The sequence below is a fragment of the Amphritea sp. genome (assembly GCF_016744155.1).
Lineage (GTDB): Bacteria > Pseudomonadota > Gammaproteobacteria > Pseudomonadales > Balneatricaceae > Amphritea.
In genome coordinates, this window is sequence record NZ_JADGEW010000001.1 from 173,015 (window position 1) to 230,685 (window position 57,671).

Annotated in this window: 53 protein-coding genes and 1 tRNA gene (2 of these 54 running past the window's edge); 30 read left to right on the forward strand and 24 right to left on the reverse strand. The window is 48.7% G+C overall.

Going from position 1 to position 57,671, the window contains the following annotated elements; all coding sequences use genetic code 11:
- A protein-coding gene (locus tag QZZ54_RS00800; protein WP_290697193.1) for a helix-turn-helix domain-containing protein crosses the window boundary here: on the forward strand, positions 1-430 show its final stretch. The gene continues 563 nt to the left of window position 1, outside the view; only the last 430 of its 993 coding nucleotides appear in the window; its start codon lies off the left edge, out of view; it ends in the stop codon at positions 428-430.
- A gap of 86 nt (positions 431-516) precedes the next feature.
- Here QZZ54_RS00800 and QZZ54_RS00805 read toward each other — a convergent pair whose 3' ends face one another.
- Positions 517-1,443: a LysR family transcriptional regulator gene (locus QZZ54_RS00805; RefSeq protein ID WP_290697195.1), complete on the reverse strand. Its 927-nt coding sequence runs from the start codon at positions 1,441-1,443 to the stop codon at positions 517-519.
- Between the two features lie 82 nt (positions 1,444-1,525).
- Here QZZ54_RS00805 and QZZ54_RS00810 point away from each other — a divergent pair, with 82 nt between their 5' ends.
- Complete coding sequence (locus QZZ54_RS00810) at positions 1,526-2,356, forward strand: phytanoyl-CoA dioxygenase family protein (RefSeq protein WP_290697197.1); 831 nt, start codon at positions 1,526-1,528, stop codon at positions 2,354-2,356.
- Positions 2,357-2,506: 150 nt separating this feature from the next.
- On the opposite strand, the gene QZZ54_RS00815 is transcribed toward QZZ54_RS00810, so the two are convergent.
- The 9 genes from QZZ54_RS00815 to QZZ54_RS00855 form a co-directional block, all read right to left on the reverse strand.
- Positions 2,507-3,184: an SDR family oxidoreductase gene (locus QZZ54_RS00815; protein WP_290697198.1), complete on the reverse strand. Its 678-nt coding sequence runs from the start codon at positions 3,182-3,184 to the stop codon at positions 2,507-2,509.
- 98 nt (positions 3,185-3,282) lie between these two features.
- Positions 3,283-3,840: a hypothetical protein gene (locus QZZ54_RS00820; RefSeq protein WP_290697201.1), complete on the reverse strand. Its 558-nt coding sequence runs from the start codon at positions 3,838-3,840 to the stop codon at positions 3,283-3,285.
- Between the two features lie 89 nt (positions 3,841-3,929).
- Positions 3,930-4,409, reverse strand: a complete 480-nt coding sequence (locus QZZ54_RS00825; protein ID WP_290697204.1) for a universal stress protein — start codon at positions 4,407-4,409, stop codon at positions 3,930-3,932.
- Positions 4,410-4,485: 76 nt separating this feature from the next.
- Entirely contained in the window at positions 4,486-7,674 is a 3,189-nt protein-coding gene (locus tag QZZ54_RS00830) for an NAD-glutamate dehydrogenase domain-containing protein (protein WP_290697207.1), read from the reverse strand.
- A gap of 248 nt (positions 7,675-7,922) precedes the next feature.
- The gene (locus QZZ54_RS00835; protein ID WP_290697210.1) at positions 7,923-9,230 is read right to left on the reverse strand and encodes a TRAP transporter large permease subunit; all 1,308 of its coding nucleotides are present in this window, start codon (positions 9,228-9,230) and stop codon (positions 7,923-7,925) included.
- Positions 9,230-9,748: a TRAP transporter small permease gene (locus QZZ54_RS00840; protein WP_290697242.1), complete on the reverse strand. Its 519-nt coding sequence runs from the start codon at positions 9,746-9,748 to the stop codon at positions 9,230-9,232. Before QZZ54_RS00840 ends, QZZ54_RS00835 begins: the two co-directional genes overlap by 1 nt.
- Before the next feature lie 57 nt (positions 9,749-9,805).
- Positions 9,806-10,786 carry a TRAP transporter substrate-binding protein gene (locus QZZ54_RS00845; protein WP_290697244.1) on the reverse strand — a complete coding sequence of 327 codons (981 nt, stop codon included), beginning with the start codon at positions 10,784-10,786 and terminating at the stop codon, positions 9,806-9,808.
- 198 nt (positions 10,787-10,984) lie between these two features.
- Positions 10,985-12,340, reverse strand: coding sequence for a sigma-54 dependent transcriptional regulator (locus QZZ54_RS00850; protein ID WP_290697247.1), 1,356 nt, complete (start codon positions 12,338-12,340; stop codon positions 10,985-10,987).
- Positions 12,337-14,280 carry an ATP-binding protein gene (locus QZZ54_RS00855; protein ID WP_290697249.1) on the reverse strand — a complete coding sequence of 648 codons (1,944 nt, stop codon included), beginning with the start codon at positions 14,278-14,280 and terminating at the stop codon, positions 12,337-12,339. Before QZZ54_RS00855 ends, QZZ54_RS00850 begins: the two co-directional genes overlap by 4 nt.
- Positions 14,281-14,463: 183 nt before the next feature.
- Here QZZ54_RS00855 and QZZ54_RS00860 point away from each other — a divergent pair, with 183 nt between their 5' ends.
- From QZZ54_RS00860 to QZZ54_RS00875, 4 genes are all read left to right on the forward strand, one after another.
- Positions 14,464-15,525, forward strand: coding sequence for a TRAP transporter substrate-binding protein (locus QZZ54_RS00860; RefSeq protein WP_290697251.1), 1,062 nt, complete (start codon positions 14,464-14,466; stop codon positions 15,523-15,525).
- Positions 15,526-15,772: 247 nt separating this feature from the next.
- A complete protein-coding gene (locus QZZ54_RS00865; protein WP_290697254.1) occupies positions 15,773-17,611 on the forward strand; it encodes an SLC13 family permease in 1,839 nt (612 codons plus the stop codon).
- A gap of 385 nt (positions 17,612-17,996) precedes the next feature.
- The gene (locus QZZ54_RS00870) at positions 17,997-18,749 is read left to right on the forward strand and encodes a GNAT family protein (protein ID WP_290697257.1); all 753 of its coding nucleotides are present in this window, start codon (positions 17,997-17,999) and stop codon (positions 18,747-18,749) included.
- A 124-nt stretch (positions 18,750-18,873) separates the two neighbouring features.
- The gene (locus QZZ54_RS00875; protein ID WP_290697259.1) at positions 18,874-19,323 is read left to right on the forward strand and encodes a GNAT family N-acetyltransferase; all 450 of its coding nucleotides are present in this window, start codon (positions 18,874-18,876) and stop codon (positions 19,321-19,323) included.
- A 221-nt stretch (positions 19,324-19,544) separates the two neighbouring features.
- On the opposite strand, the gene QZZ54_RS00880 is transcribed toward QZZ54_RS00875, so the two are convergent.
- Entirely contained in the window at positions 19,545-19,925 is a 381-nt protein-coding gene (locus tag QZZ54_RS00880) for a VOC family protein (RefSeq protein WP_290697262.1), read from the reverse strand.
- A gap of 526 nt (positions 19,926-20,451) precedes the next feature.
- Here QZZ54_RS00880 and QZZ54_RS00885 point away from each other — a divergent pair.
- Together QZZ54_RS00885 and QZZ54_RS00890 are read left to right on the forward strand one after the other, a co-directional pair.
- Complete coding sequence (locus QZZ54_RS00885; RefSeq protein WP_290697265.1) at positions 20,452-22,629, forward strand: adenosylcobalamin-dependent ribonucleoside-diphosphate reductase; 2,178 nt, start codon at positions 20,452-20,454, stop codon at positions 22,627-22,629.
- Positions 22,630-22,752: 123 nt separating this feature from the next.
- On the forward strand, positions 22,753-23,514 hold the full coding sequence (locus QZZ54_RS00890) for an NrdJb (RefSeq protein WP_290697268.1): 762 nt from the start codon (positions 22,753-22,755) through the stop codon (positions 23,512-23,514).
- A 443-nt stretch (positions 23,515-23,957) separates the two neighbouring features.
- Here QZZ54_RS00890 and QZZ54_RS00895 read toward each other — a convergent pair.
- From QZZ54_RS00895 to QZZ54_RS00910, 4 genes are all read right to left on the reverse strand, one after another.
- Positions 23,958-24,033 (reverse strand) — tRNA-Phe (locus QZZ54_RS00895).
- A 93-nt stretch (positions 24,034-24,126) separates the two neighbouring features.
- Entirely contained in the window at positions 24,127-24,399 is a 273-nt protein-coding gene (locus QZZ54_RS00900) for an oxidative damage protection protein (protein ID WP_290697271.1), read from the reverse strand.
- A gap of 57 nt (positions 24,400-24,456) precedes the next feature.
- Positions 24,457-25,518, reverse strand: coding sequence for an A/G-specific adenine glycosylase (mutY, locus tag QZZ54_RS00905; protein ID WP_290697274.1), 1,062 nt, complete (start codon positions 25,516-25,518; stop codon positions 24,457-24,459).
- Entirely contained in the window at positions 25,518-27,659 is a 2,142-nt protein-coding gene (locus QZZ54_RS00910) for an AsmA family protein (RefSeq protein WP_290697277.1), read from the reverse strand. Before QZZ54_RS00910 ends, mutY begins: the two co-directional genes overlap by 1 nt.
- A 237-nt stretch (positions 27,660-27,896) precedes the next feature.
- Here QZZ54_RS00910 and hisB point away from each other — a divergent pair, with 237 nt between their 5' ends.
- The 3 genes from hisB to hisF all read left to right on the forward strand — a co-directional run bounded on the left by hisB (position 27,897) and on the right by hisF (position 29,975).
- Positions 27,897-28,490 carry an imidazoleglycerol-phosphate dehydratase HisB gene (gene hisB, locus QZZ54_RS00915; RefSeq protein WP_290697280.1) on the forward strand — a complete coding sequence of 198 codons (594 nt, stop codon included), beginning with the start codon at positions 27,897-27,899 and terminating at the stop codon, positions 28,488-28,490.
- A complete protein-coding gene (hisH, locus tag QZZ54_RS00920; protein ID WP_290697283.1) occupies positions 28,491-29,138 on the forward strand; it encodes an imidazole glycerol phosphate synthase subunit HisH in 648 nt (215 codons plus the stop codon). It abuts the gene before it with no gap.
- A 63-nt stretch (positions 29,139-29,201) separates the two neighbouring features.
- A complete protein-coding gene (gene hisF / locus QZZ54_RS00925) occupies positions 29,202-29,975 on the forward strand; it encodes an imidazole glycerol phosphate synthase subunit HisF (protein WP_290697286.1) in 774 nt (257 codons plus the stop codon).
- A gap of 79 nt (positions 29,976-30,054) precedes the next feature.
- Here the strand turns inward: hisF and QZZ54_RS00930 are convergent, their stop codons facing one another.
- Both QZZ54_RS00930 and QZZ54_RS00935 read right to left on the reverse strand, forming a co-directional pair.
- Positions 30,055-31,287, reverse strand: coding sequence for a GGDEF domain-containing protein (locus QZZ54_RS00930; RefSeq protein ID WP_290697289.1), 1,233 nt, complete (start codon positions 31,285-31,287; stop codon positions 30,055-30,057).
- A gap of 220 nt (positions 31,288-31,507) precedes the next feature.
- Positions 31,508-33,265 carry an EAL domain-containing protein gene (locus QZZ54_RS00935; protein WP_290697292.1) on the reverse strand — a complete coding sequence of 586 codons (1,758 nt, stop codon included), beginning with the start codon at positions 33,263-33,265 and terminating at the stop codon, positions 31,508-31,510.
- Between the two features lie 344 nt (positions 33,266-33,609).
- Between QZZ54_RS00935 and hemB the strand changes: the two genes are divergently transcribed.
- The 6 genes from hemB to QZZ54_RS00965 all read left to right on the forward strand — a co-directional run bounded on the left by hemB (position 33,610) and on the right by QZZ54_RS00965 (position 40,256).
- Positions 33,610-34,620 carry a porphobilinogen synthase gene (gene hemB, locus QZZ54_RS00940; protein ID WP_290697295.1) on the forward strand — a complete coding sequence of 337 codons (1,011 nt, stop codon included), beginning with the start codon at positions 33,610-33,612 and terminating at the stop codon, positions 34,618-34,620.
- Positions 34,621-34,672: 52 nt separating this feature from the next.
- Positions 34,673-36,898, forward strand: coding sequence for a polyphosphate kinase 1 (ppk1, locus tag QZZ54_RS00945; protein ID WP_290697298.1), 2,226 nt, complete (start codon positions 34,673-34,675; stop codon positions 36,896-36,898).
- A gap of 291 nt (positions 36,899-37,189) precedes the next feature.
- Positions 37,190-37,963, forward strand: a complete 774-nt coding sequence (locus QZZ54_RS00950; RefSeq protein ID WP_290697301.1) for an ATP-binding cassette domain-containing protein — start codon at positions 37,190-37,192, stop codon at positions 37,961-37,963.
- A gap of 36 nt (positions 37,964-37,999) precedes the next feature.
- Positions 38,000-38,761, forward strand: a complete 762-nt coding sequence (locus QZZ54_RS00955) for an ABC transporter substrate-binding protein (RefSeq protein WP_366644842.1) — start codon at positions 38,000-38,002, stop codon at positions 38,759-38,761.
- 56 nt (positions 38,762-38,817) lie between these two features.
- Positions 38,818-39,510: an ABC transporter permease gene (locus QZZ54_RS00960; protein ID WP_290697304.1), complete on the forward strand. Its 693-nt coding sequence runs from the start codon at positions 38,818-38,820 to the stop codon at positions 39,508-39,510.
- Complete coding sequence (locus tag QZZ54_RS00965; protein WP_290697306.1) at positions 39,507-40,256, forward strand: ABC transporter permease; 750 nt, start codon at positions 39,507-39,509, stop codon at positions 40,254-40,256. Before QZZ54_RS00960 ends, QZZ54_RS00965 begins: the two co-directional genes overlap by 4 nt.
- Positions 40,257-40,272: 16 nt before the next feature.
- Here the strand turns inward: QZZ54_RS00965 and QZZ54_RS00970 are convergent, their stop codons facing one another.
- Complete coding sequence (locus tag QZZ54_RS00970) at positions 40,273-41,136, reverse strand: SDR family oxidoreductase (protein ID WP_290697308.1); 864 nt, start codon at positions 41,134-41,136, stop codon at positions 40,273-40,275.
- A gap of 53 nt (positions 41,137-41,189) precedes the next feature.
- On the opposite strand from QZZ54_RS00970, the gene QZZ54_RS00975 reads away from it, so the two are divergent.
- From QZZ54_RS00975 to QZZ54_RS00990, 4 genes are read left to right on the forward strand one after another with little or no spacing between them, the layout of a single operon-like run.
- Positions 41,190-42,098 (forward strand): hydrogen peroxide-inducible genes activator, encoded by a 909-nt coding sequence (locus QZZ54_RS00975; protein WP_290697310.1) that lies wholly within the window; start codon positions 41,190-41,192, stop codon positions 42,096-42,098.
- Between the two features lies 1 nt (position 42,099).
- A complete protein-coding gene (gene recG, locus QZZ54_RS00980; RefSeq protein ID WP_290697313.1) occupies positions 42,100-44,181 on the forward strand; it encodes an ATP-dependent DNA helicase RecG in 2,082 nt (693 codons plus the stop codon).
- A gap of 56 nt (positions 44,182-44,237) precedes the next feature.
- Entirely contained in the window at positions 44,238-45,227 is a 990-nt protein-coding gene (locus tag QZZ54_RS00985; RefSeq protein ID WP_290697316.1) for a succinylglutamate desuccinylase/aspartoacylase family protein, read from the forward strand.
- 1 nt (position 45,228) lies between these two features.
- A complete protein-coding gene (locus tag QZZ54_RS00990; RefSeq protein WP_290697318.1) occupies positions 45,229-45,741 on the forward strand; it encodes a DUF501 domain-containing protein in 513 nt (170 codons plus the stop codon).
- Positions 45,742-45,813: 72 nt separating this feature from the next.
- Here the strand turns inward: QZZ54_RS00990 and QZZ54_RS00995 are convergent, their stop codons facing one another.
- A complete protein-coding gene (locus QZZ54_RS00995; RefSeq protein WP_290697322.1) occupies positions 45,814-46,062 on the reverse strand; it encodes a YfhL family 4Fe-4S dicluster ferredoxin in 249 nt (82 codons plus the stop codon).
- A gap of 35 nt (positions 46,063-46,097) precedes the next feature.
- Entirely contained in the window at positions 46,098-46,577 is a 480-nt protein-coding gene (gene coaD, locus QZZ54_RS01000) for a pantetheine-phosphate adenylyltransferase (RefSeq protein WP_290697325.1), read from the reverse strand.
- A 188-nt stretch (positions 46,578-46,765) separates the two neighbouring features.
- On the opposite strand from coaD, the gene QZZ54_RS01005 reads away from it, so the two are divergent.
- A complete protein-coding gene (locus QZZ54_RS01005) occupies positions 46,766-48,028 on the forward strand; it encodes a M48 family metallopeptidase (RefSeq protein ID WP_290697328.1) in 1,263 nt (420 codons plus the stop codon).
- 247 nt (positions 48,029-48,275) lie between these two features.
- Here the strand turns inward: QZZ54_RS01005 and QZZ54_RS01010 are convergent, their stop codons facing one another.
- From QZZ54_RS01010 to QZZ54_RS01020, 3 genes are all read right to left on the reverse strand, one after another.
- Positions 48,276-48,674: a lipoprotein gene (locus tag QZZ54_RS01010; RefSeq protein WP_290697330.1), complete on the reverse strand. Its 399-nt coding sequence runs from the start codon at positions 48,672-48,674 to the stop codon at positions 48,276-48,278.
- A 321-nt stretch (positions 48,675-48,995) separates the two neighbouring features.
- Positions 48,996-49,610: a 16S rRNA (guanine(966)-N(2))-methyltransferase RsmD gene (gene rsmD, locus QZZ54_RS01015; protein WP_290697333.1), complete on the reverse strand. Its 615-nt coding sequence runs from the start codon at positions 49,608-49,610 to the stop codon at positions 48,996-48,998.
- 15 nt (positions 49,611-49,625) lie between these two features.
- The gene (locus QZZ54_RS01020; RefSeq protein ID WP_290697336.1) at positions 49,626-50,864 is read right to left on the reverse strand and encodes a hypothetical protein; all 1,239 of its coding nucleotides are present in this window, start codon (positions 50,862-50,864) and stop codon (positions 49,626-49,628) included.
- A 185-nt stretch (positions 50,865-51,049) separates the two neighbouring features.
- On the opposite strand from QZZ54_RS01020, the gene ftsY reads away from it, so the two are divergent.
- The 8 genes from ftsY (at position 51,050) to trmB (ending at position 57,570) form a co-directional block, all read left to right on the forward strand.
- Positions 51,050-52,297 (forward strand): signal recognition particle-docking protein FtsY, encoded by a 1,248-nt coding sequence (gene ftsY / locus QZZ54_RS01025; protein ID WP_290697339.1) that lies wholly within the window; start codon positions 51,050-51,052, stop codon positions 52,295-52,297.
- Between the two features lie 55 nt (positions 52,298-52,352).
- A complete protein-coding gene (gene ftsE / locus QZZ54_RS01030; RefSeq protein WP_290697342.1) occupies positions 52,353-53,015 on the forward strand; it encodes a cell division ATP-binding protein FtsE in 663 nt (220 codons plus the stop codon).
- Positions 53,005-54,024, forward strand: coding sequence for a permease-like cell division protein FtsX (ftsX, locus tag QZZ54_RS01035; RefSeq protein ID WP_290697345.1), 1,020 nt, complete (start codon positions 53,005-53,007; stop codon positions 54,022-54,024). The genes ftsE and ftsX overlap by 11 nt, the downstream gene beginning before the upstream one ends.
- Before the next feature lie 254 nt (positions 54,025-54,278).
- On the forward strand, positions 54,279-55,136 hold the full coding sequence (gene rpoH, locus QZZ54_RS01040; RefSeq protein ID WP_290697349.1) for an RNA polymerase sigma factor RpoH: 858 nt from the start codon (positions 54,279-54,281) through the stop codon (positions 55,134-55,136).
- A gap of 110 nt (positions 55,137-55,246) precedes the next feature.
- Positions 55,247-55,624: a DUF423 domain-containing protein gene (locus QZZ54_RS01045; RefSeq protein ID WP_290697351.1), complete on the forward strand. Its 378-nt coding sequence runs from the start codon at positions 55,247-55,249 to the stop codon at positions 55,622-55,624.
- Positions 55,625-55,643: 19 nt separating this feature from the next.
- Positions 55,644-55,844, forward strand: a complete 201-nt coding sequence (thiS, locus tag QZZ54_RS01050) for a sulfur carrier protein ThiS (RefSeq protein WP_290697353.1) — start codon at positions 55,644-55,646, stop codon at positions 55,842-55,844.
- 50 nt (positions 55,845-55,894) lie between these two features.
- Positions 55,895-56,695 carry a thiazole synthase gene (locus tag QZZ54_RS01055; protein ID WP_290697355.1) on the forward strand — a complete coding sequence of 267 codons (801 nt, stop codon included), beginning with the start codon at positions 55,895-55,897 and terminating at the stop codon, positions 56,693-56,695.
- 140 nt (positions 56,696-56,835) lie between these two features.
- Positions 56,836-57,570, forward strand: a complete 735-nt coding sequence (trmB, locus tag QZZ54_RS01060; RefSeq protein ID WP_290697358.1) for a tRNA (guanosine(46)-N7)-methyltransferase TrmB — start codon at positions 56,836-56,838, stop codon at positions 57,568-57,570.
- Between the two features lie 51 nt (positions 57,571-57,621).
- Here the strand turns inward: trmB and QZZ54_RS01065 are convergent, their stop codons facing one another.
- Positions 57,622-57,671, reverse strand: the end of a protein-coding gene (locus QZZ54_RS01065) for a cytochrome b562 (RefSeq protein WP_290697361.1). 373 nt of this gene lie beyond the right edge of the window; 50 of the gene's 423 nt are visible here — the last part of the coding sequence; its start codon lies beyond the right edge, outside the window; it ends in the stop codon at positions 57,622-57,624.

The window sequence follows — 57,671 nt, forward strand, 5'->3', positions numbered from 1 at the left end:
AAGACAGCTAGCCCAGAATGCCGCGCGGACTATGTTAATCGACGCTTCGAAAAGTTTCGCGTCACCGTACCTGTTCATGCAGGAGCAAACGGACCATCAGGATAGTCTGGTTCTGGCGGTTGAGAGTCAATTACAAAGAGATATATCTCAGAAATTGAATATGGAAGAGCTGGCAAAGAGACACTCGGTCAGTTTGAGAACGCTGTCGCGTCGGTTTAAAAAAGCGAACGGTATTAACCTATCCGACTACCACCAGCGAATTAGGCTGGAGCAAACTAAGTTGCTACTGGAAACAACCAGTCTCAGCATCGAGCAGATCGTGGAGAGGGTCGGTTATAGCAGCCAGAGTTCATTGCGCCGGTTATTTAATAAGGAATTAGGACTCTCTCCCAGTAGCTACCGCCAGAAACATCAACAAGAAGCAGGATAAGCCCCTCTTAGTTTTATTAAGCCGAGTACCCTTTTAAGCATGCGCTTATCTGGGGTTTAATACTGAGAGGTTAATTCAGACGCTCTTTATCGTGAAAGTGCTGATTCTGGGCAATCCAGTTCGCTACAGACCTCGATTATCTGCTCACGTAACCATTGATGGGCCTTCGAGTGGTGGGTCATTTTGTTCCAGTAAAGGCACAACTCAAAGCGACTGATAAAAGGAGGGTCTTTAATCTGCATAGGCCCGCCAATCAGCTTTGCTAAGCGTTCTGGCAACGTCATAACCAGATTGGTGCTGGCGATGGTCGGAATGAAGTTAGATACACTCGGCAGGCGTAAAGCGACATTTAAACTTACCCCTTGAAGCTCCGGGGTGTTCAAATAAGTGGGTTTCCAACCCCCCTCATAATGAATTTCTAAATGCTTGGCCTCTATATACTCATCGCGCCCGATCTCTTGCTTGGCCAATGGATGCTCTGCGGACATTAAACAAACATAGCGGTCCTGAAACAGTGCACGTTGATAGAGGGCTTCGTAATCATGCACGACTGGCGAAAGTAGCAGATCGCACTGACCGCGCTGCAGTTGTTGATGCCCGCTGACATGGGATTGAATGAATGTCATGCGGATATTAGGTGCTAGCCTGTTTAACCGTTGCACTAAACTTGGAACGATCACCTGTAATTCATATTGATTACAGGAGAGGGTCACATCCAACGTGGCATTCGAAGGCACAAAGTTCTCTGGCTGGAGTAGTTCAGACATCCCCCTAAGCAGGCTATCAATCTCAGGCATTATCTGGTGACAGCGGCGAGTAGGAGCTACTCCCCGGCCAGAGCGGACAAAGAGAGGATCCTGCAGTGCTTCACGCATTTGGTCCAGCGTATAGCTTACGGTTGGTTGATTCTGTCCAAGCTCAATCGCCGCCGCCGTCAGGGAGCCTAGCTCATAGATAAGCTTTAGGGTCTTGAGACTTTTGAAGCTCAGCGCACTGTAATCAAATTTTTCCATAATAGGTATCAGTATTATCGACTTAATCAATACTATTGTTAGCGCTATAGTCGGGTCAACAATAAATAAAAAGGAAGTTGACATGAGCCAAAGAGATTTAACTGAAGACGAGATCCGCGAGTATCAGCAAGATGGAGTCGTCTGTGTACGCAACGCTGTCGACCCTGAGTGGGTGGAGAAATTGATTGCCTTCGGTAAACATCAGCTAGATAACCCTGGAGAACTATGCAATGACGCTAATCCAGGGGCTGAAAAGGGACGTATGTTTACCGACCGCTACCTTTGGCGCTCTAATGATCTGGTTTATCAATACGCCAAGAATTCTGGCTGTGCCCGCTTAGTTGCTCAAGCGATGCAGAGCCAAACCTCCCGTTTCTATTTTGACCATTTACTGATCAAGAAAGCAGAAACGGCTACCCCCACGCCCTGGCATCAGGATGTACCCTACTGGCCATTCAAGGGTAAACAGATTGCATCGATCTGGTTGGCTCTGACGCCCGTAACGGTTGCCGGCAGCGGTCTGGAGTTCGTTAAAGGCTCGCATAAGGATGATGTGTTTTATCTGCCTGAAGCCTTTGGTGCATCAGGGGTAAAAAAGAATACCTGGACTGGCACAGGTGAAGGTATTCCCTGCCCCGATATCGAAGCGGCTCGTGAAGACTACGATATTGTCGGTTTCGATCTTCAGCCGGGAGATGCTCTGCTATTCTCGGCCTGGACCCTGCACGGTTCAGCAGGCAACCAGTCAACCACTCAGGATCGTATAGCGTTCTCAACTCGTTGGTTGGGTGACGATTCAATCTGGGATCCCAGACCCGGTACTGATCCAAGCGTAAACCCGGAAGAGGTTCGTGTTAAGCCAGGCAGTCATCCAGCGGATAATGCCATATTCCCTGAGTTCTATACTGCTTAAAGCGTTTAAATGAGGACAATTGGGGGGTGAAGTTATTTTCTTAGTAAGGCGAACCAATGCTTTGCGGTTAAGACAACGATAGAAAAATAATCGAACCACCAGCCCAATCCTTACCAAAAGGGTGCGGATGGGCTTGCAACTTTGTCTCCCTTACCAGGGGATGTTGCTGCCGTCGTAATCAAAGATGCCTCTACTCATCTCCGTGCGAGAGGTCGGGTTAATCTGGTCAACTAGCTTTCGCATGCCTGTAACGCTGGTGTCTATGTCGATAGCCCCTTCAGGTCCTCCCATATCTGTTCTGACATGACCTGGGTGGAGAAGCAGGCAACTGATTCCCTGAGCTTTATGGTCTTGCTCAAAGCAGCGCACGGCCATATTGAGTGCCGTCTTTGATGAGCGGTAGGCATACGCTCCTACCCCATTACCGGCGAGTGAAGACATCTTGCTGGTAGTGAAAGCAATCACCTTTCGTTCCGATAAAATAACGTTCTCCACCAAGGCTTCTGCGATGCGGATAGGGGCGATGCAGTTAACTTCGAATGAGCGAAGCCAGTCATGGTTGTCGACCTGTTCGAGGGCCTGATTTTTATCCAGATAGACCCCCGCGTTGTTCCAGAGAATGTCGATTGGAATATCGGCCAACTTTAACTTGAGCACCTTGATTGATGCCGGACAGGTTAAGTCCAGGGCCAGGGTTTCAATACCCTCAATTGGAGACTTATCGGGCTTACGGCTGGTCGCAAAAACACGCCATCCATCGCGTACATATGATCGCGCCAGAGCCAGGCCAATACCTCGATTCGCGCCGGTAATTAATATTGTAGGCATCTGCTCTGATTCCTTATTCTGTGAATATTGGGGGCGTCATAGTGAAACGCTGCGAAAAACCAGCCATCGGCCCCTTAATGCTGCATACTTTAAGCTTATCAAATACTGTCGTTGGTCTGATAAAGAGGCCGCAGAGTATCGTTTAAAAGTTTGATGTCTGGCATCGTTGCCCGTAGCTCTGAAGAGAGCACCCATGGGTATGGTTGATCATCAAACCAGGACAATACGTCAGGCTGCAACTCATCGGGTAAAATAACCATATTATCAATCGTTATCGTTAATAGCTGGGCAAAGCCTGAAGTGCCTTCCTCGAAGTCCCACTGATAGTCCCCGTAGCCTAGCCGCAATGATCCCGATGATTTTTCCGTCATGCAAACCAGCCAACGGCAATTGAGGTGGTTTCGGTTCGGATGCTGATCAACCGTATCGGTGAGGCAAAGGGTATAGATATTCTCGTAGCTGTTGTTGAAATCTAGAACAAGCGTCTGGGTTATCTTATCCACACCACTGACCTCAGCCGGAAATGAAATATTATCTGTCTGCACAACCATTTTCAGTGATGCCTGCTCAGAAAATACCTTATCCATTAAGTGAGGCTTGCTGTTATCTTTGGCTTTTATGTATTGGTTAATTAGGCTCTGATATTGTTTATTCATTTTGACGGCTTCAGTTGTATTCGGTGTTTAAACTTTACGGGCTGATCGACTCTCAAGCATGATTTCCTTTAGATCCTGCCAGGAATCTGTTAATTCCGAGTCGGAACCACCAACACGGGTTGTTCTGCATATTTAATCACTTGTCGGGTGGTGCGGCTGCTACGACCAAAGCTGTTATGTGAACCAATCAGAATCAGATCAGCATCAACCTGATTGGCCAGTTCAACTATAACGTCGGAGCGATTGCCTTCGCCGACAAACTGCTCAATATCTATCTCCGGTATCTCTTCAAGTTGGTCAATTTCATCCTGATAGAATTGTTTAACCCGCTCTTTCATATTCATTTTAACTGTTTTTAATCCCTCTTCATGGATAGTTTTTATGAGGTTTTTCGGTAGGTATTGCTGGATTAACACCTGGCCGGTTTCACCAACGGGCTCTACCACGTGCAACATGATGATTTTAGCTTTATAAAGGCTGGCCATCTTCACTGCTTGGCGAAACACCGGACGGGTATGCTTTCCCAGCGAGGTGGTATAGAGGATGGTTTTGATCTCGGGTAGTGACATAGTGTGCTCCATAAATCCTGTTGTAGCGTTAACTGTTAGTTAATTTTGTTACTATTTTTGAGCAATAAGTGATCAGTTAATATTCGCTAATCTTATTAACCACAACCGTGATCATGGCTATATTTCTGCGGGGCTCAGATTTAATATCGCCCATCAGCTCTTTCAATTGTCCGGTGATGACTGATTCTGAGATGTGTGCTGAAAAATCGGCAAGGTTATCTAAGCCTGGATTTGCTTTTATCGCCTGGATAACTTTGTCTTGTACCTCGGCATCAAGGTTCTGCACCAGCGCTTGTCTGGCTTTACGGTGCCACTTATCCACAGCCGGTAACTGGTTGATCTCGCGTCGTAACCAGAAGAGGTCCAGTTGCGTGTTCAGATGAAAGAAAGCAGCGGCAACGAAATTGAGACCGCAATCGGTTATGGCCGCAATCCTGGCTATATCAAACCCGTAGTAAAGAAACTCAAGTGCTTCGACTTTGGTTTGCATTACACTCTGAGGTGTGTGGACTGTATCGCTTTCGGCCGCCGTTTTCTGATTAAACGAGGTCTTGTTTAGTTGTTCGTAGGTATGGCCAACCGCTTGTTTAAAGTGAGCGATAATTGCCGGTGTTTCCATCGACCAGTCGGCATTTTTAAGTAACCAGTGGGTGGCTTTCTCCAACGGATGGTGGATCTGTAACTGTAGCGCCATCTGCTGTTCGTTGGTGATAGTGAAGCCCATCCGGTCGATCTCTTTGACTATATCCGAAACGCCTAACGCCTCTCGTGCCACAGTATAAGATCGAATCCATTGCCCACAATTAGTCTGGACCTCCTCAAGGAGCAAGATACTAAAGGTCGAGCCCATGCGGTTCATTACCTGATTGGTAAGTTGCGCGGCGAGTATTTCCTTACGAAGCGGGTGTGTAGCTATCTCGTTGCGGTACTGCTGCTGTAGCAAGGTCGGAAAATAACCAAACAGCTCTGCAGCGATTTGACTGTCGTCGATCACATCTGTCGCAATCAATTGCTCAAATAACCGACTCTTGCTATAGGCTAGTAGTACCGCAATTTCAGGACGGGTCAGCCCTTCCTTCTTGGCGATTCGTTGTTCAATTTCTGCATCGTCGGGCAGTTGTTCCATTTGCCGATCAAGCCGCCCTTCACGCTCCAATAACTGGATCAACTGCGCATGTTTAGCGATAAACAGAGGCCCTGTTTGGTTCGATTGACTGAGCATCTTGCTCTGTTGGTAGTTGTTACGCAGTACCAGTGCAGAGACCTCGTCGGTCATCTCATCGAGTAGACGGTCGCGTTCGGTTATATCTATGCGCCCGGCATCGACTAGTGGATTAAGCAGAATCTTGATATTGACCTCGTGGTCGGAGCAATCGACGCCGGCAGAGTTGTCTACCGCATCGGTGTTTATCAGACCGCCGCAACGGGCGAATTCAATACGAGCCTGCTGGGTGAGCCCCAAGTTACCGCCTTCTACCACCACTTTGGCGCGCAGCTCCAATGCACTTACCCGAACGGTATCGGTGGCTCGATCCCCTACGTCCTGATCTCTTTCATGGCTGGCGCGGACGTAAGTACCGATCCCGCCGTTCCATAGCAGGTCAATATCTGCTTGCAGGATCGCGCGAATTAACTCATCAGGGGAGAGCTGTTGGGTCTTGTCGGTCAGTCCCAGTCGTTGGCGAATCGGTGCCGATAGCGGGATTTTTTTTGCAGCGCGTGAAAATACTCCGCCCCCTTCAGATATCAGCGCCGGGTTGTAATCACTCCAGGACGAGCGGGGCAGCTTAAACAGCCGCTGCCGTTCATTGAATGAGATGCCGGGAGTCGGGTTGGGGTCGATAAAGATGTGTCGGTGATTGAAGGCTGCGATCAGTTGGATCTGATCAGATAACAGCATACCGTTACCAAATACATCCCCGGACATGTCACCGATTCCAGCTACGGTAAACGGGCTGGTCTGAGTATCCTGTCCCAGCTCTTTGAACAGTCGTTTGGTTGACTCCCAGGCGCCCCGCGCGGTGATCCCCATTTTTTTATGGTCGTAGCCTTGAGAACCTCCCGAGGCGAAGGCATCTCCCAGCCAGAAACCTTGCTGGCAAGCGATCGCGTTGGCGGTGTCAGAAAAGGTAGCGGTACCTTTGTCCGCAGCCACGACCAGATAGGCATCGTCATCATCGTAACGGATGACGTCTTTTGGTGGGACAGTACAACCATCCACACGGTTGTCGGTCAGATCAAGCAGGGCGCGAATATACGTCGAGTATGCCTGACGAACCTGTTGCACCTTTTCTTCAGGCTCGGTGCTGATTTCCAGGGTTTTGCAGATGAAACCACCTTTGGCGCCGGTTGGTGCTATTACCGCGTTCTTGACCATTTGAGCTTTGACCAGTCCCAGTACTTCGGTTCTGTAATCCTCCATACGCTCAGACCAGCGCAGGCCTCCTCTGGCGACCTTGCCGCCCCGCAGATGCACCCCTTCAACCGTCGGACCGAAGACAAAAATCTCATAAGCAGGGACCGGTTTTGGCATCATGCCGATCTTTGCGGGTAATAATTTAAACGCCAGACAGCGTGCGTTATCACTCCAGATCTCTTCGCAGAAAAAGTTACACCTCACCATCGCCTCGATCACTTCGATAAAGCTGTTGAGGATACGGTCATCATCGATCGACTCGACAGCTTCTATAAGGCCATTCAGATTTGTCCGCACTTCGTCCAGGCGTTGCTGTGAGGCCGGGTTATTTGGATCGAATTTGAGGATGAAGAGTTCGGCAATCATGGTGGCAATATCTGGATATCGACACAGAGTGGCTTCCATATAGGTCAGACTGAAGGGGAGATTGATCTGTAGCAGATAGCGGGCAATCGATCGGAACAGCACGCAAGTACGCAGTTCAAAGTCACAAAGTGTAATCAGTTTATTAAAACCATCGTTATCGACCGCCCTTTTGGAGATGGCCAGCAAGGTCTCGGAAAACTGAGTCTGCATCTTTTTTGATGAGAGCAATTGCTGTTCTTGAGGGCGCAGTTTCAGCTTTACCTGCCAGGCTAATTCGTCGGTCTGGCTGGTGGACGTCAGCACAACGACGCCGAGGTTTTCGACCATAGGCAGCAGGTCTGACAAGACCACAAGAGCACCATTACCCATAACCGAAAGCTCTATACTTTGCTCCGAGGGGAAGACTTGACCAAATCGACAGCTGTGAATCAGTGACTTATCAACCTCGATCTTATTATTGTTCTTATCAAGTTGCGCTTTCATGACCTGTTTAAACCTCTTTACGGGTACTTAAACCCAGATATATCTTTGAAATAAATACGTTAATTTTTTTGTCTTGATGCATGTCGGCGTCAGATTCAAACACTCAGTGTTCCTGAGCCGGGCTCTTCATTTTTTTAGGTAGCAAGTTCCCTTGCCCGTTTAAATAAACGGGGTATATGGCTGGTTGCTGAGAAGATTTAGTCTGGTATAGGGTTAACCAGAGGGCCGGGACAGCGGCCCTCTTTTAATCATCGTTGGCTCATGGACATCGGCAGGTAGGTCACAATTTCAGGAAACAGATAGATCAATATCACGGCGAACAAGATCAGCAGGAAGAACGGTAACGCAGCGCGGGCTACGTAGAGAATGTTTTTCCCGGTTAACGACTGAATCACAAATAGATTGAAGCCGACAGGAGGGGTGATCTGGGACATCTCGACTACCAGAACGATATAGATACCAAACCAGAGCAGATCGATACCAGCCTGTTGCACCATCGGCAGCACCACAGCAACGGTAAGAACCACCACCGAAATACCATCCAGAAAGCAGCCCAGCGCGACAAACAGCACGGTTAGATAAATCAGCAAGACGCCAGGGGAGAGAGATAATTGCCCAATCCCTTCTGCCAACGCTCTGGGAATGCCCAAAAAGCCCATTGCTAAGGTGAGAAAGTGTGCGCCGGCCAGAATCATCCCTATCATGCAGGAACTTTTTACAGCGCCGGTAAGGCTTTCACCGAAGCTGCTTGTATCCAGTGAGCCGGTGACAGCAGCCAGAAACAGTGCACCAACAACACCCAAAGCCGCAGCCTCGGTCGGGGTGGTTAAGCCTCCGTAGATGGAGCCTAGTACAAAACCGATCAGGCCCATGATGGGCAATAACAGTCTAAGAGCTTTGAGCTTGGCTGCAAAAGACACATGTTCTTTATCGTGCTTGGGTAATTCGTCTTTGTTCAGTAGTGCCCAGATGATGGTGTAGCCCATGAATAGAGTCACCAGCAATAATCCGGGCAGGGCGCCGGCGATAAACAGACGACCAATCGAAACCTCAGCGGCAACACCATAAACAATTAGAATAATCGACGGTGGAATCAGCAACCCAAGCGTACCTGAGCCGGCGAGTGTTCCCACCGCCATACGATCGCTGTATCCCTGCGCTTTGAGCTCTGGCAGTGTCATTCGACCGATAGTTGCGGCTGTGGCGGCAGAAGAGCCTGAAACCGCAGCAAAAATCCCGCAGCTGAGTACGTTTACATGAAGTAGTTTGCCGGGTAATCCACTTAGCCAGGGTGACAGCCCTTTAAAAAGGTCCTCGGAAAGGCGAGTCCGAAACAGTATCTCTCCCATCCATATAAAGAGCGGTAATGCGGTCAGTGACCATGAGGTGCTGGCACCCCAGGTTGAGGTAGCAAAGAGCAAACCGATCTGATCATTCCCCGACAGAAGCAAGCCCAATACACCAACGCCAAACAGCGCTAATGAAACCCAGACACCCAGTGCCAGCATTAGCAGCATGAATACCGCCAGGGAGACTCCAATAATTGTAATATCCATTAGATTTCCTCCAGATGAAGCTCGGCTTCGTGGACTCTATAGGAGGGGGATTGGCGTTTTAGCAGCGCAACGACATCGTCCAGAATTGCAATATTTAACATGAGAATGCCCAGTGCGACAGGTACCTGAGGCATCCAGATTGGAATAGATACATACCCTGAAGAGACCTCCTCAAAAATGTAAGATTCCCAAACCATATGAACCGAGTAGAAAGACATGAAACTGACCAGAAATAGTGCAAAAAGCAGTACGATTAATTCTTGAATGTAGCGAGAGCCCCGGGTCCAGTGTTGAATAACCAGAGTGACCCGAATATGCCCGCCTTGACGAAAGGTATAAGCAAGCCCGAAAAAGGTGGCAGCGGCCAGTGCGTAACCGGAAAAATCTTCTGCAGAAGGCACAATAAAACCAAATAACCTACCGACAATCTGTGCAGTAATAATCGATGTAATCAGGACAATACAGAACCCCGACAAGTACCCGGATACTAAATAAAGCTTATCGAGTAGAGAGCGCATAGTAATAACCTCTGTAATGGGCCCTGCTAATTCAGCAGGGCCTGTTGGCGACGAAAATTACTGATTGAAGCTGGACAGTATTGCCTCAACTTCAGGTGCTTCTGCTTTCCATTCCTCGATCATAGTAGCGCCGATCTTATTCAGTTCAGCCATCAGCTCTGCCGACGGCTCGGAGACAACAATCCCTTTCTCAGCCAGAGTTTTTGTATCTTCCAGAGCCTTACCCCGAACGCCCGCCCAGCCTTTAGCTTCAGCATTAGCTGCGGCAGCAAGAATGACCTGTTGAGTGTTCTTATCAAGGCGCATGAAAGAGCGCTTATTTGCCACTACGACGTTCTTAGGTATCCAGGCGCGTACATCGGTGTAGTGGCTTAGATAATCCCAGGCTTGTCCGTTAACTCCGGTAGAAGGTGAAGTGATCATCGCATCGATGATACCGGTGCTGAATGCCTGAGGAATTTCAGGTACCTGAACCGTGGTTGGTGAGGTGTTCATCAGGTCAGCCAGACGTGAGGTAGAAGGGCTGTAGGCGCGCATCTTCGATCCTTTCAGATCGGCTAAAGAGTTAACCGGAGCTTTGGTATAGAGGCTCTGAGCAGGCCATGCCACGGTATATAGCAACATCATGCCTTCTTTGTTAAGTTGCTTCTCTACCTCAGGTTTGGCCGCGTCCCAGAGTTTTTCAGCGCTATCATAAGTGGTTGCTAAGAAAGGAATATTATCGTGCTTAAAGACCGGGTGGGTGTTACCCATGATACCGATAAACACTTCGCCCAGCTGAACCTGACCGGTTTTCACCGCACGGGGAATTTCAGGATGTTTGATCAGTGAAGCACCGGAGTGAACCACGATATCCAGCTCTCCGGAGGTGTTGCTTTTGATCTCTTCGGCAAACTGGTGGGCGATCTGGGTTGGCAGGTTAGCATCACCATACGGGGTTGGCATATGCCACTGAGTTTCTGCTGAAACGCTACCCACTGCTCCTAGTGTGAGTAAGGATGCGAGCAGGACAGTGGTTTTCTTAGGTACAAATTTCATTATTATTCTCCAGGTCAACGGTTGGTTAGCGATACCAAGGGCATTTGCTACCTTAGTAATTGCAATCCTTGTACCAGACCTAAAAAATAAAATAATATACTTATAAAACAATTAGTTGTGTTTTAAATCGTATGAGGGTAAACCTTGCGTGAGTCAATTTTGACTCAGTTCACGTGCTTTTCATGAGTCAGTTTTAACTCATTCGCCGACAAAGTTACTCCGTTCCAGTCCATGCTTTTTCATTCGCAAATAGAGCTTTTTCCGCGGGATGCCCAGGGCTTCGGCGGTCAGTTCGGCATGGCCGTTATTCGCTGCCAGGGCCGCAGCAATAACTTCCCGCTCATAGTTATCTATAAGCTCATCCAGATTACCCGACTTGATTGTCTGGGTATTGTCCGCATCGGTTTCGATCGAAAGCCCCAGCGTCCAGCGTTCCGCAGCATTACGTAACTCACGTACATTGCCCGGCCAGTTCTGCGTGCGAAGTTTCTGTAATAAAAGTTCAGGAATCGGTCTGTTTTCACGTCCGAAACGCTGATTAGCCTGCTCGACGAAATGGCAAAACAGGACGGGTATATCTTCCTTACGCTGATCCAGGTTAGGGATCTCAATACTGGCTACATTCAGGCGATAATAGAGGTCTTCCCGAAATATTCCCTGATCAGAGGCATCGCGCAGATTAACCTTCGATGCCGCAACAACCCGAATATCGATCTCAATTTCGGCATTTCCACCGAGGCGTTGCAGAGTTCGTTCCTGTAACACTCGTAACAACCTCACCTGGAGTGAAGCGGGCATGCTTTCGATCTCATCCAAAAACAGGGTGCCGCCGCTGGCATACTCTATTTTACCGATGCGTTTTTTGTTTGCCCCGGTGAAAGCACCGGCCTCATGGCCAAACAGCTCACTTTCTATGACTGATTCCGTTACCGCACCGCAGTTAAGCGCAACAAAAGGTTTATCGGCCCGCGGGCTGAAATCATGCAGACACTTCGCAACAACTTCCTTGCCGGTACCTGTGGCACCGTTGATGATCAGGTCCACATCGACCTGAGCCAGTTGTAACACGGTATCACGCAGGCGCATTATGGTTGCGCTTTGCCCTACCAGGCGGTTATCAATTTCGTGTTGACCTTGTATCGCTTGCCGTAAGCGTCTGTTCTCCAGTACCAGCTGACGTTTTTTCCAGGCCCGCTGTACCGTATTGAGATGGTGCTGAGGGTCATCGGTTTTTTCCAGAAAGTCGTATGCGCCCAGACGTATTGCCTGAACCGCGATAGCGATATCCGAATGGCCGCTAAACATGATCACGGGTATTTCCGGGTCAATTTCGAGGATCAGCTGCAATACATCGAGCCCGCCCATGATATCCATACGGACGTCACAGATAATGACCCCTTGCCAGCTTGTTGAGCATTGGGCAATTGCGCTCTGGGGGTTTTCAAACCCGGTGGCGTTATAGTCTTCAAGCTGAAGTGTCTGAATCATTGATTCACGGACAATCTCTTCATCATCAATGACTATTACCTGGCCATCAGATATGGCTGAACTCATGACTTACTTCTCCGGAATTCTGGTAACTGAATACAAAATGACGCGCCGCTTCCCGATCCATCATCTACGGTTAGCTTGCCGCCAAAACTTTTTATTATGTTGTAGGAAATAGATAAACCCAGTCCCAGACTTTGCCCACGGCGCTTAGTCGTGAAAAATGGTTCAAAGATCTGTTCGCGTAATTCTTTGCTAATTCCGGGGCCGTTGTCACGGACATGGACCTCAAACCAGTCCTGCTGATGCAGGCAGTCAATCGTTATCAGCTTTTCTGGCTGATCATTAATGGCATCCAGAGCATTGGTGATCAGGTTAAGGACAACCTGTTCAAGTTGCACGGCATCGGCATTAACCAGATTACGGTCATGATCAAAACTAACGTTTATCGATGTGAGTTTTCTTACCTCATCACCTTCAAGCATTGATAAGACGTTATCCACCACCAGTCGCAGATCGACCATCACCAGATTGTCCTGTTGCTTGCGGGCTAATGACTTAAGGCGCGTAATTATGGTGGTTGCGCGTTTAGTTAGGTTGGAAATCTGATTAAGATTTTTCTCAGTCTCTTCCAATCGGCCAGACTTTATCAGCCGCAAACCGTTATGCGAGTAATGGCCAATTGCAGACAATGGCTGATTAATTTCGTGGGCTATACCTGCCGATAGCTGGCCCAGTGCCGCGAGCTTACCGGCCTGTACCAGATCTTCCTGTAGAGTGGTTAGCTGATCGCGGAAACTGACTAATGAGCGCGCCATAGTACCAATCTCATCGCTACCCTTAACCTGAACTTGTTCATCCAGATTGCCATTGGCAATCGAGCGCATACTGGCGTCCAGACTAGTAATTCTTCCGACCATATTTCGGCCTACATACAGCCACACAATCAGGATAGAGAATAATAAACTAGCGGCGACCATTAACAGCATCCAAATACGGCCTTTCTTGATTGTTTCCCGGGCACTTTGTGCTGAGACTTGAGCGGCGGCTTCTGTTTTATCTGTCTGCACAGCAACTTGTTGATTTAAATTGCCCAGCTCTTCTCTGATACGACTAAGCAGCAACTCACCGGATTGTAGAATGGCCCGTTCTTTACTACGGATGGTAAACATATTGTCTTCCCCCCGGGTAAGAAAAACGATATTTACGATGGTTTGCTTCAATGCCTGAATGCCCTGTAGATTTCCTACGGCATCAATATCTTGTTTAATCCGTAAGATAATCTCATCGGAGTGCGCCTGGGTTGCGATCAGAGAGTTTAGATCAGGCAGGTGCTGGGCCCGATCTACTAAGTTAATCAACAGATTTGCATCAGCTTTGATACGGAACAATCCCTGTAAATCAGCATTGATCTTGCTGACGGCATCTCTACCGAAGTTGTTCATAGAGATCCAAGAATCAGGAGAGTCCTGATTGAAGAGGCTAAACAGATACTGCTGCTCGTTTTCTATGAGCCTGTTGATATCACTTAAAAAACTTGAGGCGACCCAGCGGAGACGTTGGTTTTCAGAGCTCTTTTTCTGCTGTATTTCGAGTTTTTGGAATACGTTTCTATCAAGTTCGGATAGCGTGCTATTTAATGTTTCAATCTGTTCAGACAGGTTTTTTTGCGCCTGATTGTCCTGTGTGACAGCAGAAATTTGCGGCAGTAAATCAGCCATGCCGGTTATATTGAGATTTAAATCCTCACGGATTTTCTGACGACCCTGTTCATCTTTCACCGCGAGTAAAGTGGGGGCCATCAGGGTTATTTTGGTACCACGCTCTTTCAGATCAGCCATCAGGCTAAGGGTATGTATACTCCCCTCAACCACTTGATTTAACTCATCCCCGAGGCGGTTATACGACATCCAGCTAATAATGCTTGTGAGTATAGTTAACGCACTTAATGCGGCAAATGCTAAGAAAAAGCGGCCGCGAATTCCTAACCGATACTTACTTTTCATATGAAGGATGCCTTGATTAATCTATGTTGCATCATAGCCATAACAGAGATTAATTAGAAATTATGCTTCTGCTAAGCAGACATTATCATCCGCTGTGAACGGGTTGTAGGCAATCGCTATAATTAAGGCTACCCTTAAAATCCTATTAAGACATTATCCTGGCAGTGGAATAAGCTGATGCTTATGAAAACAATAAAAAACTACTCAGTCTCACTCCTTTTTTGTCTGGCGGTAGCAGGCTTTAGCGGTGTTTTAGCGGCGAGCGATACTATCATCATCAAGGCTGTAGGTACCTGGGGGTATTTCACCAATTACCAAAAACACGAGGGGCCCTTCTGGAATCAGCGTATTGCTGATGTAACCGAGGGACAGATTATCGGTGAAATTAAGCCGCACACTGAACTTGGCTTACAGGGTTATGAAATCATGCGCCTGGTAAAAAATGGTGTGTTTGATTTTGCCTTTGGTCTGCCGGGGTATGTAGTACCAGAAAGTGAAATATTTGAAGGGGCAGATCTGTCTTCACTGGTACAAAACATTGATGTGCAGAAACAGGTGGCGAATGCTTATTTTCCGACACTCGAACGCGCCTTTGCGGAAAAATATAATGCAAAACTAATGATGCTATATCCCTTCCCAAGTCAGATGCTTTGGTGTGACCAGAAGATAAGTAATATTGAAGACCTGAAAGGGAAGCGGATAAGAGTCTTTTTGACGACGTTGGGGGATTTTGTTGAAGGTATTGGAGCTATTCCAGTAAGTGTCCCTTTTAATGATGTGCCTGATGCTCTCAGAAAAGGCATCGTTGATTGCGTCATTACCGGCACGATGTCAGCTTATACCGGAGAGCTGTATAAGGTGGCTTCCTATGGGTTCACTTTACGGGTGGGCTGGGGGCTTGCCTTCGGCGCAATGAATATGAATAAGTGGAATTTGCTAAGCGATAAACAAAAGACGCTTTTACAAAATGAAATCTCAGTTTTAACTGAAAAAATGTGGCAGGAAACCGCGACGGAAGATGCCATTGCACTGGCCTGTCTGTCAGATGGCCCTTGTTCTATTGGTGAGACAGGCAAGATGAAGCTGGTAGAGCCTTCCGATGCCGACCTTATTGTCCGTAACCAAATTGCTACGGAGGTAATCTTACCGCGTTGGGCGGAGCGCTGCGGGCCGGAATGTGCAGCTAACTGGAATCGTACGGTAGGAAAAGTCCTTGATTTGAGGGCAGAGGCGAAAGCCAGGTAATCCAGAGTTATCGGGGTTTCCGTTAATACTCTGCTGTTATCAATTTTCTGTTTGAGCGATGATGCCTCCTAATATGCTGGAGATCGAAGCGTACAGTCGGAAGATGTGCGTATTGGCCCTGATGGCCGTTCGGCGGGGAAGTCGTATAGACTTTTGCTCTGGCCTCGTTTATCTCTGTAATCTGTAGTTTCCCCTACTGACTTTGCTACACTGCATTAGACGCCTTACAGATCGAGTAGCGCATATAATGATGCCCGCTGACATAGTATTGAATGCTCATGCCGTTGCCGTTTTATTACTGACAGCTTTGGCTCTGTTTCTTTTTACCCGGGACTGGCTACCGCTGGAAACATCCAGTTTATTTGTCTTAGCCGCTCTGGCTACCGGTTTCCAACTCTTCCCCTATACTGCTGATGGCGAAACCATTCATGCCGTAGATTTCTTTTCCGGTTTTGGACATGAAGCCTTAATCGCGGTTACTGCGTTGATGATAATAGGGCACGCGCTGGCCCGAACCGGCGCCCTTGAACCTGTTGGCAGGGCTTTGACTCGCCTATGGGAGGTTTCACCAAAACTTTCCTTTTTACTAACCTTGATAGTCGGTGCTGTATTGAGTGCGTTTGTTAATAACGTGCCTATTGTTATTTTACTGTTGCCTATTCTTACCAGTGTTTCGTTGCGCACCAAAACATCGGCATCACGAATTCTGATGCCCATGGGCTTTGCCACTCTGATAGGGGGCATGGGCACCACCATCGGCACGTCTACCAATTTGCTGGTGGTCTCGGTGGCTGTCAGCATGGGGATGGACCCCTTTTCCATGTTTGAGTTTATGATGCCCGTAGCAATCAGCAGCATGTTGGCAATCATGTACTTATGGCTGGTGGCGCCAATAATGCTACCCGATAGAGAGTCGGAACTTGGGGATGCGTCGCCACGGGTTTTTTCCGCCGCGTTACATATTAATCAAGATGGTTTTTCTGAGGGTAAAACACTAGAAGAGATCATCGAGCAGACAGATAAGTTGGTCAATATCAAATTTGTCAAACGGGCTGGTAGCGATACGCTGACCGTACCCTCTCGGCAAATGACCCTGAATCAGGGAGATCAACTGCTGGTGAGTGATAGTCCGGAAAACCTAAAAACCTATGAAAAGCTGTTGGATGCCGATTTATACAGTAGTGATATAAAAATAGATGAAGACCATCCTTTGCAGGCAGAAGATCAACAATTGGCGGAACTCATCATTGCCCAGGGCTCGCCACTATTAAACACGTCCGTTTCAAAAACACGCTTTGCTGATAGATACCAACTGGTGATCCTGGCCTTGCATCGCTCCGGCCCGCAGAGCCGCCAAGCCGTGGCGGATATAGACAATGCGCAGTTGCAGGTAGGCGACGTATTGCTGGTACAAGGTGCGAGTGAAACAATCGCAGACCTTAAGCAGCAAGGTAAGATACTGGTGCTCGATGCCACGTCTCACATTCCCCATTCCCAGAAAGCGCCGCTGGCATTAATGATTATGATCGCGGTGGTTGGTATAGCGGCGCTGGGTATTTTGCCCATCGCCATTAGTGCCGTCTGTGGCGTGTTGTTATTGGCACTGACAAACTGCCTGGGCTGGAAAGATATGGCCGAGGCCGTCAATACTCAGATTATACTGATTGTTGCGGCATCATTAGCGTTGGGGTTTGCCATGCTTGAAACTGGCGCCGCCGATGCGATGGCGGCCGGTTTTGTCTATCTGACGGCGGATATGTCGGTGACGATGCAGTTAAGCGGGTTGATGTTACTGATGGCAGTGATGACCAATATAGTCTCAAACAATGCTGCAGCCGTGATTGGCACACCCATAGCGATCGGGATAGCCAATCAATTAGGCATGCCACTAGAGCCTTTTGTGCTGGCCGTGTTGTTTGGTGCCAATATGAGCTATGCCACGCCAATGGCTTATAAGACCAATCTGCTGGTAATGACCGTAGGGGGCTACACCTTTAATGACTTTTTAAAAGTCGGTATCCCGCTAACAATTATAATGTGGTTATCTCTGAGTTTTTTGATACCGGTATTTTATCCGGTTGGGTGATGTAGATGTATTCGACATAGCAGCCCTTAGTCGATGGCCCGAAACGATAGGATTCGAGAGTGCTTAGATGTAGATGCTTCGCGTTTGCCTCACAGGCAGATCCGCTGGGCTAGATTTCAGTAGTTTCTAACCCCAATCTTTTACGCTGAATAGTGTCCACTATTAGCTAGTCAATCTCAGTTTGTTTTCTTCGTCACAGATTACCGCTTTCAAGTAAAACGAGATTGGCGCTATCTGGTGCCAATATTCAACAAACTAAACTTAAAAATTGGATCCTAATTATTTGTAGATATTGGGGCTATAAAAGATCCATTATTAGATTTAGTCTTCAGTGTATGAACTCGAACGCTCATTGCCATGCGCAGGTTATGAAAGGGGAAATATTATGACGACTGAAACATTGCAAGAGAATGTCTATTTGCGGCCATTGAGTGGCGCCGAAGTTACCACGCCCCCTCCAGCACTTGCCCCTGCACGTATTAAGCTTGAAGGGGAATACGTAGTGCTTGAGCCGATGCGCTCCGATCAGCATGCCGAAGCGCTGTATCAGGCTAGTCATGATTCAGAACAGGGTTTGAAAATATGGGACTATCTGGCCTACGGGCCCTGGCCAGATTTGAGCAGTTATACCGCTGCGATAAAGCAGCAGAGCGCCGATCCGAACCAAATATTCTTTGCCCTGCGCTGTAAAGCGAGTAACGAGGTTTGCGGTCAGGCCAGCTTTCTGGACATCAACCCAATTAACGGGGTGATTGAGATCGGTCATATCTGGTTTGGACCACAACTGCAAAAGACGCAGGCGGCCACTGAAGCGCTTTATTTAATGATCCGATACGCCATGGATGATCTCGGTTATCGTCGAATGCAGTGGCGTTGCAATTCACTGAATGAGAACTCCCGCTCCGCCGCCGGCAGACTAGGCTTTAGATTCGAAGGGATCTTCTACAATCACATGATCTTTAAAGGTAAAAACAGAGATACCGCCTGGTACTCAATTCTGGATAACGAGTGGCCAGTAGTGCGGGAACTGATCGAAAGTTGGTTGGCTAAGGATAACTTTGATGTAGAAGGGCGAGTCATCAATTCATTGTCACAGATGATCCAACATCGTGGGGCGGATGCCTGGAGCCGAACCTGATTCTTTAAAGTGTGCAGTGAAGGGCGTTTAGAAATATTCATAAAAATACTCTGAATCGGCCTGTTTTCTGGATTGTGAATAACAAAACGCAGCGTAAAGACCTGCCCTGTGTAAGGAGATGAAAATGACGATTACTGTGTCTGCTTTGAGCTTAGGTGACCGTGGGCAGTGGGAAAAACTCTATCGAGGATATGCCGATTTTTACCAGATGCCGATGGAGCAACAAACTCTTGATCAGGTATGGCAGTGGATCTTTGATTCGCAAAACCGATTCTTTGCATTGATGGCCAAAAATGAGCATGGCGATGGAATAGGGCTGATGCATTATCGGGAGATGCCATCACCGCTTCGAGGGGCTGCCGTTGGCTTTTTAGATGACCTTTATATCGACCCTGATTGCCGTGGCGAAGGGGTAGTTGATCAGTTGTTCGAGTGTCTGAAAGAAGAAGCGCAATCGAACAATTGGCCGTTTGTTCGTTGGATAACGGCGGAGAACAATTACCGGGGACGGGCCGCCTATGATCGCCTGTCAGATAAAACACAGTGGCTAACCTATCAAATGAACGCTAACTGAGAGGTTAGGATTTCTAAGTCGACTCTAACCCTGGTTTCTTCGATATGAATTCAGGGGCTTTTAATTACGGACGCATCAAGTTGAGCTGTTGTCAGGCTTTTTAATGATCTCTCCGTTTCTAGTGTCGGGGTAAACAGAGTTAGAAAACAGAAAAAGGAGAAGAGGCTTCTAGCCTCTTCTCTGAGCTTATTCTGCGATCGGGCTATTCATTAGCCTAGATTTCAACCCATCCTCTTAAGCGCGCATATCTTGTTACCGGAGGGATCAAGCAGATATGCGAGGTAGAGACCTCCATTTGGATTTTTACGTACGCCTGGAGCATCCTCACATGTGGAGCCTCCATTAGCGATCCCTGCCGCATGCCAGGCATCAGCTGCTGCAGTCGTTTCGGCTGTAAAACCGATAGTACTGCCATTACCGCGGCTAGCGGACTCACCATCAATAGGTTTGGTGATTGCAAAGACGCCGCTTTCGCTGCGATAGTAACAACGGTCTTCAGTGCTCATCACGCCAGGCTCGTAGCCCAAAGCGCCTAAAACCGCATCGTAAAAAGTCTTTGACGCTTGAATATCGTCTGCACCAACCATGATATGACTGAACATTCCTAAAACCCTCGATGATAAGTTTAATGTGTCAAAATTAGCTAGACCCAGAGTACCGGTCAATTGAAGTAAGAGCCACTGCTTAGTCTACTTTGCCGACTACCCTGCGTGTTTCACTTAGAAACGGCGCTGCGACAGGCGAAGCCGGAACCGCTTCAGCTGGCCCGAAGGGTAGTCGCTTGCAGCTATAAACTCGGGGCTCAGACAGTCTTCGCTTTATTCCGTTTCACCGTTTCATTGCTCAGCTGCGCAGAAGGGACGTTAGGCCGTGCCAATAGATATTTCATGTAAATTCATAAATTAAACACTCTGATTCTATTGATTTTTGACCCGCATAAACGCGAATAATTTCGCCGATATATTGTTGAAATCATCATTTTCTAGGTGGATTGTTTTTCCTTCTTGATACAAGTCATATACTACATATGGTGTTTTAAATAATATTCACGTCAATATATAGTTATTTGCATGCATCTATTTCTTATTCTTGTCTATGTAGGTGCTTTTTATATCAGAGGAAAAACGCATGCCCGCATTGTTAGAAAACACCGTGCTCGAGAGCCCGTTAAACAGCTCAGAACTATCGACAGCAGAAATCACCCTGCAAGATACATCCCTTGATATTTGGGATACCAAATATTGTTTAAAGTCGAAGCAAGGAGTCATGCTCGACAACTGCATTGATGATTCCTTTATTCGTATTGCTAAAGCTCTGGCAGCGGTAGAAGTGGATGAAAAAAGCCAAGCACATTGGAATAAGCAATTTTTATGGGCGTTACGCCATGGCGCTGTTCCTGCTGGTCGGGTTATTTCCAACGCGGGGGCACAGCAACACAAACCTGCAACCTCAACAATAAACTGCACCGTATCGGGCACTATCTACGATTCCATGGATGATATCCTAGGTAAGAACCATGAGGCTGGACTCACCTTAAAAGCCGGTTGCGGGATTGGTTATGAGTTCTCTACCTTGCGGCCAAAAGATGCCTTTGTATCAGGTGCTGGGGCTTATACCTCTGGACCTTTGTCCTTTATGGATATCTTTGATCGCATGTGTTTTACCGTATCTTCAGCCGGGGGGCGGCGCGGTGCGCAGATGGCAACTTTTGATGTGGGCCATCCTGATGTTCTTGAATTTATTAAAGCCAAACGCGAAGATGCGCGCTTACGGCAGTTCAATCTATCATTACTTATTACCGATCAGTTTATGCATGCCGTCAATGCAGATAATGACTGGCCGCTGGCGTTTCCACTGACTGAAAAAGAACAGCAACGAGATAACATCAATCTTGCTGACTCCCAACAAGTCTTATGGCGAGAGTGGCCGATTCAACAAGGTTATATCACTAATAGTGAAGGGCTGGTGGCTTGCAAAATCAGTAAAACGGTCAGAGCAACACACCTATGGAACGCCATTATGAGTTCCACATACGACTTTGCTGAACCTGGCTTTATTCTGATCGACAAGGTAAATGAGCAAAATAACAATTGGTTCTGTGAGAATATCCGCGCAACGAACCCCTGCGGAGAACAACCACTACCGCCTTATGGTAGCTGTTTACTCGGTTCTATTAACCTTACCAAGTTTGTACTAGATCCATTTACTAACCAGGCTTGCTTTGATTGGGATAGTTTTAAAAGTACTGTGACCATCTTTACCCGTATGTTGGATAACGTGGTAGAAATCAACGGGTTACCCTTAGCAGAGCAGCGTCATGAAATTAATCATAAGCGCCGCCATGGTATGGGTTACCTTGGGCTAGGCTCCACTATTACCATGCTTAAAATGAAGTACGGTGATGCCGCATCAGTTACCTTTACCGAACAAGTGACTAAAGAATTAGCCATTACTGGTTGGCGCGCAGGCCTAGATTTGGCAAAAGAGAAGGGCGCCGCACCCATTATGGAGGAGCAGTTTGAAGTCTCTGGCGAGATGTTACGCAAACGCCCCGAGATGCTCGATGATGGTTATAAAGCAGGGGATTCAGTGACAGGTAAAGTACTTCACGCCCGTTATAGCCGCTATATGCAAAAGATAGCTAAAAGTGAACCTGAGCTAGTTAAGCAATTAGCAGAGCATGGCTGCCGATTTACCCACCATAGTTCCATAGCACCAACAGGAACCATTGCGCTATCAATAGGCAACAACGCCAGTAATGGCATTGAGCCGAGCTTTGCGCATCACTACTCACGCAATATCATTCGCCAAGGGAAAAAATCTAAAGAGAAAGTCGATGTGTTCTCTTATGAGCTTCTAGCGTATCGCCATCTGATTAATGCAGAGGCCATGCCTTACAGCGATAACACAGAGCAACAGCTTCCCGACTATTTCATCTGTGCTGATGATATTCATCCAAAGCAACATGTCGATATACAGGCAGCAGCTCAAAAATGGATAGACTCCTCAATATCCAAAACCGCCAATGTGCCCACCGATTATCCATATGATGAGTTCAAAGATATTTACCTTTATGCGTATGAGCAAGGACTAAAAGGTTGTACTACTTTTCGTTTTAATCCCGAGGCTTTCCAAGGTGTACTGGTAAAAGAGCAAGACCTAGAAAATACCCTGTACGAGTTTACGCTGGCAGATGGCAGCACCGTAGAATTAAAAGGTAATGATGAGGTTGAATACGATGGTGAGTCACACACAGCGGCTAATCTTTTTGATGCACTAAAAGAAGGCTACTACGGTAAGTTTTAATATTAACCTTATATATCAGGTGCTTAGGTTGTTGAAATAATGTGGAAGTTTGCAGCTGCACATAAATATTGACTGCTATCTTATGAAAAACGGTCAGAAGTAAGCAGCAAAGAGGACAGTAAAATGCCATCAACAGAACAGAAAACGGTCATGAAAATTGACCAAGCCATCATTAGTTATAAAGTCATTACCGCCCTCGATACCGTCGAAGCACAGGCCGCTATAAAAGCAGCAGAGCATAAGCTAGAGAAGAAGGCTGAGCCGTGCCTGGAAACGGTACATGAGAACCTAAGTCGCCCAGACTTTCTTATGGGTTCAACCTATAAAATAAAAACCCCGATGTCTGAACATGCGTTGTATATCACCATAAATGATGTCGTGCTCAATCAAGATACACCGCACGAACAACGTCATCCGTACGAAATATTCATTAACTCCAAGAATATGGATCACTTCATGTGGGTGGTGGCACTTACGCGAGTCATTTCAGCTGTATTTCGTAAAGGTGGCGACGTCACCTTTATGGCTGAAGAGCTAAAAGCGGTATTCGACCCTAAAGGCGGCTACTTTAAAAAAGGCGGTAAGTTCATGCCCTCATTAGTCGCCGAAATTGGTGAATCAATTGAGAACCACCTAAAAATGATCGGTTTAATAAAAGATCAATCAATAGATCCTCATCAACAAAAAATTCTTGATGAAAAGCGTGCGGAGTTTGACCGAAGGAATACTACACAGAAAGAGCTAGTGAGTAACAGCGCCGTGAATGACGATAACGGCGGCTTTCCTGCTAACGCCCAGTTGTGCAATAAATGTCATACCAAAGCCGCTATATTAATGGATGGTTGCGCGACCTGCCTTAGCTGCGGCGATTCTAAGTGTGGCTAAGCGCGGTTTAATCGCTCACAAGGCAAGTAGTTTTGATTCTCACCTGATGAATGACGGCATTAGGTAATCATGAAGAATCAGATCAAAGAAGAGGCTAATGGCCTCTTCTCTATTTTCTGACAACAGCGCTTTAAGTTGAATTAGATTTGTTTTGATTAGAAATTGATCGGTAGGCCCATGGTCATGCCTATTCAGTCAGGACGCGGTTCATACTCATCTTGCGAACAGGGTTATCCACAGGATTTGGGGGCAATTAAGAAGTAGGCGCAAGGAGGCTATAAGATAAAGTATAAAGACTGTTTATCTAGTCGAAAAACAAAAGTTGTGAATTGCAGTAAGGAGCAGGAGGTTGTGGAAGGTATCTGAGGTCGTCCCGATCAGAGAGAGATCAAATTCCAGGCACAAAAAAGCCCTACATTTGACTGCAAGGCTTAAATGAGAAGTGGTGCCCGGACTCGGAATCGAACCAAGGACACGAGGATTTTCAATCCTCTGCTCTACCGACTGAGCTATCCGGGCAACACGAGGTGCGTATTAAACTGATTTCAGGCGGCGCTGTCAACAAACACACCGCATTTAATCGTTTTTTTATCACAGATATTGCCAAGTCGCTTATTTAGAAGGCGGAACGTAACCTTCTGCTTTCTCGTAGTCTTCGCCATCCATGAACTTTTGCATCTCTTGCTGCAGGTATTCACGGGTAGATGGGTCCATCATGCTCAGGTGTTTCTCATTGATGAGCATGGTTTGGTGGTTGGTCCACTCGGTCCAGGCTTTTTTCGAAATGGTATCGAATACCAGCTGGCCTTTGGCACCCGGATAAGGGGGATTTGCCAGCCCTTCCAGTTCCTCTTTGTACTTGCGGCACATTACGGTGCGGGTCATCTTCTTCTCCAACGTTGTTCTGAGCGTTGCTAAATGCTTCTTTCTTAGTCTAGAAGCTTAGCTCTTTAGTTTACCCAGTAATTTTTTCACGGGGGCGGCCAGGCCGACCTTCTGTGGCTGGTGCAAGTTATACCAGAGAGTGGCAGGCTGTTCCATGACATGATTTGTAAGGTCTTTGTTCTGTTCTTTATCTAACAGGGAGACCTGTACCGGGGTGATATCCAGATGGAAGTGGCTGAAGGTGTGTCTTACCGGTTCTAACGGTGTGGCGCTGTCAGGGTCGATTGGCAGGCCTGTTTCCAGAGCTGCGTCGCGCAGGTCAGAGGTTTCCGGCAGACTCCACAGGCCGCCCCAGATTCCCGTTGGGGGGCGTTGACGCAGTAGAACCTGTCCCTGCTGATCTCGAATGAGCAGCATTAGGGTCTGTTTAACCGGTATGACTTTTTTCGGTTTAGGCTCTGGAAGTTCATTTGCGCGTCCCTGCATATAAGCCTGACAGCCTTTTTGCAGTGGACAGAGCAGGCAGGCGGGCTTACTCCGGGTACAGAGAGTCGCCCCCATATCCATCATTGCCTGGGTGTAATCGGCCACCCGCTCAGTCGGGGTGTTTAGTTCGGCGTAATGCCACAGCTGTTTAATGTTTTCAGTGGTACCGGGCCAGCCACTGATTGCGTAGTAGCGGGCTAAAACCCGCTTAACATTACCATCGAGAATCGCAGCCCGTTTGCCGGTGGAGATCGACAGAATTGCTCCGGCGGTGGAACGACCGATGCCGGGAAGTTGTTCTAGTTCTTCAACCGTTTCGGGAAACTGGCTACCGAAATCCTGGCTGATGATCTTTGCGGTTTTATGTAGGTTACGGGCGCGGGCGTAGTAACCCAGTCCGGTCCAGAGATGCAATACTTCATCCTGATCGGCAGCGGCAAGTTCTTCAACCGTGGGGAATTGCTCCCGGAATCGTTCAAAATAGGGGATCACCGTGGCGACCTGAGTCTGCTGTAGCATAATCTCAGAGAGCCAGGTGAAGTAGGCGGTTTTATTTTCCTGCCAGGGCAGGTCGTGACGGCCGTGCTGGTCAAACCAGACCAGCACAGCTTGGGAGAACTGTTCAGCTGTCATTAGTTACCGAACAATCCTTTCAGCAGTTTTTTAGCGCCCTCTGTTTTGCTACCACTGTCGCCACCCAGCTTTTTCATGAGCGCGCCTTCAATTTTTTTCTTGGCTTTCTGCTTGAGTAAATCTTTCAGTACGCTGGCATCCGGACGACAGAGTTTAGCGGGTTCAGTATCGAAGCTGCCTTTACAGTTAACCGGCCACTCAACCCCTTCCAGGTTGTTATTGACGGCGCAGGTTTTCTTAAACAGGTTTTCTTCGATGGTCAGGCCAAGACGGTAATCCAGATTTTGCGCAGGCAGGCTGACTTTGCCTTTACCGCGCAGACTAATGGCGTCCAGTTTGGTAATCAGATCCTGGTTGCTTACGACGCCGTTAATGAACTTGAAATTACTGCTCAGGTCGGCGAATGGGGTAGAACGATCAACCTGATCGGCCGTCGTGGTGAGCGATGCGACGTTGTTAAAGCCCTGGCAGATAGTCTGGGCAATATCGATCCCTTTAATCTCACCGTTTGGCATAGTGACTTTAGCGCTACCGTTGAGGCTGTTAATGATCGAATGTACTGACTCGCCCCGGGCGGTGATATTTGATTGAGTATTGAAAGTACCGGTTAGACGGTCAACGTCAGCCATATCTTTCAACAGGTCGCCGATCTGAATGCCTGTGATGCTTTTCTTTACGGTGAGTTTAGTCGGTGACTGACGTACATCGACAACGACCGAATTGCGTAGCGTGCCGCTGTACATATCAGCGTTGATCTTGCTTATATTTACCAGCCCACCGTGGGCACTAGTCGCCAGTTCAAGATTGCTCAGGGTAAGGCCATTAATCAGCAGCGTTGTCAGCCCCAGATCAACATCCATCTCCAGCCCTTTAAGTAGTTCTACAGGCACCACAGGCTCTTTAGAGTAGCCGGTGGACTTGGCCGAACCACCGGTAGATGCGGTGTCTGCTGGTTGCTCTGTAGCAGGAGGTAGGTAACGGTCGGCGTTAAGGCTGTCGCCCTTCAAATTGAAGGCGATAGAGCCGTTTACCAGATTCATGGCGAAGTTACCGTTGAAGCTGGTGTCATCCAACTTCAGGCTCATCTTGTTCAGCCCCAGGGTGTTAGGTGCGCCTCCCAGTTGGGCGTCGAAGCTAATAGCTTTGAGTACGTCAGGGTCGGTGGTTTCAATTGCCGGTTGGCCGAGTGCGGCCAGTAACTCCTGGAGGTTGAAATGGCTGACTTTCAGGTTGCCGGTAATCTCCGGCTTGCTGAAACTCTTAACGCTAACATCGCCGCTAGCAACAAGGTTGGCTGCCGTGAGGCTCATCCCTTTCAGGCTGGCTGTTTCAGTGCTCAGATCGCTGTCAATATCGGCGTTCAGTTTTACATTGACGGTTTTTCCGTTGAACGGTACGCCAGTTAGGCCCAGGGTGCTTTCAAGCCCTTTGATCTGGTATTGCTGATTTTCTAGGTCGAGGAAGAACTCTGCGGAAAGGACCGCATCAACGGTCAGCTGAAGCAGGTCTGTCTGATACTGTTCTGCCTGAAAGCTAAGTTCCGCCGGGAAGAGCTTACCGGTGGTGACTTTACCGGAGGTCATGGTGAAGTTTTTCAACAGAACTTTGCTGCCCAGACCCGCATCGCTGTAACTGATATTACCGTTAGTGATGGCGATACTTTCAATGTCCAGCGCGAGCGCCGCGCCACCGCTTGCTTCAGCGGAGCTGGGTGTATCATGTTTAACCGTACCAGAGTCTTTTTGACCGGAACCGGAGACTGCCCAGTTAGTACTGCCGTCCTGGTTCTTTTCCAAATTCAGGGTCAGGCCGTCCAAAAGAACGCTGCTCATCTTTACGTTACCGGACAGCAGGGCTGGCAGTTCTACCGATACCTGTGCCTGGTTCAGCTCAGCCAGCGGTGGTTTGCCGGGGTAGTTAACTTTAATCTGGTTAATTTCGATACCCAGCCAAGGGAACACAGACCAGCCCAGATCACCATTGATCTCTAGCTGGACGCCGCCTTTCTCAAGCGCCAGTTTTTTGATTTCTGGCTTATATTCGTTCGGATCGAAGAACATCCCCAGCAGGACTCCGCCTGCAACAACTACGATCAGTAGCAGGGCGATCAGACCACCAAAAATCTTTAACAGCGTTTTCATGAATTCTCCTTGGGCTATCTGTCTATCCAGAGCATTAGCCGGTAAAACACATCTGTCGGTAAAACAGCTTTAGTAAAAAATAGTATTAACAACATAGTAGCAGAACGATTTTACAGACCAAAGATTAACCGTAAATGAAATCAGTAAGTTGGGAAGAGTTTCAGAGCATGCCTTAGGACGGTATTGGATGTATAATGCCTGCTTTGTTTGACTAATATAACCATCGCGGAGAAGAGCATGGCTGAACGGAAAGCCACCGTCACCCGTAATACCCTGGAAACCAAGATCACCGTATCTGTGAATTTGGATGGCAGCGGTAAGTTGAATGCTGATACCGGTGTTCCTTTTCTTGAGCACATGCTGGATCAAATCGCCCGTCATGGTCTGATTGATCTGGATATCGTTGCCAAAGGTGATAATCACATCGATGATCACCACACAGTAGAAGATATCGGTATTACCCTGGGCCAGGCGTTTGCTCAGGCAGTTGGTGATAAGAAAGGTATTCTTCGGTACGGACACGCTTATTGTCCGTTGGATGAAGCTTTGTCCCGGGTAGTGATCGATTTTTCCGGTCGTCCGGGTCTGGACATGAACGTAGAGTTCACCCGTGGCAGTATCGGTCGTTTTGATACCCAGCTGTTCTGGGAGTTTTTCCAGGGATTTGTAAATCACGCTGGCGTGACGCTGCACATCGACAACCTGAAAGGCTTTAATGCTCACCACCAGGCTGAGACTATCTTTAAAGCCTTTGGTCGTGCGGTGCGTGGTGCCCTGACGATTGATCAGCGGGCTGCTGATCAGATGCCTTCGACTAAGGGATCGCTGTAAATGAGCAGTGTTGCAGTCATCGATTACGGTATGGGTAATTTGCACTCGGTTGCCAAGGCGTTGGAGCATGTTATGCCCGGCGTTGAGGTGCTGGTAACCAATGATCCTGAAAAAGTTCGTAATGCTGACCGGGTGTTGCTACCCGGCGTCGGCGCTATTCGAGATTGTATGGCGGAGATTCGTCGTCTGGGTGTCGATAAAGAGGTTGCTGAAGCGATCGCTTCCGGCAAACCGTTTCTGGGGATCTGTGTCGGTTATCAGGCATTGATGCAGCTTTCAGAAGAGAATGGTGGCGTCGATTGCTTAGGCCATTTTGATGGTACGGTGCGTCACTTTGGCGATGAGCTGAAAGAAACTGATGGCGAACGCTTGAAAGTACCTCACATGGGCTGGAATGAAGTGCATCAAACCTTCGACCATCCTCTATGGGAAGGCATTGAAGACGGTAGCCGTTTCTACTTTGTGCACAGTTATTATGTGGATGCTGTGGATAAGCCGCTGGTGGCTGGTAACTGTCATTACGGTGTTGATTTCGATGTCGCTATCGCCCGGGATAATGTCTTTGCGACTCAGTTCCACCCGGAAAAAAGTCATACCGTTGGATTACAGTTGCTGAAGAACTTCCTTAACTGGGATGGCAAGGTCTGATCTGCCGGCTCAATTCAGCTCAACCCAAGTTATAATATTCATATCAGTTTTATAGGTAATACCATGGCTCTGGCAAAACGCATTATCCCCTGTCTAGATGTAGAAAATGGCCGCGTTGTTAAAGGGGTTCAGTTCCTCGATATTCGTGATGCCGGGGACCCGGTAGAAGTGGCTAAACGTTACGATGAGCAGGGTGCTGATGAGATTACCTTCCTTGATATCACTGCGACCCATGAGGGCCGGGATACTATGGTGCATACCGTTGAACGGATGGCATCGCAGGTGTTTATCCCGCTGACCGTCGGTGGTGGCATCCGAACTGTTGATGATATTCGTACTATGTTGAATGCCGGCGCGGATAAGGTTTCTATCAACAGTGCGGCGGTCTTTAATCCAGATTTTGTACGTGAAGCGGCAGATAAGTTTGGTTCGCAGTGCATTGTGGTCGCAATCGATGCCAAGAAAGTATCAGCGCCGGGTGAAACCGATAAGTGGGAGATCTTTACCCACGGTGGTCGTAAGCCAACGGGTATCGATGCCGTTGAGTGGGCTAAGAAGATGGTTGAATTGGGCGCCGGTGAAATTTTGCTGACCTCAATGGATCAGGATGGCGTTAAGAACGGTTACGACCTGGGAGTTACCCGGGCGATTAGTGACGCTGTCAATGTACCGATTATCGCATCCGGTGGTGTGGGTAATCTGGACCATTTGGTTGAGGGTTGTATCGAAGGTAAGGCGGATGCCGTGCTGGCCGCATCGATCTTCCACTTTAACGAATACACAATCCCGGAAGCTAAACAGTATATGAAAGAGCGGGGCATCGAGGTTCGTCTCTGAAAGCCTCATGCTAATCGTTTTTAACGCATAAAAAAGCTCCTACTCATAAATAGATAGGAGCTTTTTTGTTTTTGGTCATTCAACTCTCGATGGCCGTTTGCTCTGGTGCAATCTCTAAATTGTTTTCTAGCCCCTCTGTAGGAATACCTGGCCAGAGTCTCTGAGTCTCTTTCACTCCCATACTGCGTGCGCGCCCCTGAGTCTTGGCGGTGTACATTCGGTGATCAGCCAGTTCGATCAGGGCTTTCCAGTCATTGGCTTCGTCTGCCTGAATTTCAGCGACACCGATACTAGCGGTGACCGGGGAGTTGTCAGGACGAAGCCCCAGTCCTGCGTTCATGATTCTGTCAATAACATCGTTGGCTTCGTCAGGCGTCGCCGTGGGAAGAATAACGATGAACTCTTCGCCACCCCAGCGGACCACGCTATCTCCCTTTCGCACGGTGGCGCAGAGCTGCTGCGCGGCTAATTTCAGAACAACGTCCCCGGCATCGTGTCCATAGAGGTCGTTGACGGTTTTGAAGTGGTCCAGATCGAGATAGAGAATGGAGAGATGAGTTCCACTCATGGTTGTCAGGCGATACTGCAAATCAAGCATCTCTATCCCGGCTCTGCGCGTTAGCAAGCCGGTGAGCACGTCATAGCTGGCGCGATTCACCTGCGAGAGCATATAGCGTAACTGATTCAGAGAGGCGAACATCGCAACCCCCAGAATCAGCGTGAAGAGCCAGATAGTTGAGACGGCCTGGGGGATTTCACTGTTGGTCTGGGGCAGCGAGGCTAAGACAACCACGACCAGCATCGGTGCAGCGAAAGAAAGAAGCTCTTTCAACGTTAGCGGAAAAAGGGTTAACCCAGCGATCATGACAAAGGGTAAAAGTGCGTACAGCTCTGCGACTACCTGTTCTGTTCCGGTCAGCTCGTAGGCTTGCAGCCAGTGGTCGGAAACCAGATAAAATAGCGGCGTGACCGACAGCATTCCTGCTAAGAGAAACCGGGCGCGCTTCAGGTTAGGTTCTTTGCGTGCCTGCCAGGCAAGCAGTACAAATGCAGTAGCAGACACAATGCGGATCAATAACAGTTCGCCCCACAGTTCTCCTGGCAAGAATAGTAGATCAATTAATGACCAGGTGGGTACTAAGACCGCAAAAATTGCACAGAAGAAAAAGATCCTACTTTGCAGAATAGATGCCCGGTGGCGGGAGATAGGCATGCTGTGTTGCTTGTTGGTGAGTAGCTCATAGAGCTGGTCAAGCGTATAGATACCCAACGATTCACTTAGTGATATATACATAGCGGTTACGTACTTCATCCATTAACTTCCGATATTGATCATCGTCCAGGCTGCTCAATATAGGCTTGTTACGGCAGGAATCACGGCTTCTTTGCAGAAACGGTCTCTCAACTTGATGTAGGTCAAAAATTCACCAAAGGGTGCTCATAGTGGGTAGCAAAGACGGGTGAGTTAATAAGCGGATGGCTGGATAGCTAATCTGTGACTTGGAGTTTAAATATGAGAGCTGCCTAATAGACTAGTTTCTGTCTTTAGGCAGTTTGAACTGTAGCAGCTGATGCGCTTCTCGTTTGGCCTGCTGTTCTAACCGTTCTCTGAGTGCGTTTATGCGCAGTGGCTCTGAATAGAGATAGCCCTGGCCAAACCCACAGCCCAGGTTGGTCAGTTCCTGTTGCTGGTATGTTTCTTCGATCCCTTCTGAAACCGTCAGCAGGTTCATGGTTTTCGCCAGCGCCAGAATAGTTTCTATGACCGGTTTGGAGTTGTTCAGATCGCGGATAAAGCTACGATCAATTTTTACGCCGTCGATTGGTAATCTGGCCAGGTAGCTCAGAGAGGAGTAGCCGGTGCCAAAGTCATCAATCCAGATGCTGTATCCGGCTTCTTTCCATTGATTAAGCAGCGGCAGGGTATTGTCGATATCTTTCATCAGGCTGGTTTCGGTAATCTCCAGACAAATTCGCTGATTGGGAGCCTCTACTTTTTGCAGCGCTTCATCCACCAGCCGGGTTAATTCAGGTTTGTTCAGAATCGCTGAGGATATATTGATCGACAGCTTAGAGGTGTCACCCAGGCTCGGTAGGGTTTTGAGTTCTGCCGCTACGGTCTCAATTATCCAAACAGTCAATGCGCCAATTTGATCGGATTCTTCAATAATTGGAATAAAGGTTTCTGGGCCTAAGCGGCCTCGTTTGGGGTGGTGCCAGCGTATCAGTGCTTCGGCGCCGATGATCTTTTTACTCTTTAGACTGACGATGGGCTGATATTCAATATGCAGTTGGTTTTCTGCGATAGCGCTGCTGATTCCCTGTTGGATAACGACTCGCTCTTCTACCTGGCGATGCATCGCGGGGAGAAAATAGCTGGCTCTGTTACGCCCCGATTTCTTAGACTCATACATGGCGATATCAGCATGTTTAAGCATCCGTTCAGCGCTATTCGCATCATCGGGATAGAGGGTGATACCGATACTGCAGGTCAGTGAGAAATACTTGTCATCGATACTGAAAGGTTGTCGCATCGCTTCGATAATTAGCTGGCTGAGCTGCTCAACCTCTTCGACTCGCAGGATCTCTGGCAGCATGATGGCGAACTCATCACCCCCGGGACGGGATAGCAGCAGATCTTCAGGAAAGGGAAGTTCCCGATGACTGATCTGTTGATTGACCAGCTGTAACAGTCTCTGAGTGACATCCTTAAGAATCTGATCGCCTTGTTCATGGCCTGAAGAATCATTTACCTGCTTGAAGTGATCCAGGTCGATATAGAGCAGGGCGATTCTGCTTTCATGTTTACGTGCCCAGAGAATTAGTTTTCGTAGTTCCTGAAACAGCCCGCTGCGATTCGGCAGGCCGGTTAATGGGTCCCGATAGGCCATCAGCTCTATCTGATGATGACTATCGTTGAGGTGTTCCTGCATTTCCTGCAACGCTTTGCCCAGCTCACTAAATTCATCATTAGAATCTAGCTCAAAGCTGACAGGAGTGCCTTCTAAGCTGTAACTGCGAGTTTTGGCAGTTAATTGATGCAGTGGCTTGAGTAATCTTTTGGTCAGGAAGCGGGAGAGAAGCAGGGTTGGCAGCAGTAGAATAATATAAACAGTGGTTAACAGTCCGACAGCGGTAAATGGTCCGTCGATAGGCGTCTTGAGCTCAAAAAGAGATAGATCATAAACAACGCTTATCAGGTACAGCGTTATCGATAACATTATCGCAGTCAGTCCTGCGGATAATAGTGTAACCATGAGGCCAATGCGAAGCGGTAGTGAGCGGGCCATCAGTTCGTCCCTGGTGCCGCAGAAGGACAAGGGTGATGGGCAAACTTCACTGATGACATAGAGCTACTCACTCGCTATTGTATTTTTTATTAGAGGCTAATAATAACAGTCATCAGGAAAGTTGCAGCACCTTACTGACAAGTTTCTTAATACACCTCTAATGTAGGGTAGTTATAACTTGGGGAGGTCGTATATAACAGAGGTAGATAAAACCCCTCCTGGGCTCAGGACTTATCCCCATAATGCTAAGTATAATGCTTTATTTATAAGCGCCACTAAGTTGCTTCTGTCATAATGTTGTAACTGTTTTCCGGTCTAATATCCGCTTCTGGAGGAAGGTTTCCGTGTCATTTACTAATAGTCAGCGTTTTTTTCCTGAAACTCGTATGCGTCGCATGCGTGCCAATGATTTTTCCCGTCGTCTGATGCGGGAGACTGTACTGACCCCCGACGATCTTATCTATCCGGTTTTTGTTATTGAGGGCGAGAATCAGCGCGAAACGATCCCTTCAATGCCGGGGATTGAACGTTTGAGCATCGATCTGTTGGTCAAGGAAGCCCGAGAGTTGGTTTCCCTTGGGATACCCGCTGTAGCGTTGTTCCCTGTTACGCCATTGAATGTAAAAACAGAACTCGCGGAAGAGGCATATAATATTGATGGCCTTGCGCAGCGCGCGATCAGAGCGCTAAAGAATGCCTGCCCAGAACTAGGTGTGATGACTGATGTGGCTTTAGACCCGTTCACCACCCATGGTCAGGATGGCATCATTGATACCAACGGCTATGTTTTGAATGACAGGACGGTTGAAACTCTGGTACGCCAGGCACTGTCCCATGCGGAATCCGGCGCTGACATAGTTGCCCCGAGCGATATGATGGATGGCCGTATCGGTGCTATTCGTGAAGTGCTGGAGCTTAATGATCATGTGAATACCCGCATCATGGCTTATGCTGCCAAATACGCGAGTGCTTACTACGGTCCTTTCCGTGATGCCGTTGGGTCTGCAGGAAACCTGGGTAAAGGTAACAAGTTTAATTACCAGATGGACCCTGCCAACAGTGATGAAGCGCTGCATGAAGTTGCTTTGGATCTGGCTGAGGGTGCGGATATGGTGATGGTTAAACCGGGTATGCCTTATCTGGATATCGTTCGCCGGGTGAAACAGGAACTGAAAGCGCCAACTTTTGTCTATCAGGTTAGCGGTGAATATGCGATGCATATGGCGGCGTTCCAGAATGGCTGGCTGGATGAGCGAAGTGTAATGATGGAATCTCTGGTGTGTCTTAAACGTGCGGGTTGTGATGGCATTCTGACCTATTTTGCCAAACGCGCCGCACAGCTGCTGAATGAGTAATCTTCAGTAGTACCAGAGACATAATAATTAATTGGGGTGAAGGATTGCGGTCATGACTGAGCAGATCAAGGAACAGGCGACAGAACAGGTTGTTGAACCAGTAGTCGGGGCGGAAGTTGAGCAGGTAGTTGAGCTGACAGTTGAGCCGACGGCTGAGCAAAACGAAGCGTCAATTGCGCTGGTGGAAAGCCGGGAAGCGATTGCGGTTACCGAACCGGTGCAGGAGCTGCCGCTAGATCTGAAAGCCCCTGCTCTTTACATCAACCGCGAGTTAAGCCATCTGCAGTTTAATATCCGGGTACTGGAACAGGCGCTGGATGAAACCCATCCGTTGATGGAACGGCTGATGTTCCTGCTGATTTTTTCCAGCAACCTTGATGAGTTCTTCGAGATTCGTGTGGCGGAACTGATGGGGCAGCTGAAGTACAGCCGCGAGTCGGTTGGCCCGGATGCATTGCATCCTCAGGCGGTCATGAACCGGATAGGTGAAATCTGTAGTGCACAGGTTGAGCGGCAGTACAAAATCCTGAATGAAACTATCTTTCCTGAACTGGAAAAAGAGAATATTCACTTTCAGCGTCGCCGCGATTGGAGTGATGAACAGATAGAATGGATTCGTGTCTTCTTTGAGGAGAAGGTACTACCAGTGGTCAGCCCTATCGGTCTAGACCCTTCTCACCCTTTCCCCCGCCTAATCAATAAGAGCCTGAACTTTATTGTCGAGCTGGACGGTAAGGATGCTTTTGGCCGGGAAAGTGGTATGGCCATTATTCCTGCTCCGCGTTCTCTGCCACGTTTGATCCGTCTGCCTGATAATCTGTGCGATGGCGGCGATAATCTAATCTTCCTTTCATCGATTATTCACGAGTTTGCCGAAGAACTGTTCCCGGGCATGAAAGTGGAAGGCTGTTACCAGTTCCGTATCACCCGAAATGCCGACCTTACCTTCGACTCTGAAGAGGTAGAGGATCTGGCGCGTACTCTCAGGGGTGAGCTGCATTCGCGTAAATATGGTGATGCGGTACGGCTGGAAATAGATAAGCGTACCCCCGAAGATCTGATTCGATTCCTGTGGCGTGAATTCAGCCTTGATGAAGCCCATACCTATCGAGTCGATGGCCCGGTAAACCTGACCCGAATGATGGCGTTGCGGGATCTGGTTGATGGGAAAAAACTTTGTTGGAAGCCTTTCACCCCGGGAATGTCCGGTAAATACAAACAGAAAAATATCTTCGATGTGCTACGCCAGAAAGATCAGCTGTTGCATCATCCTTTCCAGTCCTTCTCTCCGGTAGTTGACCTGCTACGGCAGGCGGCCAAAGATCCCAAAGTGCTGGCAATCAAACAGACCCTTTATCGTACCGGTGTGAACTCCGATATTGTTGATGCGCTGGTGGATGCTGCCCGAAGCGGTAAAGAGGTGACAGTCGTTATTGAGCTGCGGGCGCGTTTTGATGAAGAGTCTAACCTGCAGTTGGCGGGCCGTTTACAGGAAGCGGGTGCGCTGGTTGTATACGGGGTAGTTGATTTTAAAACCCACGCGAAAATGATGCTTGTTGTGCGCCGGGAAGAGGGCAAACTGGTGCGTTATGCTCATCTGGGTACGGGTAACTACCACTCGGGTACTGCGCGTCTGTATACCGACTACAGCTATATGACCAGTGATGTCGATGTGGGGGAAGATGTTCACAAGATCTTCCAGCAGCTCACCGGCATGGGTAAAATTCTTCGGCTGAAGAAGCTACACAATGCACCGTTCACTCTGCACTCTCGCATGATTGAGATGATTGAACGGGAAGGCAAACACGGTAAACAGGGTCATATCATTGTCAAAATCAATGGGCTGACCGAGCCGCAATTGATACGTGCGCTCTATCTGGCCTCCCAAAAAGGGGTGAAGATCGAGTTGATCGTGCGCGGAATGTGCCGTTTGCGTCCGGGTATTGACGGTATCTCTGAAAATATCTCAGTACGTTCAATTATTGGTCGCTTTCTGGAGCATACTCGGGTTTATTACTTTGGTAACAAAGGTAAGCCAGATGTATTGTGCGCCAGTGCTGACTGGATGGAGCGTAATATGCTTAACCGGGTAGAGACAGGCTTTCCGCTGACCGGCAAGCTGGCGGATCGGGTCAAACGTGATCTGGACTTTTATCTGGCCGATAATAGTCGTAGCTGGGAGCTGCATTCCGATGGCAGCTACACGCTGAATAAGCCGGGCGAAGATGAAGAGCTTATCAGTGCTCAGGAGACCTTACTGAAAGAATTTGCCAGCTGATACTCTGAGTTATCCACTGCGATTTAATAATGGCCCCGAGGGGCCATTTTTTGTTATTGGTCGTCTTTATGACAGTTCATTTCTGACTTCTCGGTCAATTTTCGTTTGCCTCAGGTCCTTTTTTATGGGAAATTGCTTTTTTGCACTCTGAGTTTCCGATAGGAAATATAGGTAACAGTGGCGGTGGATCCTGCCTGTTTCTCCTGAACAGCACCGTTTGACGGTGGGAGTGCTATCCTTCATTGGTCGCTGTTATCCACGGCACAATAAGAACGATACGGAAGCCTTAACATGGCGAATGCCAAAACAGCCTTAGTGCTGAACGATATTTATAAATCTTATGGCGACCTTGAGGTTCTCAAAGGCGTATCACTGACCGCTAATGACGGTGATGTTATCTCCATTCTGGGCTCGAGCGGCTCAGGCAAAAGTACTCTGTTACGATGTATCAACCTGCTGGAAAATCCTAGCAAGGGTGAAATTACGGTCGGCGATGAAAGCTTGGTGCTTAAACCGGGCAAAGATGGAAATCTCGTCGCGGCAAATCGTAAACAGCTGGAAAAGATGCGCTCCCGCATCGGATTTGTCTTTCAAAGTTTCAATCTCTGGCCGCATAAAACCATCTTAGAGAATATTATTGAGGCGCCTATTCAGGTGCTAAAGCAGTCTAAGGCTGAGGCTATTGCCCGGGCAGAGCAGTTGCTGGCAAAGGTCGGTCTGGCGGATAAACGCAATGCATATCCGGATAACCTGTCAGGTGGACAAAAGCAGCGTGTAGCGATCGCCCGGACATTGGCAATGGATCCGCAAGTGCTACTGTTTGATGAACCGACTTCTGCACTCGACCCAGAGCTGGTTAATGAAGTATTGGCTGTTATGAAAGAGCTGGCTGAGGAGGGACGAACCATGCTGATCGTGACTCATGAGATGCGTTTTGCCCGTGATGTCTCCAGTCAGGTCGTTTTTTTGCACGAGGGGCAGATTGAAGAGATAGGCCCTCCTGATCAAGTGTTTAATAACCCGAAATCTACCCGTGTGCAGGAATTTATGGCCAGCCACCGGTAAGATTTTTTATTTGATGAAAAAGCTAAAGGGAAACAGATGATGAATATTCGTAAAATTTTTGCTGTGGCCGCGCTGATTACGGGTGGCCTGATGGCAGCTCAGGTGGCAACTGCAGGTGATAAGATCCGCATCGCTACTGAGGGTGCTTATGCTCCTTTCAATATGGTTGATTCCAGCGGTGAGTTGATCGGCTTTGACGTAGAGATCGCCAAAGCACTTTGCGTTCAGATGAAGGCTGATTGTGAAATCGTGGCGCAGGACTGGGATGGTATTATTCCGGGGCTTCGTGCACGTAAATATGATGCGATCATCGCGTCTATGTCGATTACCGAAGAGCGTATGCGGGTTGTAGATTTCTCAGAGAAGTATTACTCCAATGTGTTGGCATTTGTTACCGCAGACGGCAGCAATGTTGTTGTGACGAAAGAGGGTCTGAAGGGTAAAACGGTTGGCGCACAACGGGCCACTATTGCCGGTCAGTATCTGGAAGACAATCTGGGTGATGTGGTTGATGTGAAACTCTACGATACCCAGGACAACGCTTATCTGGACCTGACTAGCGGTCGCTTGGACGCTTTGTTGTCTGACAAATTCCCCGCCTATGACTGGTTGCGCACCGATGGCGGCAAAGGTTTCGCTTTTAATGGTGAAGATATCGACATCAATGATGAGATCGGTATCGCTGTACGTAAAGACGATGCGCTGAAAGATAAGTTCAGCACCGCGATCAAAGCGATTGTGGCCGATGGTACCTACGCTAAAATCAACGAAAAATACTTTCCGTTTTCTATCTATTAATTAGCTATTTAGTAACCTGGGCCGGCTTTTCGTCGGTCCGTTTTTAGGCGAATCTCATGGATCTGCAAGGCTTTGGCCATCTCCTGATCTCCGGTACCTGGATTACCATTCAATTGGCTATTTCCAGCCTTTTGGTAGGCTTGGTATTTGGCTTGCTGGGGGCATCGGCTAAACTGTCCAAAAACCGTCTGGCCCGCTGGCTGGGAACTGGGTATACCACCCTGGTTCGGGGTTTGCCTGAATTGTTATTGGTGTTAACGATCTACTTTGGTGGCTCTCAGTTCCTGATGTGGATTGCCGGTTTTTTTGGTTACGACGAATATATTGAGATCGGCCCCTTTGTGGCCGGTGTCACAGCTCTGTCGATTGCCTTCGGTGCCTATGCCACAGAGGTTTTCCGCATGGCGATGATGGAGATACCTAAAGGTCAGTGGGAGGCGGGGCTGGCCTGCGGCATGAGTACTCCCCGAACCTTCTTTCGGATTATTCTGCCCCAGGTGTGGCGGTTGGCAATACCGGGCTTAGGTAATCTGTTTCAGGTGCTGCTGAAAGATACCGCCCTGGTTTCAGTGGTGGGTCTGAACGATATCATGCGTCAGTCTCAGGTCGCGATTAGCTCGACCAAAGAGCCCTTTACCTTCTTTCTGGTAGCCGCATTGATCTATCTGTTGCTAACAGCGGCCACCACCGGCTTTACGATGTTTATGGAACGGGTGGCGAATCCGGCTGCCCGGGGGCATAGCTCATGAGCTGGGAATGGGGTGTTATCTGGCAATATATTCCTCGCCTGTTGGAGGGTGCCTGGCTAACGCTGGAGCTGGTGCTTGTCTCAGGTTTGATAGGTATTGCCCTGGCCATTCCGCTGGCGCTGATGAGGGCTTCAAGTAGAACCTGGGTGAAGGCTTTTCCCTTTGCCTATATCTATTTTTTCCGTGGCACACCGCTGCTGGTGCAGATATTTCTGGTGTATTACGGGGCTTCACAGTTTGAGGCGGTACGGGAATCGTTTCTTTGGCCTGTTCTTAAACAACCCTATTGGTGCGCGATTATCGCCTTTAGCCTGAACACAGCAGCTTACAGTGCAGAGCTGTTTCGTAGTGCAATCCAGGCGATTCCGAGCGGTGAGATTGAGGCTGCAGAAGCGATGGGGATGAGTAAGCCGGTGCAGATTCGCCGGATTATTATGCCTCGTGCCTTTGGTATCGCATTGCCCGCTTACGGTAATGAAGTGATTCTGATGCTAAAGGGTAGTGCTCTGGCCAGTACTATTACTTTGTTGGATGTGACCGGTATGGCCCGAACTATCATCGCCCGGACTTATACTCCGCTAGAGATGTTTCTCGCGGCAGGTATGGTGTATTTGGCGATCAGCGCGCTGATTATTGCGCTGTTCCGATTAATGGAATATCGCTTTAACCGTTATCAATACTACCATCACACCGATACCCCTGAAGACCTGGACCCACAACTGCGCGATCAACATATCGATAGCTGATTCGGCTTTGAAGCCTTTAGTTTTTGAAGCTTTGGATTAGCTGAGGATAGCCTTCGCGAAAGCTGGGATATTTGAATCGATAACCGGTGTTCTTCAGCAACTTGTTACTGCAGCGTTTACTGCCGATAGTGCGCCGGGCTGAGGTATCCGTTATTTCTCTGTCTAATTGTTCAGCAAGCCAGTCACTCACTTCGTTCAGTGATACTGGTTCATCATCGCTGGCAAGATAGATCGGCGCCAGAACTCGCTCTTGAGAGAGCTGATACAGGTGCTGCAATATGCCAACGCAATCATCCCGATGTAGACGGTTGCTGTAGCGAATCGGCTCAGCTGGATAGCCTATGCCTCGATTGACCTGTCCCAGCATGTAGTTTCGCCCGGGGCCGTAAATGCCGCTGAAACGCACCACAGTAGCCGGAATGCCGCTGTTAATGGCGATCTGTTCCGCTTCCAGCATAATTTGGCCTGAGAAGCTTTCCGGTTCGGTCGGCGAGGACTCATCGACCCATTCGTGGTGTTCCTGATGATAAACTGCAGTACTGGAAACGAAGAATAGTTGGCGTAGTTTAATGCCTTGCTGCTGTAACGCATTGAGCAGATTATCCAGCCCTTCCGGATAGGCTTTGCGATAGACTGACTCATCCCGCGCGCCTGCTGCAACCGCATAGAACAGGGTATCTACCTGTTGCGGCAGATTAATAAGCGTGTCAGGCTGACTTAGATCAGCGGCAATTCCTTGGATACCGGGGGGAAGCTGGTTTATATTACGTCGAAGGCCAAATACCTGGTGTTTCTGTTTTACCAGATTAAGGCCGAGCTGGCTGCCGATATCACCGCAACCGGCGATTAGAATTTGATCCCTGTTTAATAGATGACTCAAAGTATTTATCCTGTTTCAGGTTGAGTCAGCATCATAACAAAGGAAAGCTGCGAATGACTCTTACTGAGTTACGTTACATCGTTACCCTCGCCCAGGAACAGCACTTTGGCCGAGCGGCCGAGCGTTGCTTTGTCAGCCAGCCAACTTTGAGTATTGCCGTTAAAAAACTCGAGGAAGAGTTAGGTACCGCTCTTTTCGAACGGAGTAAACATGCCGTTCGGGTAACGCCGGTCGGTCAGAAAATTGTGCGTCAGGCGCAGACCGTGCTGGAACAGGCGGAATCGATAAAAGATCTGGCTCAGGAAGGCAAAGATCAGCTGGCCAGTCCGCTGCGGGTGGGTGCCATTTATACGATCGGGCCCTATCTCTTTCCCCATCTGGTCCCTGAGTTGCAGAAGCGGGCGCCTAAAATGCCGCTCTATATCGAAGAGAACTTTACCGAAAATCTGCGTCCTAAGATTCGTAATGGTGAACTGGATGCGATCATTATTGCGCTGCCCTTCGATGAACCGGATATTGTCACCCGGCCTCTCTACGAAGAGGCCTTCAAAATGTTGCTGCCCAAGAGCCATCCTCTGGCCAGTAAAGATCAGATTGACAGTCAGACGCTACATGAACAGGATCTGTTGTTGTTGGGTGAGGGGCATTGTTTTCGTGATCAGGTGCTGGAAGCCTGCCCTACCCTTGCCGGCCACTCATCGGATCGGCATACAATAACCGAGGGAAGTTCACTTGAAACCATTCGCATGATGGTGGCTTCAGGGCTGGGTGCTAGCGTCCTTCCACAGTCGGCTACCTGTGGTTCTTTCCGTTCCGATATGGTGGTAACTAAACCGTTTAAATCTCCACCTCCGGTACGTACCGTCGCTCTGGCCTGGCGTGCCAGTTTCCCCCGTCCGCAGGCGATTGAGTTGTTGATAGAATCCTTAAACAGCTGTCCGATGCTCGAAAACGAAGACTAATATGAACCAAGCGGCCCTTGCGCAGCTGCCAGTAACCGAACTTAAAGGGGTTGGGGCAGCACTGGAACAGAAACTGGAAAAGCTGGATATTCGCAGCCTGCAGGATCTGCTGTTTCATCTGCCACTGCGTTATCAGGACCGTACCCGGGTTATGCCGATTGGCTCATTACGCCCCGGTGACGAAGGGGTGATTGAGGGTGAGGTTAAAGGGGCCGACATCTCGATGGGGCGGCGTCGCAGCCTGGTTTGCCGATTGCAGGATGGCACTGGCACTATTACGCTGCGTTTTTTCCACTTCTCAGCAACACAGAAAAATAATCTTAAAGCAGGCACCCGTATCCGCTGCTTCGGCGAGGTCAGAACCGGAGCCAGCGGACTGGAACTTTATCATCCGGAATATCGCCGGGTTGATGAAGAAGAAATGACGCCGGTAGAAGAATCGCTGACGCCCATCTATCCGACGACAGAGGGGTTGAACCAGGGGCGATTTAGAGCGCTAACCGATGCTGCTTTAGAATATCTTGCTAAGGGCTCTTTGACGGAGCTGATACCTGAACATCTGCGCCAGCAGTGGCAGCTACCGCCGCTGAATGATGCGGTAAGCTATCTGCATCGACCGCCGGTAGACGCCAATCAGGAGCAGTTACTGGACGGTTACCATCCTGCCCAGCGTCGTTTGGCGTTCGAAGAGCTATTGGCACACCACCTATCTCTTCTGAAACTGAGGCAGCGAACCCGACAGCAGGGTGCCCCGGCACTAAACGCCAGTGGGCAGCATCAGAATGCATTTCTGCATAACCTACCTTTTCCTCTGACCGGCGCACAACAGCGGGTCAGCCATGAAATCAGTGCGGACCTTGCTCAGCCATTCCCTATGCTGCGATTGGTTCAGGGTGATGTAGGTTCTGGTAAAACGGTAGTGGCGGCTCTTGCGGCTCTGCAGGCGGTAGAAGGAGGGTTTCAGGCGGCAGTAATGGCGCCTACCGAAATCCTGGCAGAACAACACTATATTAATTTCGGTAACTGGCTTGAGCCTTTAGGTTTGAAAGTTGCCTGGCTGGCAGGCAAGTTGAAAGGTAAGAAGCGACAGGAACAGCTGGAGGCGATTGCCGACGATTCGGCTCATGTTGTTGTCGGTACGCATGCGCTGTTCCAGGATGAGGTTGTTTTTGCCAACTTAGGGCTGGTGGTGGTGGATGAACAGCATCGCTTTGGTGTGCATCAGCGACTGGCGCTGCGGGAGAAAGGGCGAACAGATCACCGTTCGCCGCATCAGTTAATTATGACCGCAACCCCCATTCCTCGCACACTGACCATGAGCGCCTATGCCGATCTAGATTGCTCAATCATTGATGAGCTGCCGCCAGGGCGAACGCCCGTCAATACGGTGGTGATATCTGATCAGCGACGTCCGGAGGTGGTGCAGCGGGTTAAGGATGCCTGTGGACAGGGGCGCCAAGTCTATTGGGTTTGCACCCTGATAGAGGAGTCTGAAGTGCTGCAATGCCAGGCTGCCGAAGTGACGGCTGAAGAGTTACGTGAAGCGTTACCAGAACTGCGTATCGGTTTGATTCATGGGCGGATGAAGCCAGCAGAAAAGGCTGGGATTATGGCCAGTTATAAAGCTGCGGAGCTTGATTTGTTAGTCGCAACAACGGTTATCGAAGTGGGGGTTGATGTGCCTAACGCTTCGGTGATGATCATCGAAAACCCAGAACGGCTCGGGTTAGCTCAGCTGCACCAGTTACGTGGCCGGGTCGGGCGTGGATCAGTCGAGAGTTTTTGTTTGCTGATGTATCATGCCCCCCTTTCGAAATCGGGCCGGGAACGGTTAGCAGTGATGCGTGAAACCACCGATGGCTTTCGTATTGCTGAAAAAGATCTGGAACTGCGTGGCCCCGGAGAAGTGCTGGGTACCCGACAGACCGGTATGATGTCGTTTAAAGTGGCTGATCTGCAACGGGATGCGGATCTACTGATCCGGGTTAAACAGATCGCCAGCCAGATCGGGAATGATCCGCAATTGAGTGATGCGATTATTCAGCGCTGGTTGGGCCGGGATGAAAAATACGCTGCTGTTTAAGGTTTGCTGTTAACTACCCGAAATTTCTAATTATCGATTCATTGTAAGAGTCTGCTATGTCTGTGCCGCCTTGTCGTTTTTCTATTGCTGAGTCTGATGCACCGATTGAACTGCTGCCCCGGGATCTGAGTGCCTGGCAACAGGGCAACTGTGGTGTCGACTATGTGCACCGGCTTGATTCTGGTCACAAAGGCCCTGAGCTGGTTATTCAGGCGCTCACCCACGGTAATGAGATCTGTGGTGCGAATGCCCTGTTATGGTTGTTAGAAAATGATATTCGTCCGACAAAAGGTGCGATGACGCTGATTTTCGCTAATGTTGAGGCGTATAAAACCTTCGATCCGCAACGTCCTTTTGCCAGCCGCTGCCTCAATGTAGATATGAATCGGGTCTGGCATGCATCACAGTTAATTCAGCCTGATAATCATGAAGCCCTGCGAGCGATAGAACTGCTGCCGTTTATCGAGAATGCGGATAGCCTGCTAGATCTGCATTCGACCACCTTTGCTGTGACGCCGATGCTGATCTACCCGGATAACGCCTGTAATCGGCAGTTTGCTGATCGGTTGGCGTTTCCTTTTCCTCACCTTTTGTATGATCTGGGCAGTTATCACACCGGGATGCTGATCTCTGAACACGAACGTCATAGCGATGGCGGATTCTCCTTGGTGGCTGAATGCGGCCAGCACTTTGCAAAGGCAACAAGTCAGCAGGCGTTGTCAACTACGCTGCGCTTCTTACAACTCCACGGTATGCTTAAAGACACTATTGAGCTGCCTGACTGGGGATACTCGCCCGATAGCGATGCCGGACATTATCGGATCGACCGGGTGCTTAAAGCGGAAAGTGAAAAATTCCGCTTTGTTGAACTTTTCAAAGGTTTTGAACAGTTTGATAAGGGAGAACTGATCGCTATCGACGATCAGGAGCTGATCGCGGCCCCATTCGATAACTGTGCTCTGATTATGCCTGCCCGGGTGCCTATCGCCGGGGAAGAAGTGGTGACCTTGGCCGAACGAATTGAAACCTCTGTGGATAAGAATTGAAATGTCTGTAACAGAACAGCAGCTTGAATTGGTTGAAAAACAGTTGGGTCGTAAGCCGCGTGGGCTGGTCGATATCGCCTGGCAAAATAAACAGGGAATTCCCGCCGTACTGCAGATGCGATCACTGGTAGATGATCAACCCTTTCCTACTTTGTATTGGCTTAGCTCTAAAGACCTTTATCAGGCGATTGCTGAGATAGAAACGGGCGGCGAAGTAAAACGCATAGAGCAGCAGATTGGATTAGATGATGAATTACGGGCAGCCCATCTGGCGGACCAGCAACGTTATGTCGATCTGCGCTGGAAAATGATGGCGGACAATGATCGTCAGAGAATCGATGAGCTGGGCTTTACCGAGTTGTTCAATAGTTATGGAATAGGCGGTATTCGTCATTGGGATAAGGTTCGTTGCCTGCATATGCAGTACGCCTATCATCTCGCCGTGGGAGGTACTGCTATTGGTCAGTTATTGGATGAACGATTCGCTTTACAAAACCTGGCTATACACAACTAAGCGGTAGGTTTCAGACATAAAAAAAGCAGGCACATAGCCTGCTTTTTTAGTTGATCAGTAAGTTAAAACTGCTTACTTACCGGTCAGCACATGGTATTTCTCCATGAGCTTCTCTTCATTCTCGACGTGATCTGGATCCTTAGGGATACAATCTACCGGACACACCTCAACACACTGCGGCGTATCGTAGTGACCGATACACTCAGTACATTTAGCTGGATCGATCTCGTAGATCTCGTCTCCCGGAGTAATCGCCTCGTTAGGGCACTCCGGCTCACATACGTCACAGTTAATGCATTCATCTGTGATAATTAATGCCATTGTGGCTACCTCACTGACTCGTAAATACTAAAAAATTAGCGTCCGAAATGATCTTGCAGTACACGGTGAACTGCAGGATGTACAAATTGTTCCACATCACCGCCGAGACTCGCTATTTCACGAATCAACGTCGATGATATAAAGGACAGATCTTCAGCTGGCGTAAGAAAAAGGCTCTCTGCTTTCGGTGCCAGCTTGCGATTCATATTGGCAAGTTGAAACTCATACTCAAAATCAGACACCGCACGCAGGCCGCGCAGTATGATATTGGCATTATGCATTGAGACCAGATCAGCCAGAAGACAGTTGAAGCCTACGACTTCAACATTATCCAGATGTGCTGTCACAGTTTTTACCAGCTCAACCCTTTGCTCAAGGTTCAGCAGAGGCGTTTTTTTTGGGCTGGCGGCAATCGCGACTATAACTTTATCGAACAGCTTAGAAGCGCGTTCGACTAAGTCCGCGTGACCATTGGTCATTGGGTCAAATGTACCCGGGTATACTGCAATGTTCATAATGAGTTTACGTCTACTCTGCTTGGTATGAATATTAGCAAATCCGCAAGTGCGCGATATTAGCTGAAATGGAAGGCTATCACAAATACAATAATGGAATGTGTTGATCTAATTCAGTTATAAGAAATTTATTTTTAATCACGTTATGGAATATAAATGATATTTTTGATGTTGAAAGAGGTGGTTAGATGAAGACCCATCAGCGATTTTCTCTGTTACTTATACTTACGGCGTCCACTATTCTTAGTGGTTGTCAGACATTACAGAATCTTGATAAAGGATTATATAACGTTGCTGAGTCGATTAGTGAAACCGACCGGGTAACAGGCCAACGTACATTGAGCGCCGCCGACCGGAGTGCACAGATTCGTCAGGGTAATGCCGCTGTGGAGCAGATGTTGGCTGGCGAGAAAAAAGCGGGACGTAAAATTAATGCGTCGCTTGATCGCAAACAGTATCAGCGATTGATTCGCATATTCGACCGGATTCATCGGGTGAGTCATCTGAGTCAGGAACGCTGGCAACCGATTCTGATTGATCGGGATTCTTTCAACGCCTTTACCACCGGAGGCACTTATATAGTGGTACACAGTGGCCTGATGAAACAGCTGAATGATGCAGAAGTTGCCGCGGTGGTGGGTCATGAGATCGCTCATACGGTAGCGAATCACGTAGGTGAGCGTCAGACGACACAGCAATTGAGCGCGCTGGCCTCCAGTGCTGCACGTCAAAAAGGATTTCAGGCGGCTTATACCCATGAACTGGAGCGAGAGGCGGACAGAATTGGCGTCTTGTACAGCGCTTTGGCGGGATATGACCCCTACGCAGCTACCCGAATCTGGCAGCGACAGTTTAAGGAACAGGGCAACGCCCGCAGCTTATTCGCCCATGATCATCCGGTGAACGCAGAACGGGCGGCGGAAACTAAGGTGCTAGCAAGCAAGGTTAAGCAGTATTACCAGCCTGGCCGGATCAACCCCAATGCAGCAACTTTGCGGGATAATAATAGTTTATGGCAGAAGCGTGAAAACCGAGATCAAGCCACTGCCGGCGAAGGTGGAGGCGTGTCCGCTATCTTATCCACAGCATTAGGTGCTTATGTGGGGCATCAGCAGGCAAAACAGGAAGCTGTACGTCAATCCCAGCACGCCCAGTTTGTCCAGGCCGTAGAAAAACATATGAAGCTAGAACAGCAGAAACGGGCCTCGAATACTAGTTGGGCAACCCGCTGGCGCTATTCAGGGAATCTGGCGTTGAAAGGGGTCGTAATGGGCTTTCTAGCGCAGGACAGCAAAGGTAAAACTCACCGCTATGTGGCGCACCAGCCCGGTGTAGTTCGTCCGGGACAACGCTTCGATCTGACCTTCGTGATGAAGGATGGAATAACCATGAAGCAGCTGGAAAAGATGAAAGCACGTTACTATCTGGATGATGCGCTTCCGGCTAGGTAGAGCTAAGACGTGGCTAGTTGCTAGAACGTCGCTTCGCGACTGCTAGTGGCTAGCCAGAGCCTTCGCTGCGGGAATGTTTGAAGGTTGTTTTGCAGAAGACGGGGGTTTTTGGCCATAGTTTTTTTAATAAAAAATATGGTTACGCAATTTCATCTGGAATGCCGTGGATAGAAGGTCAGCGCCGCCCCAATGTGTGTACCTTCTCTCTGACGGCAATAGTTGGAGCGTCAGACACAAACGCAGTTTTTTAATTTTCTATGTTGGATGATTGTTCCGTTTTTAGGGAACAAAGCGTTGAATATTTAAAGGTTTTTGCAGTCTCTCTCACTGTGCCATCACTGATAAAAATGAACTGTTTATCTTCTTCTATAGTTTCGCTGTTGTTATATTCCCATATATAAAACTGCCCGTTATTGCAGAAGTACACATTCTCAGGCTCTCCAATCTTTTCAAGCAGATTATGTTCAGATATCCCCCAGTATGTACCTGACTTTTCACGTATATGTTCAGCCACGATTAAAGGTGAAGTAGCAACTGCAATAGGGACAGCGACAACGGCTAACAGAGATAAGGACGCTTTTTCACCCATATTGCTGCACCCGGCTAAAAGGGCGGCAAGTAGAAAGATTAATACAGTTTTTTTCATAATTAGCAGGGCCAGTTTTTAGTATCGAAGCTTTGAACAATGCGTTAGAAGGCGCTAGTGCAAATAATTAAAGTCTTCTATCGAATTATTCTTGAATCGATTTTAAGCAAAGAATTCTTGTAGTGGCCAAGCTTTCGCTAAGTATCATTTACGACTACTGTTAGTATTAAATCTAACCTCAGCTAATGGCACAAAGCAGGCCTTAACGGATTCCGCGCCAATAAATTCCCCTTACGTAGCACCTAATACTCAAACAACTCCAGTAATCCTTAAAAAGGCTTTTCCTAGCAACTAGCTAGCCGCGAAGCGGCGATCTAACCACTAGCCACTGCCCCTCTGATATAACCTATAACTAACTTGCCCCGCCGTCTTCTCCCGATAAAGCTCCCAGTTATCCGGTACCTGCAAATCGGTCAGCTCTACTTCAGTTTCAACGTAGATCATGGCGTTATCTGCCAGTAGGTTTTTTTGTTCTAGCAGCAAGCAGCAGAGGGATGCGAGGTCTTTGTGGAAGGGTGGGTCCATGAAGACGATGTCGAACTGGATCTCCAGATCAGCACTGCGCTTTTCCAGCCAGTCGGGCATTGAGGCTGTAACTAATTCGGCATGCTGGGATTTCAGTTCCTGGATGTTTTGTCGCAGCTGGTAGATAACTTCTGGTGAACTATCGATCATGGTGACGTGAATCGCGCCCCGGGAGAGGGCTTCGAAACCTAGTGCGCCGCTTCCACTGAACATATCCAGGCAGCGCCCGCCGGGGACATAGGCCGTCAGCCAGTTGAATAGGGTTTCCCTGACCCGGTCCGGAGTGGGGCGAAGCCCTTCTATTTCAGGGAAGTTAAGCTTTCGTCCACGCCACTCACCGCCAATAATACGTACCTGCTGATTACCGGAAGTGATTTTTTGGGTCGGGCGTTGAGGGCGACGTCGTGCCATTTTAGTTCCTTAGGTTTAATAAGCGGGTAGCAGTAACTGATACTGCTCCGAGCTGGTCAGGTAATCGGTAATAAAGTCTTTGACTTGCTGGTTTTCTGCCTGGGTCAGCTGTTTCTCAAAGCGGGCCAGGTCATCAACCGGGAGTTGATAGAAAGCGATGGTGTCTAGTTGGCTGAGCTGATTGTTCGTTTGCTCCATCCGCTTATTATAGTCATCCAGCAGTTTGTTACGTGTCGTATTGATCACTTGATCATCGAGTTGGCCCAGAATTGACTGCATCAAATCGTTGATTCTGGGTTCTGCGGAGATCTTCGAGCCGTGCAGAATCATTGCCAGGTAGCCCTGCTTGTCCAGTGATTTCCATGTCAGACGAGATTCAGGGAGTCCGGGTTGTTGCAGTAGTTGTTGTAGGGTTTTGACCGCAAGTAGCTCTAGGGCAAAATTATTTTGTTGTCGCCCGGGTAGCGCTTGCCCGGTTAATAGGTAGCTTTGGTTATCTTTAGGTTGGAGTCGGCGAAATCCCGGTGCGATAGTGGTGGCCGCAATGGTTGAACTGGTCTGATAACCGGGGAGTAAACTGCTGAGTATCTGTGGCAGAGTCTCAAGGTTTGGGCCTTGCAGAGTGAGGGTCAGGGTCGCCGGGTTGATGCTGCTGCGATAAAGACCGGAGAAGCGTTGTAGCGGATGCACTGAAGCGGGAGCCACTAACTGATTGAAAAAGTGATTGAGTAGCTGGTTTTCAGGGTCTTTCTGGCTTAGATACTGTTCAGCTTCAAGTCGGTTCAAGCGTTGTTCAATATCGCCACGGGGAAAGTAGTCCTGTAATTGCTGTATGAGGGATTCGGTTACTTTTCTAATCTCCTCTGGCTGATCACTATATTTTTTCAGAATCGCGATGCTTACTTTGATGCGGTCAGGGGTCGCTTGCGCCCCTAACCGTACTTTCAATCGAGTGAACAGTGCTTGTTCGGCAATGCTGTCCAGTTGTTGCTGTACCGTCTGTAGCAGTAGTGTCTGTAGTAATTGCTGATCACTATTGATCGCCGGGCCGGTGCGAAAAAGCAGCCCTATTTGCAGATAGGCTGCGTCGCTTTGCTCAGTAGAATAGAGCGCTGTGTTTTCATATCGCTCTATTTTCAGATAATCAGGGCTACGGTTCTGTCCTGCCGTCAGCAGCACGATAGCGATAGCGATAATCCAGGCCACTATCTTCAGATAGGTCCGGTTAAAGAGTGAAGGTTTACTTTCTGCCATCAGTTGTTCCTGGTCATTTCCTAGCCGGTTTTCAGTGCCCCTGCCGGACTTTCCTATGGTAAGATATTCCGCCTAACTGAAACATACAGGACGACTCGCAGATGGAACAGGGATCCCCCTGTTTTTTTGCACCTTTTGAGCCTGATAGCGGATAGCGAAGAAGCATGTTTAAGAAGCTTAAATCAATGTTTAACTCTGAGCCGAATGAAGCTCAGAAGGCTCCTGTGGATGAGCAGGATAGCCAGGCTGTTGAATTAGATCAGCCCGAAGCTAAGGAATTAGTTCAGGAATCAGCTGCTGAGTCAGTAGAGGCTTCAATTGAAGCGCCGGTTCAGGGCGATGTTCAAGCCTCAGCTGAAGAACCCGTAGATAGTCCTTCTGAAACCTCTGTTGTAGAAGAGGCTGCTGTGGCTGAGGTTGTCGAGGCCGAAATCGAAGCCCCAATAGTTGATGAGGAAGTAGTAGCAGAGGAACCTGTTGCTGAGTCCGAGTCTGTTGTAGCGGAGCCCGAGCAGAAAACCGGATTCTTTGGCCGAATTAAAGCCGGACTCAGTCGAACTAAAGCAAATCTGACTGAAGGTCTGGGGGCTCTGTTCCTTGGTGCAAAAGAGATTGATGATGATCTGCTGGAGGAGATTGAAACTCATCTTCTGATGGCCGATGTCGGTGTGGAAGCGACCACTGAAATTATTGGTAAGCTGACTGATCGGGTCAGCCGTAAACAACTGGCCGATGCGGATGCGCTTTACGCTGCGTTGAAAGATGAGTTAGCCGCCCTGCTTGAAGGCGCCGAACAGCCTCTGGATCTTGAAAGTAGCAAAGGGCCTTTTGTTTTACTGATGGTCGGTGTAAACGGTGTAGGAAAAACCACCACTATTGGCAAGCTGGCAAAGAAATATCAGGCGGAAGGAAAGTCAGTGATGCTGGCGGCGGGTGATACTTTTCGGGCCGCGGCAGTGGAACAGTTGCAGGTTTGGGGTGATCGAAACAATGTGCCGGTAGTGGCTCAGCATACGGGTGCTGACTCCGCTTCAGTGCTTTTTGATGCACTGCAATCGGCGCAGGCGAAAAATATTGACGTAGTTATTGCTGATACTGCGGGTCGTTTGCAGAACAAAGATCACCTGATGCAGGAACTTGAAAAAGTTGTCCGGGTGATGAAGAAGCTAGACCCGGATGCGCCCCATGAGGTGATGTTGGTGCTGGATGCCGGCACTGGCCAGAATGCGATGAGTCAGGCGAAACTGTTTAAAGAATCAGTAGGCGTCAGTGGTATTAGTCTGACCAAACTAGACGGTACTGCAAAAGGCGGTATTATCTTTGCTATTGCCAAACAACTGGATATACCTATTCGCTACATCGGCGTAGGGGAGCAAATTGATGATCTGCGACCGTTCAAGGCGAAAGAGTTTGTCTCTGCCTTGTTCGACTGAGGTTTGATCGATTTATAGATGAATTATTTCGAAGGCTTTCTAAGGTAATCAACCTGTGATCAGTTTCGACAACGTTACTAAGCGCTACCCAAATGGCTATGATGCCCTGAATCAAGTCGATTTTAGCCTTGATCAGGGTGAAATGGCATTTCTCACCGGGCATTCAGGTGCCGGTAAGAGTACCTTGCTCAAGCTAATCATGTTGATGGAACGGCCCTCTAATGGTCGGGTTCTGGTCGGTGATCAGGACTTGGCAACACTGGGTAATAGCCAGATCCCCTTTCATCGGCGCCGTGTCGGCGTAGTGTTTCAGAATCATCAGCTGTTGTTTGATCGTTCAGTTTTCGAAAATATCGTACTGCCTTTGCGGATCTGCGGCTTTGATCCGGCGGATGCAGCGCGCCGGGCCCATGCTGCGTTGGATAAAGTAGGGTTGTTAAGCAAAGAAAAACTCAATCCGGTGGTGCTATCCGGTGGCGAGCAACAGCGGGTGGGTATCGCCCGTGCGATTGTCCACAAACCCCAACTGCTGCTGGCGGATGAGCCGACCGGTAACCTGGACCCGAAGCTGTCAGAAGAGGTTATGCGATTGTTTCAGCAATTTAATCAGGTAGGAACTACTGTGCTGATTGCCAGTCATGATCTGGGGCTGATTGCGCGGATGCCGCATCGGGTTATTACCCTCCAACAGGGCAGGCTGATCAGCGATGGAAAATAATCTGCGAAATAAAGGCGCGGTTCGGGTTGAGCAGAAAACCCGGCGGGACGCCAAAGTTCATCGTGGCGCCGAACACCATAAACTGAAGGTCTCTGACAAGGGGCGCAGCTATCTACGCCACCATCTGGAGGTAGCTGAGCAATCATACCGCTCGCTGTTAACTAAGCCGCTCACTACTTTTATGACGCTGGCAGTACTGGCGATTGCATTGGCATTGCCGGGCTCTCTCTATACCGGTTTGAAAAACCTGCAACAGCTCGGCCAGGGCTGGGAAGGTGACCCCCGAGTCGCCCTATATCTTAAGATAGGTGTGACGGAATCAGAGGCAGAGATACTCAGTCGAGAGTTACTCTTACGTGATGATGTAGCGGCCACAGAATTAGTGACTGCAGAGCAGGGGATGCTTGAGTTTAAAGCGATGTCCGGCTTTGGTGAGGTATTTGATTTTCTCGATCAAAACCCTCTACCTGCTGTGATTATGGTTATGCCGCTGGATCTCTCGGTAACTGATATTCCGCTGTTGCAATCTAAATTGCTGGTCCTGCCTCAGGTTGATGAAGCGGTGGTCGATATGGAGTGGGTGCAACGACTCTCGGCTTTTGTTGCGTTGGCAGAGCGGGGGGTCTGGTTGCTAACCGGATTATTTGTCTTGGCTGTGCTGCTGGTGGTGGGGAATACCATTCGCTTATCGATTGAGAGCCGACGGGAAGAAATTGTAATAGCTAAGCTGGTAGGTGCAACTGATGCCTATGTCAGGCGCCCTTTTCTATATGATGGCATCTGGTATGGCATCGCCGGTGGTGTGATCGCCTGGGTGCTGATTCAACTATCTTTATTACTGCTGAATAGTCCGGTTGAACAACTGGTGAAACTCTATAACAGTCAGTTTGAGTTGGTTGGATTGGGCTTTGTGGATACCCTGTTGTTACTGGCCATCAGTATCCTTTTAGGCCTGCTGGGTGCATGGCTAGCCGTTGGCCGCCATCTGCGTCAGATCCAACCCCGTTAAAAGGCCGTATAATGGGTTATCTACGGATAATACAGATTTGAATGTAAATATTGGTAAAGTCAGTACCCCGTAGGACTTGTCATCTGCTAATCTTCTCGCTATCGTAGTTGGTTCGCTATAGCTATATGTATAAAAGCGGTTGTTGATAGTGGTGAGTTGTAGCGATTTTTATAGTCGGAACTTATCCGATAAGAGCGTGTCATAGCAGTAACTTATTTTGACACCTTTAAATGAACGAGTAATGAGGTTGTGTAATGGGCAAAAGCCTGCAGGTCGCTAAAGTATTATCTCCGGGCCAGAATCTGGAGGCATACATACGTCAGGTAACATCTATTCCTGTGCTTACAGTAGAGGAAGAACGTGAACTGGCAGAGCGACTCTATTACCAGAATGACCTTGAAGCTGCACGTCAGCTGGTCTTGTCACATATGCGATTTGTTGTTCATGTTGCAAAATCCTACTCCGGTTATGGCCTTTCTCAGGCAGACCTGATTCAGGAAGGCAATGTGGGCATGATGAAAGCGGTTAAACGCTTTGATCCGACGATGGGTGTTCGCCTGGTTTCCTTTGCGGTGCACTGGATTAAGGCAGAGATGCATGAATTTATCCTGCGCAACTGGCGTATTGTTAAAGTTGCGACTACCAAAGCACAGCGTAAGTTGTTCTTTAACCTGCGCAGTAAGAAGAAAAACCTGGGTTGGTTGAACAACGCTGAAGTTACCGCTATGGCGGAAGATCTGGGTGTTGGCGAGCATGTTGTTCGGGAGATGGAAGGCCGGATGAGCAGCGCCGATATGGCTTTCGATGCTCCGGTTGGTGATGATGATGAGCGAGCTTATCAGTCACCGGCTTATTTCCTTGAAGATCACAATCAGGATCCTGCCAGTCAACTGGAAGATTCAAACTGGGCAGCTGATTCCAATCAGCGTCTGAGTGCTGCGATGGAGCAGTTAGATGAGCGTAGCCGAGATATTCTGATGCAGCGCTGGCTGGGTGAACAAAAAGCGACTCTGCACCAATTAGCCGCTCGTTATGAGGTTTCTGCCGAGCGGATTCGTCAGTTAGAAAAGAACGCGATGAAGAAGATTAAGGCCTCAATGCTAGAAGCCTGATAAACCGTTCTGATCAAATAAGCCGCCCTCTGATGAGCGCGGCTTTTTTATTGCTTATCGCCACCGCTTAGCTTTGTTAGAATAGCCCCCTCAAACATCCGGAACACAGTATGACTGCCCGTTTAATAATAATATGCAGTGCCCTTAGTGGGTTTATCTCTGTTGCATTTGGTGCCTTTGGCGCTCATCTGCTCAAGGAACAACTCAGCAGTCGGCTGTATGAAGTGCTGCAAACCGGCATTCAGTATCAGATGTTTCATACTTTGGCTCTGCTGGGTGTGGGACTGTTGATGCTGCGACAACCGATCAAGGGGCTATCTCTGACAGCGGTATTGTTTTTGGCAGGCATCATTTTTTTCAGCGGTAGTCTGTATGCGATGGCGCTGAGTGGTCAGCATTGGCTTGGCGCAGTAACCCCGATAGGTGGTCTTCTGTTTCTGGCGGGCTGGATGAATCTTGGCCGGGTTGCTTACCGGCAGTTAAGTTAATAAAAGTGGATCAACCTCAATGCAGATACAGCTAAATGGTGACAGTCTCGAGGTTCAGCAAGGCTCCTCGATTACCGCCCTGCTTGAACAGATAGAGCTTGGTGAGCGACGTGTAGCCGTCGAATTGAACCTGGAGATCGTTCCTCGGAGCCAGCATGCTGAAACAGTGCTGAAGGACGGCGACAGAGTTGAGGTCGTTCACGCTATCGGTGGCGGCTAGGCGCCTGGATTTACCAGAATAGATAACAGAATTTAACTGGGTAGAGAATAATGTCTGAACAACATAACGATCCTTTAATTATTGCAGGCCGCAGCTTTCAGTCCCGTCTATTGATCGGGACGGGCAAATACCGTGATATGGAAGAGACCCGCCTGGCAATTGAAGCCAGTGGTGCTGAGATTGTCACTGTAGCGGTACGTCGTACTAACATCGGCCAGAATCCCGATGAGCCGAATTTGCTGGATGTTATCTCCCCCGATAAATATACCATCCTGCCGAATACTGCAGGCTGCTTCAACGCTGCTGATGCAGTGCGTACCTGTATGCTGGCCCGTGAACTGATGGATGGCCATGATCTGGTGAAGCTGGAAGTGTTGGGTGATGAGAAAACCCTGTATCCGAACGTTGTGGATACTATCAAAGCTGCCGATAAACTGGTGCAGGACGGCTTCAAAGTGATGGTTTATACCAGTGACGATCCTATCGTGGCTAAAGAGTTGGAATCGATCGGTTGCGTCGCTATTATGCCGCTAGGGTCTATGATCGGTTCCGGTCTGGGTATCCTCAATCCTCATAATATCAATGTAATTATGGAAGATTGTAAAGTCCCTGTGCTGGTGGATGCCGGTGTCGGTACCGCTTCTGAAGCAGCGGTAGCGATGGAGATGGGCTGTGAAGCGGTGTTGATGAACTCAGCCATTGCTGGTGCCCGTGACCCTATTATGATGGCTATAGCGATGCGTAAGGCGGTTGAAGCGGGTCGTGGAGCTTTCCTTGCAGGGCGTATGCCGCGGAAGAAATATGCCAGCGCATCTTCTCCGATGGAAGGTAGAATTGTTGGTAAGCTGTAATTAATTGTTGGGATAAAGCCGACAAAAGCCTATAAATAGCATGTTTCTCGGGATTGCTGCTTAAGTGTTTCCGTGGGTGATATGTTACCGCAGCCTGATCTGTTGATCAGGCTGCTTTGTTTTAATAAGAGTCCAGATCGATGTCAGAAGAGAACAAAACTGAACAGCAGTCCCCAGAGCAGCCCGTCGGGGAAAAATATATGCGTACTGTTAAAAGCTTCGTGCTGCGTGCCGGTCGCATGACCGAAGGCCAGCAGAAGGCGATGGACAGGGCGTGGCCCGAGATGGGCTTAGAGCTGAGTCAGGGGAAACTCGACCTTGCTGAAGTCTTTGGACGGGAAGCCCCTGTGGTTTTGGAGATCGGCTTCGGTATGGGCGATTCTTTGATAGAGATGGCCAAAGATCAGCCGGAGAAAAACTACATCGGTATCGAAGTACACCGCCCAGGTGTTGGTAGGTTGCTGCGGAATGTCGAGAAAGAAGGATTGAGTAATATCCGGGTTTTCTGTGATGACGCCATCGAAGTGTTGGCGCAGTGTATTCCCGACGGCAGCTTGAGCACCTTACAGCTGTTTTTCCCGGACCCATGGCATAAGAAAAAGCATAAAAAACGTCGTATAGTCCAGGCGGAGTTTGCCGAAACGATTCGTAAAAAACTCAAAGTGGGCGGCCATTTTCACATGGCGACCGATTGGGAAAACTACGCTGAGCATATGATGGAAGTGATGTCAGTGGCACCGGGCTACCGAAATGTTGCCGGTGATCAGGCATTTTCCCCACAGCCGGAGTGGCGTCCTGTGACTAAATTCCAGAAGCGCGGTGAGCGTCTCGGCCACGGAGTGTGGGACTTGATGTTTGAAAGAACGGCCGGCTAAGTTCTGGGGTTTTGACGATTGAGTTTATTGGAAGCAAGGCTAAGGGGTTGCTCAGAACCCCATTGCCTCTTTCAGTGTGTCGATCAGAAGATCAAGGACAC

Excerpts from the sequence above, each read along its gene's own strand:
- QZZ54_RS00805 (WP_290697195.1), bottom strand. The coding sequence starts at position 1,443 with ATGGAAAAATTTGATTACAGTGCGCTGAGCTTCAAAAGTCTCAAGACC.
- QZZ54_RS00810 (WP_290697197.1), top strand. The coding sequence starts at position 1,526 with ATGAGCCAAAGAGATTTAACTGAAGACGAGATCCGCGAGTATCAGCAA.
- QZZ54_RS00815 (WP_290697198.1), bottom strand. The coding sequence starts at position 3,184 with ATGCCTACAATATTAATTACCGGCGCGAATCGAGGTATTGGCCTGGCT.
- QZZ54_RS00820 (WP_290697201.1), bottom strand. The coding sequence starts at position 3,840 with ATGAATAAACAATATCAGAGCCTAATTAACCAATACATAAAAGCCAAA.
- QZZ54_RS00825 (WP_290697204.1), bottom strand. The coding sequence starts at position 4,409 with ATGTCACTACCCGAGATCAAAACCATCCTCTATACCACCTCGCTGGGA.
- QZZ54_RS00830 (WP_290697207.1), bottom strand. The coding sequence starts at position 7,674 with ATGAAAGCGCAACTTGATAAGAACAATAATAAGATCGAGGTTGATAAG.
- QZZ54_RS00835 (WP_290697210.1), bottom strand. The coding sequence starts at position 9,230 with ATGGATATTACAATTATTGGAGTCTCCCTGGCGGTATTCATGCTGCTA.
- QZZ54_RS00840 (WP_290697242.1), bottom strand. The coding sequence starts at position 9,748 with ATGCGCTCTCTACTCGATAAGCTTTATTTAGTATCCGGGTACTTGTCG.
- QZZ54_RS00845 (WP_290697244.1), bottom strand. The coding sequence starts at position 10,786 with ATGAAATTTGTACCTAAGAAAACCACTGTCCTGCTCGCATCCTTACTC.
- QZZ54_RS00850 (WP_290697247.1), bottom strand. The coding sequence starts at position 12,340 with ATGAGTTCAGCCATATCTGATGGCCAGGTAATAGTCATTGATGATGAA.
- QZZ54_RS00855 (WP_290697249.1), bottom strand. The coding sequence starts at position 14,280 with ATGAAAAGTAAGTATCGGTTAGGAATTCGCGGCCGCTTTTTCTTAGCA.
- QZZ54_RS00860 (WP_290697251.1), top strand. The coding sequence starts at position 14,464 with ATGAAAACAATAAAAAACTACTCAGTCTCACTCCTTTTTTGTCTGGCG.
- QZZ54_RS00865 (WP_290697254.1), top strand. The coding sequence starts at position 15,773 with ATGATGCCCGCTGACATAGTATTGAATGCTCATGCCGTTGCCGTTTTA.
- QZZ54_RS00870 (WP_290697257.1), top strand. The coding sequence starts at position 17,997 with ATGACGACTGAAACATTGCAAGAGAATGTCTATTTGCGGCCATTGAGT.
- QZZ54_RS00875 (WP_290697259.1), top strand. The coding sequence starts at position 18,874 with ATGACGATTACTGTGTCTGCTTTGAGCTTAGGTGACCGTGGGCAGTGG.
- QZZ54_RS00880 (WP_290697262.1), bottom strand. The coding sequence starts at position 19,925 with ATGTTCAGTCATATCATGGTTGGTGCAGACGATATTCAAGCGTCAAAG.
- QZZ54_RS00885 (WP_290697265.1), top strand. The coding sequence starts at position 20,452 with ATGCCCGCATTGTTAGAAAACACCGTGCTCGAGAGCCCGTTAAACAGC.
- QZZ54_RS00890 (WP_290697268.1), top strand. The coding sequence starts at position 22,753 with ATGCCATCAACAGAACAGAAAACGGTCATGAAAATTGACCAAGCCATC.
- QZZ54_RS00900 (WP_290697271.1), bottom strand. The coding sequence starts at position 24,399 with ATGACCCGCACCGTAATGTGCCGCAAGTACAAAGAGGAACTGGAAGGG.
- mutY (WP_290697274.1), bottom strand. The coding sequence starts at position 25,518 with ATGACAGCTGAACAGTTCTCCCAAGCTGTGCTGGTCTGGTTTGACCAG.
- QZZ54_RS00910 (WP_290697277.1), bottom strand. The coding sequence starts at position 27,659 with ATGAAAACGCTGTTAAAGATTTTTGGTGGTCTGATCGCCCTGCTACTG.
- hisB (WP_290697280.1), top strand. The coding sequence starts at position 27,897 with ATGGCTGAACGGAAAGCCACCGTCACCCGTAATACCCTGGAAACCAAG.
- hisH (WP_290697283.1), top strand. The coding sequence starts at position 28,491 with ATGAGCAGTGTTGCAGTCATCGATTACGGTATGGGTAATTTGCACTCG.
- hisF (WP_290697286.1), top strand. The coding sequence starts at position 29,202 with ATGGCTCTGGCAAAACGCATTATCCCCTGTCTAGATGTAGAAAATGGC.
- QZZ54_RS00930 (WP_290697289.1), bottom strand. The coding sequence starts at position 31,287 with ATGAAGTACGTAACCGCTATGTATATATCACTAAGTGAATCGTTGGGT.
- QZZ54_RS00935 (WP_290697292.1), bottom strand. The coding sequence starts at position 33,265 with ATGGCCCGCTCACTACCGCTTCGCATTGGCCTCATGGTTACACTATTA.
- ppk1 (WP_290697298.1), top strand. The coding sequence starts at position 34,673 with ATGACTGAGCAGATCAAGGAACAGGCGACAGAACAGGTTGTTGAACCA.
- QZZ54_RS00950 (WP_290697301.1), top strand. The coding sequence starts at position 37,190 with ATGGCGAATGCCAAAACAGCCTTAGTGCTGAACGATATTTATAAATCT.
- QZZ54_RS00955 (WP_366644842.1), top strand. The coding sequence starts at position 38,000 with ATGATGAATATTCGTAAAATTTTTGCTGTGGCCGCGCTGATTACGGGT.
- QZZ54_RS00960 (WP_290697304.1), top strand. The coding sequence starts at position 38,818 with ATGGATCTGCAAGGCTTTGGCCATCTCCTGATCTCCGGTACCTGGATT.
- QZZ54_RS00965 (WP_290697306.1), top strand. The coding sequence starts at position 39,507 with ATGAGCTGGGAATGGGGTGTTATCTGGCAATATATTCCTCGCCTGTTG.
- QZZ54_RS00975 (WP_290697310.1), top strand. The coding sequence starts at position 41,190 with ATGACTCTTACTGAGTTACGTTACATCGTTACCCTCGCCCAGGAACAG.
- recG (WP_290697313.1), top strand. The coding sequence starts at position 42,100 with ATGAACCAAGCGGCCCTTGCGCAGCTGCCAGTAACCGAACTTAAAGGG.
- QZZ54_RS00985 (WP_290697316.1), top strand. The coding sequence starts at position 44,238 with ATGTCTGTGCCGCCTTGTCGTTTTTCTATTGCTGAGTCTGATGCACCG.
- QZZ54_RS00990 (WP_290697318.1), top strand. The coding sequence starts at position 45,229 with ATGTCTGTAACAGAACAGCAGCTTGAATTGGTTGAAAAACAGTTGGGT.
- QZZ54_RS00995 (WP_290697322.1), bottom strand. The coding sequence starts at position 46,062 with ATGGCATTAATTATCACAGATGAATGCATTAACTGTGACGTATGTGAG.
- coaD (WP_290697325.1), bottom strand. The coding sequence starts at position 46,577 with ATGAACATTGCAGTATACCCGGGTACATTTGACCCAATGACCAATGGT.
- QZZ54_RS01005 (WP_290697328.1), top strand. The coding sequence starts at position 46,766 with ATGAAGACCCATCAGCGATTTTCTCTGTTACTTATACTTACGGCGTCC.
- QZZ54_RS01010 (WP_290697330.1), bottom strand. The coding sequence starts at position 48,674 with ATGAAAAAAACTGTATTAATCTTTCTACTTGCCGCCCTTTTAGCCGGG.
- rsmD (WP_290697333.1), bottom strand. The coding sequence starts at position 49,610 with ATGGCACGACGTCGCCCTCAACGCCCGACCCAAAAAATCACTTCCGGT.
- QZZ54_RS01020 (WP_290697336.1), bottom strand. The coding sequence starts at position 50,864 with ATGGCAGAAAGTAAACCTTCACTCTTTAACCGGACCTATCTGAAGATA.
- ftsY (WP_290697339.1), top strand. The coding sequence starts at position 51,050 with ATGTTTAACTCTGAGCCGAATGAAGCTCAGAAGGCTCCTGTGGATGAG.
- ftsX (WP_290697345.1), top strand. The coding sequence starts at position 53,005 with ATGGAAAATAATCTGCGAAATAAAGGCGCGGTTCGGGTTGAGCAGAAA.
- rpoH (WP_290697349.1), top strand. The coding sequence starts at position 54,279 with ATGGGCAAAAGCCTGCAGGTCGCTAAAGTATTATCTCCGGGCCAGAAT.
- QZZ54_RS01045 (WP_290697351.1), top strand. The coding sequence starts at position 55,247 with ATGACTGCCCGTTTAATAATAATATGCAGTGCCCTTAGTGGGTTTATC.
- thiS (WP_290697353.1), top strand. The coding sequence starts at position 55,644 with ATGCAGATACAGCTAAATGGTGACAGTCTCGAGGTTCAGCAAGGCTCC.
- QZZ54_RS01055 (WP_290697355.1), top strand. The coding sequence starts at position 55,895 with ATGTCTGAACAACATAACGATCCTTTAATTATTGCAGGCCGCAGCTTT.
- trmB (WP_290697358.1), top strand. The coding sequence starts at position 56,836 with ATGTCAGAAGAGAACAAAACTGAACAGCAGTCCCCAGAGCAGCCCGTC.